The 56,871-nt window shown below is 74.3% G+C and carries 54 protein-coding genes (2 of these 54 running past the window's edge); 13 read left to right on the top strand and 41 right to left on the bottom strand.

What is annotated here, in order from left to right:
• The 3 genes from AB0C17_RS05610 to AB0C17_RS05600 all read right to left on the bottom strand — a co-directional run.
• A protein-coding gene (locus AB0C17_RS05610; RefSeq protein WP_357476793.1) for a DEAD/DEAH box helicase family protein crosses the window boundary here: on the bottom strand, positions 1-2,071 show its 5' portion. 1,421 nt of this gene lie to the left of the window's left edge; 2,071 of the gene's 3,492 nt are visible here — the first part of the coding sequence; the start codon lies at positions 2,069-2,071; its stop codon lies off the left edge, out of view.
• A gap of 176 nt (positions 2,072-2,247) precedes the next feature.
• Positions 2,248-4,926 (bottom strand): hypothetical protein, encoded by a 2,679-nt coding sequence (locus AB0C17_RS05605; protein WP_357476791.1) that lies wholly within the window; start codon positions 4,924-4,926, stop codon positions 2,248-2,250.
• Between the two features lie 114 nt (positions 4,927-5,040).
• Positions 5,041-5,826, bottom strand: a complete 786-nt coding sequence (locus AB0C17_RS05600; protein WP_357476788.1) for an SGNH/GDSL hydrolase family protein — start codon at positions 5,824-5,826, stop codon at positions 5,041-5,043.
• A 197-nt stretch (positions 5,827-6,023) separates the two neighbouring features.
• Here AB0C17_RS05600 and AB0C17_RS05595 point away from each other — a divergent pair, with 197 nt between their 5' ends.
• Positions 6,024-7,559 (top strand): M1 family metallopeptidase, encoded by a 1,536-nt coding sequence (locus AB0C17_RS05595; protein WP_357476786.1) that lies wholly within the window; start codon positions 6,024-6,026, stop codon positions 7,557-7,559.
• Positions 7,560-7,611: 52 nt separating this feature from the next.
• Here AB0C17_RS05595 and AB0C17_RS05590 read toward each other — a convergent pair whose 3' ends face one another.
• The 3 genes from AB0C17_RS05590 to gltB all read right to left on the bottom strand — a co-directional run bounded on the left by AB0C17_RS05590 (position 7,612) and on the right by gltB (position 14,465).
• On the bottom strand, positions 7,612-8,139 hold the full coding sequence (locus AB0C17_RS05590) for a hypothetical protein (RefSeq protein ID WP_357380885.1): 528 nt from the start codon (positions 8,137-8,139) through the stop codon (positions 7,612-7,614).
• Positions 8,140-8,302: 163 nt separating this feature from the next.
• Entirely contained in the window at positions 8,303-9,808 is a 1,506-nt protein-coding gene (locus AB0C17_RS05585; RefSeq protein ID WP_357380883.1) for a glutamate synthase subunit beta, read from the bottom strand.
• Positions 9,801-14,465: a glutamate synthase large subunit gene (gene gltB / locus AB0C17_RS05580; protein WP_357380881.1), complete on the bottom strand. Its 4,665-nt coding sequence runs from the start codon at positions 14,463-14,465 to the stop codon at positions 9,801-9,803. Before gltB ends, AB0C17_RS05585 begins: the two co-directional genes overlap by 8 nt.
• Before the next feature lie 145 nt (positions 14,466-14,610).
• Between gltB and AB0C17_RS05575 the strand changes: the two genes are divergently transcribed.
• On the top strand, positions 14,611-15,453 hold the full coding sequence (locus AB0C17_RS05575; RefSeq protein ID WP_357469499.1) for a GNAT family N-acetyltransferase: 843 nt from the start codon (positions 14,611-14,613) through the stop codon (positions 15,451-15,453).
• Positions 15,454-15,481: 28 nt separating this feature from the next.
• Here the strand turns inward: AB0C17_RS05575 and AB0C17_RS05570 are convergent, their stop codons facing one another.
• Complete coding sequence (locus AB0C17_RS05570) at positions 15,482-16,669, bottom strand: NAD(P)/FAD-dependent oxidoreductase (protein ID WP_357380877.1); 1,188 nt, start codon at positions 16,667-16,669, stop codon at positions 15,482-15,484.
• 11 nt (positions 16,670-16,680) lie between these two features.
• Positions 16,681-17,913 (bottom strand): prolipoprotein diacylglyceryl transferase, encoded by a 1,233-nt coding sequence (gene lgt / locus AB0C17_RS05565; protein ID WP_357469502.1) that lies wholly within the window; start codon positions 17,911-17,913, stop codon positions 16,681-16,683.
• A gap of 102 nt (positions 17,914-18,015) precedes the next feature.
• Between lgt and AB0C17_RS05560 the strand changes: the two genes are divergently transcribed.
• On the top strand, positions 18,016-18,552 hold the full coding sequence (locus AB0C17_RS05560; RefSeq protein WP_357380873.1) for an NUDIX hydrolase: 537 nt from the start codon (positions 18,016-18,018) through the stop codon (positions 18,550-18,552).
• A 109-nt stretch (positions 18,553-18,661) separates the two neighbouring features.
• On the opposite strand, the gene trpA is transcribed toward AB0C17_RS05560, so the two are convergent.
• The 3 genes from trpA to trpC are packed head-to-tail and all read right to left on the bottom strand — an operon-like array spanning position 18,662 to position 21,535.
• Positions 18,662-19,465 carry a tryptophan synthase subunit alpha gene (trpA, locus tag AB0C17_RS05555; RefSeq protein ID WP_013287551.1) on the bottom strand — a complete coding sequence of 268 codons (804 nt, stop codon included), beginning with the start codon at positions 19,463-19,465 and terminating at the stop codon, positions 18,662-18,664.
• 4 nt (positions 19,466-19,469) lie between these two features.
• A complete protein-coding gene (gene trpB / locus AB0C17_RS05550; protein WP_357380870.1) occupies positions 19,470-20,696 on the bottom strand; it encodes a tryptophan synthase subunit beta in 1,227 nt (408 codons plus the stop codon).
• Between the two features lie 35 nt (positions 20,697-20,731).
• Complete coding sequence (trpC, locus tag AB0C17_RS05545; protein ID WP_357381170.1) at positions 20,732-21,535, bottom strand: indole-3-glycerol phosphate synthase TrpC; 804 nt, start codon at positions 21,533-21,535, stop codon at positions 20,732-20,734.
• 444 nt (positions 21,536-21,979) lie between these two features.
• Between trpC and AB0C17_RS05540 the strand changes: the two genes are divergently transcribed.
• A complete protein-coding gene (locus tag AB0C17_RS05540; RefSeq protein ID WP_357381168.1) occupies positions 21,980-22,255 on the top strand; it encodes a hypothetical protein in 276 nt (91 codons plus the stop codon).
• On the opposite strand, the gene AB0C17_RS05535 is transcribed toward AB0C17_RS05540, so the two are convergent.
• The 4 genes from AB0C17_RS05535 to AB0C17_RS05520 form a co-directional block, all read right to left on the bottom strand.
• Positions 22,248-22,805, bottom strand: a complete 558-nt coding sequence (locus AB0C17_RS05535) for a Trp biosynthesis-associated membrane protein (RefSeq protein ID WP_357380868.1) — start codon at positions 22,803-22,805, stop codon at positions 22,248-22,250. The two genes, AB0C17_RS05540 and AB0C17_RS05535, sit on opposite strands and share 8 nt — an antisense overlap.
• Positions 22,802-24,355, bottom strand: coding sequence for an anthranilate synthase component I (locus tag AB0C17_RS05530; RefSeq protein ID WP_357380866.1), 1,554 nt, complete (start codon positions 24,353-24,355; stop codon positions 22,802-22,804). Before AB0C17_RS05530 ends, AB0C17_RS05535 begins: the two co-directional genes overlap by 4 nt.
• Positions 24,352-24,765, bottom strand: coding sequence for a phosphoribosyl-AMP cyclohydrolase (hisI, locus tag AB0C17_RS05525; protein WP_357380864.1), 414 nt, complete (start codon positions 24,763-24,765; stop codon positions 24,352-24,354). The genes AB0C17_RS05530 and hisI overlap by 4 nt, the downstream gene beginning before the upstream one ends.
• Positions 24,766-24,847: 82 nt before the next feature.
• Entirely contained in the window at positions 24,848-25,237 is a 390-nt protein-coding gene (locus tag AB0C17_RS05520; protein ID WP_013287558.1) for a MerR family transcriptional regulator, read from the bottom strand.
• Between the two features lie 110 nt (positions 25,238-25,347).
• On the opposite strand from AB0C17_RS05520, the gene AB0C17_RS05515 reads away from it, so the two are divergent.
• The 3 genes from AB0C17_RS05515 to AB0C17_RS05505 are packed head-to-tail and all read left to right on the top strand — an operon-like array spanning position 25,348 to position 27,415.
• Positions 25,348-26,070: an ABC transporter ATP-binding protein gene (locus AB0C17_RS05515; protein WP_357469513.1), complete on the top strand. Its 723-nt coding sequence runs from the start codon at positions 25,348-25,350 to the stop codon at positions 26,068-26,070.
• A complete protein-coding gene (locus AB0C17_RS05510) occupies positions 26,067-26,822 on the top strand; it encodes an ABC transporter permease (protein ID WP_357380859.1) in 756 nt (251 codons plus the stop codon). The genes AB0C17_RS05515 and AB0C17_RS05510 overlap by 4 nt, the downstream gene beginning before the upstream one ends.
• Complete coding sequence (locus tag AB0C17_RS05505) at positions 26,819-27,415, top strand: TetR family transcriptional regulator (RefSeq protein ID WP_357469518.1); 597 nt, start codon at positions 26,819-26,821, stop codon at positions 27,413-27,415. The genes AB0C17_RS05510 and AB0C17_RS05505 overlap by 4 nt, the downstream gene beginning before the upstream one ends.
• Positions 27,416-27,458: 43 nt before the next feature.
• On the opposite strand, the gene AB0C17_RS05500 is transcribed toward AB0C17_RS05505, so the two are convergent.
• A complete protein-coding gene (locus AB0C17_RS05500) occupies positions 27,459-28,190 on the bottom strand; it encodes a DUF2470 domain-containing protein (protein WP_357476784.1) in 732 nt (243 codons plus the stop codon).
• 67 nt (positions 28,191-28,257) lie between these two features.
• Here AB0C17_RS05500 and rpsD point away from each other — a divergent pair, with 67 nt between their 5' ends.
• Positions 28,258-28,866 carry a 30S ribosomal protein S4 gene (gene rpsD / locus AB0C17_RS05495; RefSeq protein WP_357380853.1) on the top strand — a complete coding sequence of 203 codons (609 nt, stop codon included), beginning with the start codon at positions 28,258-28,260 and terminating at the stop codon, positions 28,864-28,866.
• 66 nt (positions 28,867-28,932) lie between these two features.
• On the opposite strand, the gene AB0C17_RS05490 is transcribed toward rpsD, so the two are convergent.
• Both AB0C17_RS05490 and AB0C17_RS05485 read right to left on the bottom strand, forming a co-directional pair.
• Positions 28,933-30,723, bottom strand: a complete 1,791-nt coding sequence (locus tag AB0C17_RS05490) for an ABC transporter ATP-binding protein (RefSeq protein WP_357476781.1) — start codon at positions 30,721-30,723, stop codon at positions 28,933-28,935.
• Positions 30,720-32,588, bottom strand: a complete 1,869-nt coding sequence (locus AB0C17_RS05485) for an ABC transporter ATP-binding protein (protein WP_357476779.1) — start codon at positions 32,586-32,588, stop codon at positions 30,720-30,722. The genes AB0C17_RS05490 and AB0C17_RS05485 overlap by 4 nt, the downstream gene beginning before the upstream one ends.
• A 191-nt stretch (positions 32,589-32,779) precedes the next feature.
• On the opposite strand from AB0C17_RS05485, the gene AB0C17_RS05480 reads away from it, so the two are divergent.
• Entirely contained in the window at positions 32,780-33,409 is a 630-nt protein-coding gene (locus AB0C17_RS05480) for a TIGR03085 family metal-binding protein (protein WP_357476776.1), read from the top strand.
• A gap of 266 nt (positions 33,410-33,675) precedes the next feature.
• Complete coding sequence (locus tag AB0C17_RS05475; protein WP_357476773.1) at positions 33,676-35,502, top strand: long-chain fatty acid--CoA ligase; 1,827 nt, start codon at positions 33,676-33,678, stop codon at positions 35,500-35,502.
• Positions 35,503-35,555: 53 nt separating this feature from the next.
• Here AB0C17_RS05475 and AB0C17_RS05470 read toward each other — a convergent pair whose 3' ends face one another.
• On the bottom strand, positions 35,556-36,866 hold the full coding sequence (locus AB0C17_RS05470) for a low temperature requirement protein A (RefSeq protein ID WP_357380842.1): 1,311 nt from the start codon (positions 36,864-36,866) through the stop codon (positions 35,556-35,558).
• A gap of 72 nt (positions 36,867-36,938) precedes the next feature.
• Positions 36,939-38,390 (bottom strand): PLP-dependent aminotransferase family protein, encoded by a 1,452-nt coding sequence (locus AB0C17_RS05465; RefSeq protein ID WP_357476770.1) that lies wholly within the window; start codon positions 38,388-38,390, stop codon positions 36,939-36,941.
• A gap of 59 nt (positions 38,391-38,449) precedes the next feature.
• Here AB0C17_RS05465 and AB0C17_RS05460 point away from each other — a divergent pair, with 59 nt between their 5' ends.
• Both AB0C17_RS05460 and AB0C17_RS05455 read left to right on the top strand, forming a co-directional pair.
• Complete coding sequence (locus AB0C17_RS05460) at positions 38,450-39,085, top strand: hypothetical protein (RefSeq protein ID WP_357380838.1); 636 nt, start codon at positions 38,450-38,452, stop codon at positions 39,083-39,085.
• Between the two features lie 116 nt (positions 39,086-39,201).
• Positions 39,202-39,663: a hypothetical protein gene (locus tag AB0C17_RS05455; RefSeq protein ID WP_357380836.1), complete on the top strand. Its 462-nt coding sequence runs from the start codon at positions 39,202-39,204 to the stop codon at positions 39,661-39,663.
• A gap of 6 nt (positions 39,664-39,669) precedes the next feature.
• Here the strand turns inward: AB0C17_RS05455 and hisF are convergent, their stop codons facing one another.
• The 12 genes from hisF to hisD all read right to left on the bottom strand — a co-directional run bounded on the left by hisF (position 39,670) and on the right by hisD (position 47,845).
• A complete protein-coding gene (gene hisF / locus AB0C17_RS05450) occupies positions 39,670-40,437 on the bottom strand; it encodes an imidazole glycerol phosphate synthase subunit HisF (protein WP_357380834.1) in 768 nt (255 codons plus the stop codon).
• Positions 40,438-40,525: 88 nt separating this feature from the next.
• Entirely contained in the window at positions 40,526-41,533 is a 1,008-nt protein-coding gene (locus AB0C17_RS05445) for an NADP-dependent oxidoreductase (RefSeq protein ID WP_357469529.1), read from the bottom strand.
• A gap of 52 nt (positions 41,534-41,585) precedes the next feature.
• Positions 41,586-42,011, bottom strand: coding sequence for an organic hydroperoxide resistance protein (locus AB0C17_RS05440; protein WP_091045350.1), 426 nt, complete (start codon positions 42,009-42,011; stop codon positions 41,586-41,588).
• A gap of 1 nt (position 42,012) precedes the next feature.
• Entirely contained in the window at positions 42,013-42,459 is a 447-nt protein-coding gene (locus tag AB0C17_RS05435) for a MarR family transcriptional regulator (RefSeq protein ID WP_357469534.1), read from the bottom strand.
• An 82-nt stretch (positions 42,460-42,541) separates the two neighbouring features.
• The gene (locus AB0C17_RS05430) at positions 42,542-42,958 is read right to left on the bottom strand and encodes a Rid family hydrolase (protein WP_357469537.1); all 417 of its coding nucleotides are present in this window, start codon (positions 42,956-42,958) and stop codon (positions 42,542-42,544) included.
• Entirely contained in the window at positions 42,955-43,683 is a 729-nt protein-coding gene (priA, locus tag AB0C17_RS05425) for a bifunctional 1-(5-phosphoribosyl)-5-((5-phosphoribosylamino)methylideneamino)imidazole-4-carboxamide isomerase/phosphoribosylanthranilate isomerase PriA (RefSeq protein WP_018785235.1), read from the bottom strand. The genes AB0C17_RS05430 and priA overlap by 4 nt, the downstream gene beginning before the upstream one ends.
• 19 nt (positions 43,684-43,702) lie before the next feature.
• Positions 43,703-44,023, bottom strand: a complete 321-nt coding sequence (locus AB0C17_RS05420) for a hypothetical protein (RefSeq protein ID WP_357380826.1) — start codon at positions 44,021-44,023, stop codon at positions 43,703-43,705.
• A gap of 31 nt (positions 44,024-44,054) precedes the next feature.
• Positions 44,055-44,675 (bottom strand): imidazole glycerol phosphate synthase subunit HisH, encoded by a 621-nt coding sequence (hisH, locus tag AB0C17_RS05415; protein WP_357380824.1) that lies wholly within the window; start codon positions 44,673-44,675, stop codon positions 44,055-44,057.
• Positions 44,675-44,836, bottom strand: coding sequence for a hypothetical protein (locus AB0C17_RS05410; RefSeq protein ID WP_357381191.1), 162 nt, complete (start codon positions 44,834-44,836; stop codon positions 44,675-44,677). Before AB0C17_RS05410 ends, hisH begins: the two co-directional genes overlap by 1 nt.
• A gap of 5 nt (positions 44,837-44,841) precedes the next feature.
• Entirely contained in the window at positions 44,842-45,453 is a 612-nt protein-coding gene (gene hisB, locus AB0C17_RS05405) for an imidazoleglycerol-phosphate dehydratase HisB (RefSeq protein ID WP_018785239.1), read from the bottom strand.
• Positions 45,450-46,523 (bottom strand): histidinol-phosphate transaminase, encoded by a 1,074-nt coding sequence (locus tag AB0C17_RS05400; protein ID WP_357469541.1) that lies wholly within the window; start codon positions 46,521-46,523, stop codon positions 45,450-45,452. Before AB0C17_RS05400 ends, hisB begins: the two co-directional genes overlap by 4 nt.
• The gene (hisD, locus tag AB0C17_RS05395) at positions 46,520-47,845 is read right to left on the bottom strand and encodes a histidinol dehydrogenase (RefSeq protein ID WP_357476767.1); all 1,326 of its coding nucleotides are present in this window, start codon (positions 47,843-47,845) and stop codon (positions 46,520-46,522) included. Before hisD ends, AB0C17_RS05400 begins: the two co-directional genes overlap by 4 nt.
• Before the next feature lie 108 nt (positions 47,846-47,953).
• Between hisD and AB0C17_RS05390 the strand changes: the two genes are divergently transcribed.
• The gene (locus AB0C17_RS05390) at positions 47,954-48,658 is read left to right on the top strand and encodes an LON peptidase substrate-binding domain-containing protein (protein ID WP_357476764.1); all 705 of its coding nucleotides are present in this window, start codon (positions 47,954-47,956) and stop codon (positions 48,656-48,658) included.
• Here AB0C17_RS05390 and AB0C17_RS05385 read toward each other — a convergent pair.
• The 9 genes from AB0C17_RS05385 to AB0C17_RS05345 all read right to left on the bottom strand — a co-directional run.
• Positions 48,624-49,511, bottom strand: coding sequence for a DUF2567 domain-containing protein (locus AB0C17_RS05385; RefSeq protein WP_357476761.1), 888 nt, complete (start codon positions 49,509-49,511; stop codon positions 48,624-48,626). The two genes, AB0C17_RS05390 and AB0C17_RS05385, sit on opposite strands and share 35 nt — an antisense overlap.
• Positions 49,512-49,559: 48 nt before the next feature.
• Positions 49,560-51,089: an ATPase gene (locus AB0C17_RS05380; RefSeq protein ID WP_357476758.1), complete on the bottom strand. Its 1,530-nt coding sequence runs from the start codon at positions 51,087-51,089 to the stop codon at positions 49,560-49,562.
• A gap of 140 nt (positions 51,090-51,229) precedes the next feature.
• Entirely contained in the window at positions 51,230-52,075 is an 846-nt protein-coding gene (locus AB0C17_RS05375; RefSeq protein ID WP_357476755.1) for a hypothetical protein, read from the bottom strand.
• A gap of 1 nt (position 52,076) precedes the next feature.
• A complete protein-coding gene (locus AB0C17_RS05370) occupies positions 52,077-53,021 on the bottom strand; it encodes an RluA family pseudouridine synthase (RefSeq protein ID WP_357380808.1) in 945 nt (314 codons plus the stop codon).
• Positions 53,018-53,644 (bottom strand): signal peptidase II, encoded by a 627-nt coding sequence (gene lspA, locus AB0C17_RS05365; RefSeq protein WP_357380805.1) that lies wholly within the window; start codon positions 53,642-53,644, stop codon positions 53,018-53,020. The genes AB0C17_RS05370 and lspA overlap by 4 nt, the downstream gene beginning before the upstream one ends.
• Positions 53,645-53,711: 67 nt before the next feature.
• Positions 53,712-54,131, bottom strand: a complete 420-nt coding sequence (locus AB0C17_RS05360) for a TraR/DksA C4-type zinc finger protein (RefSeq protein WP_091268039.1) — start codon at positions 54,129-54,131, stop codon at positions 53,712-53,714.
• A 224-nt stretch (positions 54,132-54,355) separates the two neighbouring features.
• Positions 54,356-55,861, bottom strand: a complete 1,506-nt coding sequence (locus AB0C17_RS05355; protein WP_357476753.1) for a potassium/proton antiporter — start codon at positions 55,859-55,861, stop codon at positions 54,356-54,358.
• Between the two features lie 22 nt (positions 55,862-55,883).
• Positions 55,884-56,192: a DUF167 domain-containing protein gene (locus AB0C17_RS05350; RefSeq protein ID WP_357380801.1), complete on the bottom strand. Its 309-nt coding sequence runs from the start codon at positions 56,190-56,192 to the stop codon at positions 55,884-55,886.
• 2 nt (positions 56,193-56,194) lie between these two features.
• Positions 56,195-56,871 carry the 3' portion of a hypothetical protein gene (locus AB0C17_RS05345; RefSeq protein WP_357476750.1) on the bottom strand. It continues 10 nt past the right edge of the window, so the window shows 677 of its 687 coding nt (coding positions 11-687); the start codon falls outside the window, past its right edge; the stop codon is at positions 56,195-56,197.

Here is a 56,871-nt window from a genome sequence, read left to right as displayed (position 1 = left end):
GTTTGAGCTGGCCCTTCGAGATCACCGACCGGCCGACCTGGCTGCCGCCGTACGTGAAGTCGTCCTCCAGCTCCTGGTAGCGCTCGGCCCGGGTGCGCCGGTCCCGCAGCGGCACGACGGTGCCGGCCTCGATGTCCGCGCCTTTCTCCGTGATCTCCGTCTTGATCCGGTAGACGTCGAAGTCGACGTTGACCCCGTCGGCGACGGCCTGCTCGTAGGTGTACTCGGAGACCAGGTTCTGCTGGAAGAAGCCGAGCGTCTGCTTGACCGGCGTGGCGGTCAGCCCGACCACGAACGCGTCGAAGTATTCGATGACCGCCCGCCACTTGCCGTAGATCGAGCGGTGGCACTCGTCCACCACGATCAGGTCGAACGTCTCCGGCGGGAGCTGCGGGTTGTAGGTCACCTCGGCCGGCTCGTCCAGGTCGTAGCTGTCGTAGTCGCGGTCGTCCAGGTCCACGTCGGGCAGCTCGACGCCGCGCAGGGCGCCGTAGAGGCGCTGGATGGTGGAGATGACCACGGCGGACGAGTCGAGCATGCCGGTGCCGGAGAGCCGGTCGACGTTGTAGAGGTCGGTGAACTTCCGCCCGTCGTCGGGGGCCTGGTATCCGGCGTACTCCCGCAGCGTCTGTTTGCCGAGGTTGTTGCGGTCGACCAGGAACAGGATCCGGGCGGCGCGCGCGTGCTTGAGCAGCCGGTAGCTGGCGGTCACCGCGGTGAAGGTCTTGCCCGCGCCGGTCGCCATCTGGATCAGCGAGCGCGGGCGGTCCTCGGCGAGTGACCGCTCCAGCCCGGCGACGGCGTCGACCTGCGCGGGTCGCAGGCCGAGCCGGTCCAGCGCCGGCATCCGCCGCAGCCGGGCCCGCAGCGTCGGTGCGGCCGGATCGTCGTCGGCCTCCCGCATCCACCGCGCGAGGGTGGCGGGTTGATGGAAGGCGAAGACCTCCCGGGTACGCGGGAACGGGTCCAGCCGGTTGACGAAGGCGGTCTCCGTGCCGGTGGCGACGTACCCGAACGGCAACGGCTCGTCCCGCCGCCAGGCGCTGAGCTTCTGCGCCGGGGTCAGCCCGCTCAGGTAGCGGTCGAGCTGCGCCTCCACCCCGCGCGGGGCCGTTCCCTCCCGCTTGGCCTCGATCACGCCGACAAGTCGCTGGTCGACGTAGAGCAGGCAGTCGGCGCGGCCGGTAGCCAGCGTCACCTCACGGACTGCGACACCGGTGGCCGCGAACAGGTTGATCCGGCTCTCGTCCTGCACCACCCAGCCGGCGGCACGCAACTGCCTGTCGATCTCAACCCGGGTCTGCACCTCGTTCAGCGGTTCGTGGGAGGCACGGCGCGCACGGGCGATGAACTCCTCCCGCCGGGCGGCCGAGACCCGCGCCGGCTTCCGCTGCTCGGCGGCCCGCTGCGCCTCGTGCGCCGCCGGCTCCAGGCTCGCCACCAGGGCGGCGGCCTCGCCCTGGCGGGCGCTCGCCGCGCGGACCGCCCGTTCCGCCGCCGCCTGCGCGTCGGCCTGGGCCTGCACCAGCGACGGCTTGCCGTCGAGCAGCAGCTTGGTCTGCGCCAGCTCGTTCTTGTAGCGCTCAAGCTCGGCCGCAAGCGCGTCGGCGACGCTCTGGGGCACCTGCTGAGGGGGCGGCGTGGGCGGGACGAAGCCGATCGGCGAGCGGTCGCCGGTCAGCGCGCGGTGGAACCAGACGCCCAGCTCGAAGCAGGTCCGCAGCAGCTCCAGCGCGGCGCGCACCTCACCCAGATGATCGTGTACGGCGCGGTTGCCCTGGTCACGAAGCCGATCGAACGCGCGGTAGATCTCCGGAACGAGCGTGCCGTTGGTCTGGAGCGCCTGCACGCGGTGGAAGAACTTGTCACCGTGTGGCCGTGCGTCGGTGCGGCGCACCAGATCCTTCGCCAGTTCGTCGCCGAACGCACGGAGCTTGAACATCGCCGCCTGCGCGTCGACGTACACGAGCAGTTCGGCGCCCGCGCCATACCAGACCAGGAGTGGATGATCCTTGAGGAATCCGAAGTTGGCGGACTGCTCCGCCAGCCGTCGTACCTGTCGCTGATCCACAGCTCTCCACACGCGTCACCGGGGAATGAACACGTCAGGATAGAAACGATCGATGCTTCACGCAGCACAGTCGAGCGCCGGAATCAGGTATCCGACAGAATCCGCTGAACCCTTCGTTCCCGTGGATCTTGGTACGGGGACGCCCCTTGCGGGGCGTGCGCGTACCAAGATCTGTCCTAGCGTGGTGCGACCCGGCAGCCGGGGTCGGGGCCGGTGTCGGCGACACCGCAGTGGAACACCTCGACCGGGGCGGCGTCCACGTCGGGCACCTTCGCCACGGTGAGCAGCGCCAGCCGCTTCGCGACCGGTTCGCCGGAGTCCGGGGCGTACCGGATGAGGCCGGCGACCCCCGGGTAGCCGCCGGCGGCGTTCTGCCGCAGCACCTCGGCGTGCACCCCGACCGGGTTGACCGAGCGGGGCTCCCAGCGGCGGCCGGTGTCGGCGTGGCGCAGGCGGGCGGCGAGGCTCTCCAGCGCGCGTACCGTCATCATGGTGGCGTCGTAGGCCAGGCTGACCCGCTCGCCGACCGGCGGGCCGGTCCCGGCGCGGCAGCGGGGCGGGTCGAGCAGGCCGTCCGCGCCGATCCAGGTGAGGAAGGTGCCGCGCGCCTCGTCGCGCGCGGCCTGCGCGGTCCGCAGCGACGCGCAGGTGGCGAGCGCGGCCTTCGACACGTACGTGACCGGCAGGTTGCCCGGCGCGCTGGCGCGCAGCCCCGGGTTGGCCATGTAGCGGTTCACCGAGTCGTCGGCGACCAGGTGCCGGGGCGGGTTCGCGCCGCACTCCTTGAGCGCGCGCATGAACCCGTCGAACTCCGACCAGCGGCCGGCGAAGAAGAGCATCCCCGGGTAGCCGCACTCCTGGGTGAGCCGCCGCCCGCTGCGCCACTCGTCGAGCCGGGTGATCCGGTCGCCGAAGCGTTCCCGCAGGCCGTCGACGAGGGTGGCGACGTACAGGTCGTCGGCGAGCGAACTGCCCTCGCCGGTGGTCCAGTAGACGTGCGCCTCCCCCACCCGCAGCACCTGCCGGGCGTACGCCTCGACCATCCGGGCCTGGTCCCGGTTCGGCGCCGACATGGCCAGGTAGAGGCTGGAGTTGGCGTCCATCCGGTCGGCCGACAGCGTGGGGGCGAGCACCGGCAGGCCGACCCGGTTGAGTTCGCGCAGCGCCGCCGCCGTGCTGGTGCGGCTGTCCACCAGCCCGACCACGCCGAGCACTGTGGGGTCGTCGCGGGCCAGCCCCTCCAGCATCCGTACCGCGTCGTCGGCGTGCCGCATCTGCCGCCCGGCGTTCGCCACCACGATGTGCAGCAGCGCCGCGTCGTCCGCCGCCGCCGACTCCTGGAGCAGGGCGTACTGGGCGGTGGCCATGCCCTCCAGCTCCTCCCGCTCGGAGACGTAGGACTCCTCGTCCGCGCGGGTCCGGTTGCCGGTGAGGCTGCCCAGGTAGACAAGCGTCAGGTAGGGGCGGCGGTGCTCGCTGCGCCGCCACACCTCCTCGGCGGCCCGGTTCTGGGCGAAGATGCGCCGCTGCACGGCGCGCAGCCGGTCCTGCCCGGGTTCGCTGTTGAAGACCTGCCCGGCGGTGTCGCTGTAGCCGACGCATTCCCCGCCGACGAGCCGGACGGTGACCCGGTCGGTGGGCCAGGGTCGGCAGTCCGGCGCCCACCGCCCGTGCGCCCACACGCCCAGCCCGGCGACGAGCGCCAGGGCCACCGCGGCGGGCAGGAACCGCCGCGCCCACCAGGGCGGGTCGGGCGCGACCAGGGCCGGCGGGACGCCTCCCACCGGGGCGTCGACGTCCCGGTCGTCCGACTCCAGCAGCATCAGCCAGGCGCCGGAGCGACGCAGCCGGCGGTTCTCCGGCAGCGCCTCGGCCCACTCCTCGTACGCCTCCTCGGCCTCGGCCAGCGGCCGGGCCGCGGCCGGTTCCGGCGGCGGGTCGGCGGCGACCGCGACGACGAGCAGCGGGTCGTTGCGGCCGGTCTCGTTGCGCACCTCGTCGACGAGCCGGACCAGCGTGTGCCCGACGTTGTCCGGCCGCGCGCCGTCGAGCACCAGCACCGGATAGGCGGTGCGGCGCCAGTCCCCGGGCCGCCAGAACCGCCGCCGGTACGCCAGGCGCAGGTCCTCCAGGAACGCGTGCAGCAGCAGCTTCTCCACCTGGGCCGGGTGTTCGCCGTCGCGCCAGCCGGCGGTGAGCCGCTCGGCGAAGCCGAGGAACGTCACCGACTGCCGGGGCGCCAGGTACTGCTGGCGCATGAACCAGCGGTACTGCCGTCCGACGAGCGGCACCCGGCCGGAGACGGCGATCCGGAACACGACGCCGGGTACGGCCCGCCACAGCAGCCAGAGCAGCAGGTGCAGCGCGGCGCCGAGGCCGGAGTCGCCGCCGACCTGGGGGTCGTCACCGGTCCGCCGTCCTCGCCAGTCCCGCAGCCGGCGGACCAGCGCGGCCCGGCCGCTGTCGGCGGCGTCCAGGTCCACGGCGAGCGTCTGGTGCATCAGCCAGTCGGCCAGCGGGTAGTGGCGGAACCGCAGCCGGGGCGCGCCGAACGCCTCCACGGAGAGTTGCCGGTGCAGTTCGCGCAGCACGGTTGCGACGTCGTCGCCGGCCGGGCGGCCGGTCAGGTCCAGCACGGCGTGCGGCACCCGCCGCCCGGCCCGGCGCGCCGCGAAACGCCGTAGCAGGGCCGCGACGGCGCCGTCCCCGGCGGGCCGGACCAGCCAGAGCAGCGGGAGCTGGCGGTCACCGCGGCGTGGACGCCGCAGCAGCCGGGCCAGCAGGGTGAGCAGTTCCGGGCCACCGGCCGGGAGTTGCTCGCGTACCGGCCGCGGCCGGGTCGCCGGTTCACGCATGGTCACCTCCGGGTCACATGCGGTGTCGCACCATTGTCGACGTTCGATGCAACCCGGCACGGCGGGTCCCCGCTCGACGGACGGGTGTCGAGCGGGGCCCTCCTCGCGTGCGGATCAGCCGATGGCGGCGGTCAGCGCGGCCAGGTAGCCGTAGCGGTAGCCGTCGGCGTTCGGGTGGTACGCCTCGATGACGCCGCTGACGTCGCGGATCCACGGCTGGGCGGCGCACACGCCGTGCCCGGCGAAGAACGGCCGCGCGTCGACGAAGGTGCCCCCGGCCGCGGCGGCCCGGCCGGAGATGACGCCGTTGAGCGTGTCGGCGGCCTGGTTGAGGATGGTGCGCTTGTAGCTGCTCATGGCGAGCAGGCCGCAGGAGCCGGTCTCGAACAGCCGCGGGTAGCCGAGCACCACCAGCCGGGCGTTCGGGGCCCGGTTGCGGATCGCGGTGTACGTGGCGTCGAGCCGGGCCGGCAGCGTCGCGGTGGTGAACGCCCTGGACTCGTTGACGGCGCTCTCGCAGCTGGACGTGCTGCCGAAGCGGCAACTGGTCATCACGTCGGCGAAACCGGCGTCGTTGCCGCCGATGGTGATGGTGACCAGCGTGGTGCTGCTGCTGAGCTGGCCGACCTGGTTGTTCAGCACGTCGGCGGTGACCGCTCCGCCGCAGGCCGGGAACTTGAAGCTGGTGACCGAGTGGGCGGCGGCCCAGAGCGGGGCGTACGACTTCTGGCTGCGCAGGCAGGTGGACAGGTCGTACGGGGCGGCGCCGACGCCGGAGGAGTAGGAGTCGCCGAGGGCGACGTAGTTGACGGTGGCCGCGCGGGCGGCGCCGGGCAGGAGCACGGCGCCGAGCACGGCCGCCAGGACGGCGGCGAGCACGGTATGGACGCGACGGGACATGCAGAACCTCCACGGGGCAGGGGGTGGTGGAGCCCGTTGACCGCGCGCGTGGCCGAGGGATCGGTGGTGTTACTGGGCGGTAATGCTATCGAAACATTTGCCGAAATTGAATAGCCGAGATCGGCCGGACGGGAGCGATATGTTCACATCTGTCGATTAGGTTGGCGGTGACGACACCCGACGGAGGGAGTCCCACCGTGCGACGCGCACTCACGGCGGCCATCGCCGCCCTGACCCTCACCGCGGCCGGCACCACAGTGACCGGCGCACCCGGCCAGGCCGCACCCACCGGCTGGGGCCGGCCGCAGACCGCGGTGGCCACCCCGACGCCCGGCGGACCCGGCCTGGGCGACAGCTACTTCCCCGACTACGGCAACGGCGGCTACGACGTCGGCCACTACGACATCCGGCTGCGCTACGAGCCGGCCACCGACCGGCTCAGCGGCACCACGACGATCCTCGCCACCGCCACGAAGGACCTGTCCCGGTTCAACCTGGACTTCGCGCTCGCCGTCGAGTCGGTGCGGGTGAACGGGTGGGTCGCCGGCTTCACCAGGGCCGGCGACCACGAGCTGGTGATCACCCCGGCCCGGCCGCTGACCACCGGCCAGCAGCTCACCGTCGTGGTGACGTACGCCGGGGTGCCGTCGCAGACCACCGTCTACGGCTACACCGGCTGGACCCGTACCGCCGACGGGGCGCTCGCCGTCAACGAGCCCGAGTCGGCCTGGTGGTGGTACCCGAGCAACGACCACCCGAAGGACAAGGCCACCTGGGACATCTCCGTCTCGGTGCCGACCGGCGTCGAGGTGATCAGCAACGGCGTGCAGCCGCGCGACCCGTTGCCCGAGGCCGGCAACCGCACCCGGTGGAGCTGGCGCAGCGTCAAGCCCGGCGCCACGTACCAGGCGTTCCTGGCCATCGGCCAGTACGACATCGTCACCGACACCGCGCCGAACGGGCAGCCGGTGGTGAACGCGTACAGCACCACGCTCGGCGAGCGCCTGCCGGCCGCCCGGGCCAGCATCGAGCGCACCGCCGAGATCGTCGACTGGGAGAGCGGGCTGTTCGGCCCGTACCCGTTCGAGGCGCAGGGCGGCGTGGCCGGGCCGGTCGACGGCATCGGCTTCGCGCTGGAGACGCAGACCCGCCCGGTGTACGGCCCCGGCTTCTGGCGACGCGGCGCCAACCCGTACGTGGTGGTGCACGAGAACGCCCACCAGTGGTTCGGCGACTCGGTGTCGGTGGCGGACTGGCGGCACATCTGGCTCAACGAGGGCTTCGCCTCGTATGCCGAGTGGCTCTGGTCCGAGGAGCAGGGCGAGGGCACCGCGCAGGAGCTGTTCGACTTCACCTACGACAGCTACCCGGCCGATTCCGAGTTCTGGCAGGTGCGCCCCGGCGACCCGGGCCCGAGCGGGATCTTCGACGACGCGGTATACGACCGGGGCGCGATGGCACTGCACCAGATCCGGCTCACCGTGGGCGACGCCGCGTTCTTCCGCATCCTGCGTACCTGGACCGCCAAGCGGCAGTACGGCAACGGCACCGTCGCGCAGTTCCAGGCGCTCGCCGAGCGGATCTCCGGGCGGGATCTCGACGCGGTGTTCACCACCTGGCTGTTCACGCCGGGTCGGCCCACCGTGGCCACCGCCGCGCGGACGAGCGCCGCGCCGGCGCAGCCGGCCTCGTGGGCGAAGATCCGCGCGGCGCACGACCTGCTCGGCCGCTGACCGGGCGCCGGCCGGGCCGCTCTGCCATCGCGGGAGCGACCCGGCCGGCCGGTCAACGGGCGGTCGGTAGCGGTGCAGCGGCCGACGCCGTCCAGGGCTGCGCCGCCTCGACCGCGCGGATGTGTCGGTAGGCGAACCAGAGCGGCGGGAACGCGCCGACCGCGAACGAGAGGTCGACAAGCGTCCAGAACCAGGGGATGTCCCGGATCGGGCCGCAGATCACCGCCAGAGGCACGATGCCGGCGCAGGCGATCATGCCGACCTGGACCACCCACACGTTGCGGACCGGGTCACGCAGCGGCCCCCAGAACGCCACCGCGAGCACCAGGTGCGCGAAGGCCAGCCAGTCGGTGCCGTACCGCAGGAACGGGTAGTCGTCACCGGCCGCCACCAGTCCGACGTGGACCCGCTCGATCCAGTCGACAAGCGCCGGGAACTGCCCGGCGAGCGGATCGGTCGCCGCCAGCAGCCAGCGCACCTCGACCTCCAGCGGGAACGCGGTCACCCCGCTGAGGAAGAGCCCCGCCACCACCAGCCAGAGCCAGCGGCGGATGCGCCGCAGGCGTACCTCGACGTCCATGGCCGCAGCCTAACGACGGTCGTCGTGCCGTCGGGACCCCGTTCGGCATGACCTGGGCCACCCTCCCGGACGGCCGCGCGGGCGACGCGCCGCGCGGCGGTGGCGGCGGGTGTTAAGAAGGGCCCCCTCCTCTACCTGAGGCGTTAAAAGGGGGCCCTTCCTTTCACCTGGCGGCGAGCGGCTGGCGGGCCGGGTCGACCGGGGCGGGCAAGTCGCCCACCCCACCCAGGTAGGAGTGGATCGCCGCCGCGGCGGCGCGTCCCTCGGCGATCGCCCAGACGATCAGCGACGCGCCCCGGTGCATGTCACCGGCGACGAAGACACCGTCGGCGGCCTGCCAGTCGGGGCCGGAGTCGATCGCGCCCCGGCCGTTGCGGGTCACCCCGAACTGGGCCAGCAGCGGCTGCTCCTCGGTGCCCTCGAAGCCGATGGCGAGCAGCACCAGGTCGGCCGGGATCTCCCGCTCGGAGCCGGGCAGCGGCGTGACGATGCGCCGGCCGTCCACCTTCTCCACTGTCACCTCGGCGATCCGGACCGCGCGGACCTGGCCGGTGCCGTCGTCCACGAACTCCTGCACGGCGACCGCGAAGACGCGCTCGCCGCCCTCCTCGTGCGCCGGGTAGTTGCGCAGCAGCCACGGCCAGGTCGGCCACGGGTCGCGCTCCGCGTCGCGCTCCGTGGGCGGCTGCGGGTAGAGGTCGAGCTGGTGTACGCCGGCCGCGCCCTGCCGGTGCGCCACGCCGAGGCAGTCCGCGGCGGTGTCGCCACCACCGATGATCACCACGTGCTTGCCGGCGGCGTCGATCGGCGTACCGTCGGGCAGCGTGGCGAGCGCGGGCCGCCCGTCCCCGGCAGCGGCCACCACCCGGTTCGCGGCGACCAGGTGCGACATCGCCTGGTGCACGCCGCGCAGGGCCCGGCCCGCCGTCTCCGGGGTGTCCCGGCCCTGCAACGCGCCGCAGGCGAGCAGCACCGCGTCGTGCTCGGCGCGCATCTGCTCGGCGGTCACGTCGACGCCGACCTCGACGCCGGTCCGGAACCGCACACCCTCGGCGGTGAGCTGGGCCAGCCGCCTGTCGATGTGCTGCTTCTCCAGCTTGAAGTCGGGGATGCCGTAGCGGAGCAGGCCGCCGATCGCGTCGTCGCGCTCGTACACGGTGACCGTGTGACCGGCGCGGGCCAGCTGCTGCGCGGCGGCCAGCCCGGCCGGGCCGGAGCCGACGACCGCCACCGACCGGCCGGTCGGGGCGGAGGCGGGCCGGGGCCGCAGGCCGTCGCGGGCCACCGCCGCGTCGGCGATCTCCACCTCGACCTGCTTGATGGTGACCGGCTGCTGGCCACCCAGGCCGAGCACGCACGCCGCCTCGCACGGCGCCGGGCAGAGCCGCCCGGTGAACTCGGGGAAGTTGTTAGTGGCGTGCAGCGACTCCACAGCGGCGTCCCAGTTGCCGGTACGGACCAGGTCGTTCCAGTCCGGGATGCGGTTGCCCAGCGGGCAGCCGTCGTGGCAGAACGGGATGCCGCAGTCCATGCACCGGGTGGCCTGCTCGCGGATCAGCTCCTCACCGGCCGGCGGGTAGACCTCCCGCCAGTCGGAGATGCGCACCGGCACCGGACGGCGGGCCGGCAGCCGCCGGTCGTAGCGCAGGAAACCGTTCGGGTCAGGCACGAGCCACCTCCTGGGCGACCGCCCGGGGCGCGGGCGGTACCGGCGCGGCCGACGGCACGCTGAGCGCGCTCATCACCGCGTCGTCGACGTCTCGGCCGGCGGCTTCGGCGGCCCGCATGATCTCCATGACCCGGCGGTAGTCCCGGGGCACCACGGCGGTGAACTCCTCCACCGCCTGCGGCCAGCGCTTGAGCAGGTCCTCGGCGACCGCCGAGTCCGTCTCGGCGAAGTGCCGCTGCACCAGCTCGTGCAGCCGGTCGCGCTCCTCGTCGCGCAGCGGCGACAGGTCGACCAGCTCCGCGTTCACCAGCCGCTCGTCGAGCCGGTGCACGAACGCGGTGCCGCCGGACATGCCGGCGGCGAAGTTGCGCCCGGTCGGCCCGAGCACCACGACGGTGCCGCCGGTCATGTACTCGCAGCCGTGGTCGCCGAGGCCCTCGACCACCGCCACCGCGCCGGAGTTGCGCACCGCGAACCGCTCCCCCACCCGGCCGCGCAGGAACACCTCGCCGCCGGTGGCGCCGTACAGGATGGTGTTGCCGGCGATGATCTGGTCCTCGGCGCGGCGGCCCGGCGTGGCGTCCACGCCGACGAACGGCGCGGCGGCGTCCGGGCGCACCACGATCCGCCCGCCGGACAGGCCCTTGCCGACGTAGTCGTTGGCGTCGCCGTACAGGCGCAGCGTGACCCCGCGCGGCAGGAACGCGCCGAACGACTGGCCGGCGGTGCCGCGCAGCCGGAACTCGACTGTGTCGTCGGGCAGGCCGGCGCCGCCGAAGCGGCGGGTCACCTCGCCGCCGAGCATCGCGCCGACGCTGCGGTGCTCGTTGCGGACCTCGACCTCGACCCGGACCGGGGTACGGTCGCGCAGCGCCGGCCCGGCCAGCTCGATGAGCCGGTTGTCCAGCGCCGCGTCGAGGCCGTGGTCCTGCGCGCGTACGCCCCGGCGGGACGCCCCCTCGGGCAGCTCCGGCAGGTGCAGCACGCGGCTCAGATCGAGCCCGTGGCCCTTCCAGTGGTCGATCGCGCCGGCCACGTCGAGCAGCTCGGTGTGGCCGATCGCCTCGTCGATGCTGCGGAAGCCCAGCTCGGCCAGGTAGCCGCGGACCTCCTCGGCGAGGAACAGGAAGAAGTTCTCCACGAACTCCGGCTTGCCGGTGAAGCGCTCGCGCAGCACCGGGTTCTGGGTGGCGATGCCGACCGGACAGGTGTCCAGGTGGCACACGCGCATCATCACGCAGCCCTCGACGATCAGCGGCGCGGTGGCGAAGCCGAACTCCTCGGCGCCGAGCAGCGCCGCGATCAGCACGTCCCGGCCGGTCTTGAGCTGACCGTCGACCTGCACCGTCACCCGGTCACGCAGCTTGTTCAGCAGCAGCGTCTGCTGCGCCTCGGCCAGGCCCAGCTCCCACGGGGTGCCGGCGTGCTTGAGCGAGTTGAGCGGGGACGCGCCGGTGCCGCCGTCGTGTCCGGAGATCAGGATGACGTCGGCCTTGAGCTTGGCCACGCCCGCCGCGACGGTGCCCACGCCCACCTCGCTGACCAGCTTGACGTGCACCCGGGCGGCCGGGTTGACGCACTTCAGGTCGTGGACGAGCTGGGCCAGGTCCTCGATCGAGTAGATGTCGTGGTGCGGCGGCGGGGAGATCAGGCCCACGCCGGGGGTGGCGTGCCGGGTCCGGGCGATCCACGGCCAGACCTTGTTGCCGGGCAGCTGCCCGCCCTCGCCGGGCTTCGCGCCCTGCGCCATCTTGATCTGGAGGTCGTCGGCGTTGACGAGGTATTCGCTCGTCACGCCGAACCGGCCGCTGGCGATCTGCTTGACCGCCGAGCGCCGCGCCGGGTCGTGCAGCCGCTCGACGTCCTCGCCGCCCTCACCGGTGTTGGACTTGCCGCCGAGCCGGTTCATCGCGATGGCGAGCGTCTCGTGCGCCTCCGCCGAGATCGACCCGTACGACATGGCGCCGGTGGCGAAGCGCTTGACGATCTCGGTGGCCGGCTCGACCTCGTCCAGCGGCACCGCCGGGCGGACGCCGGTGCGCAGCGTGAACAGCCCGCGCAGCGAGCCCGCCCGCGCGGCCAGCTCGTCGACCTTGGCGGTGTACTGCCGGAACACGTCGTACTGGCGGCTGCGGGTGGCGTGCTGGAGCAGGAAGACCGTCTCCGGGTTGAACAGGTGCAGCTCACCCTCGCGGCGCCACTGGTACTCGCCGCCGACCTCCAGCCGGTCGGTGGCCTGCGCGCCCGGCGCCGGCCAGGCCCGCGCGTGCCGGGCCGCGACCTCGGCGTGGATCTCGGCCAGGCCGATGCCGCCGATGGTGCTCGGCGTGCCCCGGAAGTATCTGTCGACCAGGCGGGTGTCCAGGCCGACGGCCTCGAAGACCTGCGCGCCGCAGTAGGACGACACGGTCGAGATGCCCATCTTGGACATGATCTTCAGGACGCCCTTGCCGAGCGCCTTGACGTAGTTGCGGACGGCCTTCACCCGATCGACGCCGGCCAGGACGCCGGTGGAGATCATGTCCTCGACCGACTCGAAGGCCAGGTACGGGTTGACCGCCGCCGCGCCGTACCCGATCAGCACCGCCGCGTGGTGCACCTCGCGGCAGTCGCCGGACTCGACGATCAGCGCCACCTGGGTGCGGGTCTGCTCGCGGACCAGGTGCTGGTGCACCGCGGCGGTGAGCAGCAGCGACGGGATCGGCGCCAGGTCGGCGTTGGAGTCCCGGTCGGAGAGCACCAGGATGCGCACGCCGTCCTCGATCGCCTCGGAGACGTGCCGGCAGATCTCGGTCAGCCGGGCCTTGATGCCGGCGCCGCCGTCACGGATCCGGTACAGGCCGGACACCCGGACCGCCTTGAAGCCGGGCAGGTCGCCGTCCTCGTCGATGGACAGGATCTTGGCCAGCTCGTCGTTGTCGATCACCGGGTACGGCAGCACGATCTGCCGGCAGCTCGCCGGCCCCGGGTCGAGCAGGTTTCCCTCCGGCCCGATCGTGGACGCCAGGCTGGTCACCAGCTCCTCCCGGATGGCGTCCAGCGGCGGGTTGGTGACCTGGGCGAAGAGCTGGTGGAAGTAGTCGTAGAGCAGCCGCGGCCGGGTCGACAGCGGGGCGATCGGCGTGTCGGTGCCCATCGAGCCGATCGGCTCCGCGCCGCTGCGGGCCATCGGGCCGAGCAGGATCTTCAGCTCCTCCTCGGTGTAGCCGAACGTCTGCTGGCGGCGGCGTACCGAGTCGTGGGTGTAGACGGTGTGCTCGCGCGGCGGAAGGTCGTCCAGCTCGATCAGGCCGGCGTGCAGCCACTCCTGGTACGGCTGCTCGGCGGCCAGCTCGGTCTTGATCTCGTCGTCGGAGACGATCCGGCCGTTGACGGTGTCGACCAGGAACATCTTGCCCGGCTGGAGCCGGCCCTTCGCGACCACGCTGGCCGGGTCCAGGTCGAGCACACCCGCCTCGCTGCCCAGCACCACCAGGCCGTCGGCGGTGTGCCACCAGCGGCCCGGGCGCAGGCCGTTGCGGTCCAGCACCGCGCCGACGATCTCGCCGTCGGTGAACGCGACGGACGCCGGGCCGTCCCACGGCTCCATCAGGCTGGCGTGGAAGCGGTAGAACGCGCGCTTGTCGGCGCGCATGTCCGGGTCGTTCTCCCACGCCTCGGGGATCATCATGAGCACCGCGTGCGGCAGGCTCCGTCCGGCCAGGTGCAGCAGTTCCAGCACCTCGTCGAAGTTGGCCGAGTCGGACGCCGCCGGGGTGCACACCGGGAAGACCCGGCGGATGTTGCCCGGGATGCTCGGGCTGCGCAGCAGCGCCTCGCGGGCCTGCATCCAGTTCCGGTTGCCCCGGATCGTGTTGATCTCGCCGTTGTGCGCGATGAACCGGTACGGGTGCGCCAGCGGCCAGGACGGGAACGTGTTCGTGGAGAAGCGCGAGTGCACCAGCGCGATGGCGCTGACCACCCGCTCGTCGGTCAGCTCCGGGTAGAACGCCGGGAGCTGGTCCGGGGTGAGCATGCCCTTCCACACCATGGTGCGGCCGGACAGCGACGGGAAGTAGGCCGGCACGCCCCGCTCGGCGGTCTCCCGCTCGACCTGCTTGCGCAGGCAGAACGCCACCCGGTCCAGGTCGAGCCCGGTCAGCGGGGAGCCGGCCGGGCCGGCCGGCGAATCGGTCAGCCGGCGCGCGGCCACGAACAGCTGCCGGACCCGGGGCATCGCCGCGAGCGCGGTCTCCCCCAGGCCGGACGCGTCGGTCGGCACCTCCCGCCAGCCGAGCACGTCGGCGCCCTCGACCAGCGCGTACTTGTCGACCACCCGGCGGGCGCGGGCCTCGGCCGCGTCGTCGTCGGGCAGGAACACCAGACCGGTGGCGTACTGGCCGGCCGGGGGCAGCGGGAAGTCGACGGTGGCGCGCAGGAACGCGTCCGGCACCTGGATCATGATGCCGGCGCCGTCGCCGGTGTTGTGCTCCGCGCCCCGGGCGCCCCGGTGGTCCAGCCGGCACAGCGCCCCGAGGCCGTTCGCGACGACCTGGTGCGAGCGCCGCCCGTGCAGGTCGGCCACGAAGGCCACGCCACAGGCGTCGTGCTCGTACGCGGGGTCGTAGAGCCCGGTCTGCGGGGCCGACTGCGGGCTGTGAGGGTACGGAAAGGCCACCGGGCCTCCTGTCGTCACTCAGGATGGATCATGACGGGGACGACGTCGGCCCTCTGCGGTTTATTGAGTCTACGTTAGGGCTTCCGGCGCAAGGCCAGTTCAGATTGATCACACTTCCAGATGCTGGGACGTGTAGTCTCGCGCGGTGGATCTCGCACGCGCTGACGTACTCGCCCGGTTGGAGCGGTTCTACGACGCGGTGCCCCGCGACGGGGCGCGAACCGAGGAACACGGTGCCCTGGTGCTGTTCGTCCGGGACGGCGCCGGATGGCCGTTCTACGCCCGCCCCCGCCCCGACGCCACCGAGCCGCCGACGCTCGCCGACGTGACAGCCGTCCGCGCCCGGCAGCGGGAGCTGGGCCTGCCGGAGGCGTTCGAATGGGTGCACGAGCACCAGCCGGACCTGCTGGCGGTGGCCCGCTCGGCCGGGCTCGGCGTGCTGGAGGCGCCGCTGATGCTGCTGGAGCCGGAGCGGCTGCCCGAGCCGGGGACGTTCGGTGACGTACCGGTGCGGGTGCTGGACCCCGGCGACCCCGGCTTCGCGACCGACATCGCGCTGCGGCGGGCGGTCGCCGCGGTCGGCTTCGCCAACGGCGGCACCGCGCGCGGCGACGCCGGACCGGCCGAGCGGGACGCCGCCCTCGCCCAACTGGACATGGCGGCGCTGGAGGAGGAGGCGACCCGGGTCGCCGACGGACGGCGCGTCTCGGTGCTCGCCGAGCTGCCCGAGGAGGGCGCGGTCGCCAGCGGGATGGCCATGCGGGTGGACGACGTGGCGGAGATCGCCGGCGTGGCCACGCTGCCGTCCGCCCGCCAGCGCGGGCTGGGCGCGGCGGTGACCGCCACCCTGGCGCGGGAACTGCTCGCCGCCGGCACCGGCCTGATCTTCCTGAGCGCCGGCAGCGAGGACATCGCCCGCGTGTATCTGCGGGTCGGGTTCCGCCGGGTGGGCACCGCCTGCGTCGCCGAGCCCGCCGCCGTCATCTGAGCACCGACCCGACGCCGCACGCGGACGGTCAGGACGGCGGCTGCCAGGCGGCGGCGGCTGCGGCGGCGGTGTTGCGCAGTCGCGGGCTGATCGTCCCCAGGGCGGCGTCCCGCGCCCGCAACGCCAGCCGGCCCCGGGCCTGCAGGACCGCCGACATCCGCCGGGTCTGCCGGACCATGGTGGCCGCGCGGGGACGGCGCAACCTGTCGTACGCGGCCACCGCGTCCGGCAGCCGCGACTCCCGCAGCAGCCCGGCCAGCGTCGCCGCGTCCTCGAACGCCAGGCAGGCGCCCTGCCCGAGGTGCGGCGGCATGGCGTGCGCCGCGTCGCCGAGCAGCACCACGCCGCCCGGGCCGGCCGGGAAGCCGTACGCCTTCGGCAGCGGGCGCAGCTCGCGGATCTCCTGCTGGACCACGTCCTCCGGGTCGGTCGCCTCCAGCAGCGTGCCGATCGGCGCGGGCCAGCCCGCGAACCAGCGTTTGAGCAGCGCGAGCTGGATCTCCGGCGGCTCCGGGCGGGGCGCGCCGGCTGCGGTGGCGACCCAGTAGACGCCACCCCGGCGGGAGGCGCCGGCGGTGCCCCGCTCGCCGAGCGAGGCGGCCAGGAAGCGGTATCCGGCGCCGAGCGTCTCGCCGTGCACCGGCTGGTCATCGGGTAGCTGGGGGGCCCGGTACCAGGGGATGACCGCCCGCCACGCGGCGCACCCCGAGCTGACCACTGCGGTCTCCGGGGCGAGGTGCCGGCGGATCTCGCTGTCCGTGCCGTCGGCGGCCACCACCAGGTCCGCCTCGTAGGTGTGCCGGCCGTCGCCCACCGCCGGACGCTCACCGGAGGCCGCGCGCACCGTCCGCACCGCCACGCCGGTACGCAGCTCGACCCGCTCGCCCAGGCCGGCGATGAGCGCGTCGTGCAGATCCTCCCGGTGCACCACCACCGGCATCCGCTCGGCCGGTGTGGACCGGGGCTGCACCAGCCAGTGGCCGTCCGGGCGGCGCACGCCGCCGTCGGGCAGCGGGGTGGCGATCGCGTCCAGCCCGTCGCCCAGCCCGAGGGCGCGCAACGCGCGTACCCCGTTGGGCCAGAGCACCACGGCGGTCGGCTCCGGGCGGACCCGGTCGGCGCGTTCCAGCAGCGTGACCTGCCAGCCCGACCGGGCCAGCACACCGGCCGCCGCCATTCCGCCGAGGCCGGCGCCGACCACCACCGCGCTGCGCATGACTCCCCCGCTCAGCTGTCCCGGTCCGCCGGGCGCCCGCCGCCGTCGGCCCGGCCGGCGTTCGTGCGCCCGGCGTCCGCCCGTTCCGGGCTTTCGTCGGCCTCGTCCGCACTCCCGGTGGTGGCGGCGTCGGTAGTCGCGCGTCCGGCGTCGCCAGTGGCGTCGTCGTCGGCCTTCGTGACGTCGTCGGAGGCGTCCGGGCGTTCGTCGTCGGCGGCCGGCTCCGCCGGTGGCAGCACGCCGGTCTCCCGGTACGCGTCGAACTGTTCCTCGGTCACCACCCGGTAGCCCTCCGGCGCGACCGGCTGCGCGCCGGCCTCCCGGGCGGAGAGGTCGACCTGGGACACGTCGCCGGCCGGGGCGGCCACGGGAGCGGGCTCGCCCACCGGCACCAGGTATTCGCGGGGCCCGCGGACCCGGATGAAGTAGGCGAGCGCGCCGAGGAAGACCAGCACGGCGGTCCAGACGTTGAGCCGTACGCCGAGGATCAGGTTCGCCTCGTCGGTGCGCATCAGCTCGATCCAGAACCGGCCCGCCGTGTAGCCCATCACGTACAGCGCGAACGCCCGGCCGCGACCGAGCCGCAGGCGCCGGTCGAGGAACAGCACCAGCGCGGCGACGCCGACGTTCCACAGCGCCTCGTAGAGGAACGTCGGGTGGTAGAGCCCGGGCTGGAGCACCGGGTTGCCGGCGTCGTCACGCAGCGCGTGACCCGGATTGTCCGGGTCCATCACGTGCACTTCCAGGCCCCACGGCAGCGTGGTCCGCCCGCCGTACAGCTCGTTGTTGAACCAGTTGCCCAGGCGGCCCACCGCCTGCGCCAGCGGCAGCCCCGGCGCCAGCGCGTCGGCGATCACCGTCAGCGGGATGCCGAGCTGCCGGGCGGCGAGCCACGCGCCGACCGCGCCACCGGCCACCGCACCCCAGATGCCGAGCCCGCCCTCCCAGATGTAGAGCGCCTTGATCGGCTCACCGCCGGCGCCGAAGTATTTCTCCGGCGAGGTGATCACGTGGTAGATCCGCGCGCCGATGATGCCCGCCGGCACGGCCCAGACGGCGATGTCGAGCACCGCGCCCGGCGCCACACCGCGGCGGCGCAGCCGGTACTCGGTGACCACGCAGGCCACCACGATGCCGAGGATGATGCAGAGCGCGTACGCCCGGATCGGAACCGGACCGAGCTGCCAGACGGCGGTGCTGGGGCTGGGCATGGCCGCCAGTGGGGTCATCGGGGCGAGGGTCACGGGTGCACACGGTACCGGTGCGGACTGTGTGCGCGGCACCCCGGGCCGCCTGCCGCGCGGGTCGGATGACATCTGGTTTGCACGGTCGTAGGCTCTTTGTCCATGACCCCGCTCACCTGGGCGGTCGCCGCTGTCGTCACCGACGGCTCCGGCCGGCTGCTGCTCTGCCGCCGGTCCGAGGGAGCCCGGCGCTGGGGCCTGCCGGGCGGGCGGCTGCGTCACGACGAGAGTCCGGCGGACGCCGTCGTCCGGGCGGTCCGCGCCGAGACCGGCTGGGCGGTGGCGCCGGCCGACCTGGTCGGCCTCTACCGGGTCACCGATCCGCAGGCGCCTCCGCCGCCGGCCGGGCGGTGCGGCGGGCGACCGGACGTGCTGGTGCACGTGTTCCGCGCCGCGCCGGCCGGCGTCGGGCCCACGGGCGATCCGGTGGCCGGATGCCTGGTGGAGTGGTGGTCCGCGGAGGGGATGCCCGGCGCGCTGACCCCCACCACGCGCGCGGCGGTCGCGGACGCGCTGGCCGGCCGCTCCGGCGTGCTCCGCCACACCACGGCCGCCGACCCGCTCACGCCACCCGGCGACGGGCAGCCCGCCCCGCCCGGCCAGCGCGCGTCCGAGCAGGCCGACAGCAGCAGCCGCTGACCGTCCTTCCCGCTCGACGCGGGACTCTCTCAAGATCTTGGTAGGTTTCGGCCCCGGCGCGGTGGGCGGTGTCCCGGTCTCGCCGGGAGCGGGTGGAGCGGACCGGCCGTCAGCGAGCGGGGTTGCGGACGCCCTCGGCCAGCTCGGCGCTGAGCTTGCGCAGGGCGGTCAGGCCGGCGGCCTGGTCCGGGGCGTCCAGCACGCAGCGGACCAGCGCGCTGCCCACGATCACCGCGTCGGCGTACCCGGCGACGGTGGCGGCCTGCGCGCCCGTGCCCACGCCCAGCCCGACACCGACCGGGATGTCGGTGACCTCGCGCAGCCGGGAGACCAGGATCGGGGCCGCCTCGGAGGTCTGCGCCCGGGCGCCGGTGACACCCATGATCGCGGTGGCGTAGACGAAGCCGCGGCAGTGCTCGACAGTCATCCGCAGCCGCGCGTCGGTCGAGGACGGCGAGACCAGGAACGTGCGGTCCAGGCCGTGCGCGTCGGAGGCGGCCAGCCACTCGGCGGCCTCGTCCGGGATCAGGTCCGGCGTGATCAGGCCGGTGCCTCCGGCGGCGGCCATGTCGCGGGCGAACGCGTCCACGCCGTACTGCTCGATCGGGTTCCAGTAGGTCATGGTGACCACGCTCGCCCCGGTCGCGGCGACCGCCTCGACGACGCGCAGCGCGTCCGCGACGCGGACCCCGCCGGCGAGCGCGATGTCGCTGGCCTTCTGGATGACCGGGCCGTCCATCACCGGGTCGGAGTACGGGATCTCCACCTCGATGACGTCCACGCCCGCCTCGACCATCGCCTTCATGGCGGCGATGCTGCCCTCGACGGTCGGGAAGCCGGCCGGCATGCAGCCGACCAGGACGGCCCGTCCGTCCGCCCGCGCCTTGTCGAAGGCGACCCCGATGCGGCTCACGCTGTCACTCCTTGTCGAGGATGCCGAAGTACGCGCCGGCGGTGTGCACGTCCTTGTCACCCCGGCCGGACAGGTTCACCACGATCAACGGTTCCCGGCCCAGTTCCTCGGCGAGCCGGGGGGCGATGGCGCGGGCGCCGGCGAGCGCGTGCGCGCTCTCGATCGCCGGGATCACGCCCTCGGTGCGGCAGAGCAGCTCGAACGCGGCCATCGCGTCGGCGTCGTCGACCGGCAGGTAGGTGGCCCGGCCGGCGTCGTGCAGCCAGGCGTGCTCCGGCCCGACGCCCGGGTAGTCCAGACCGGCCGAGATCGAGTGCGACTCGATGGTCTGCCCGTCGGCGTCCTGGAGGACGTACGTGCGGGTGCCGTGCAGCACGCCGGACGACCCGCCGGTGATGCTGGCCGCGTGCCGGCCGGTGTCGACGCCCTCGCCACCGGCCTCGAAGCCGTAGAGACGGACCCCGGCGTCCGGCACGAACGCGTGGAAGATGCCCAGCGCGTTGGAGCCGCCGCCGACGCAGGCCGCTACCGCGTCCGGCAGCGTGCCGGTCAGGTCCAGGCACTGCTGGCGGGCCTCCACGCCGATGCCGCGCACGAAGTCGCGGACCATCTCCGGGAACGGGTGCGGCCCGGCGGCGGTGCCGATCAGGTAGTGGGTGTCCTCGACGTTGGCGACCCAGTCCCGCATCGCCTCGTTCATCGCGTCCTTGAGCGTGCGCGAGCCGGTGGTCACCGGGACGACAGTGGCGCCGAGCATCCGCATCCGCGCCACGTTCAGCGCCTGCCGCTCGGTGTCCACCTGGCCCATGTAGACGACGCACTCCAGGTCGAACAGCGCGGCGGCGGTGGCGGTGGCCACGCCGTGCTGCCCGGCGCCGGTCTCCGCGATCACCCGCCGCTTGCCCATCCGCCTGGTGAGCAGCGCCTGGCCCAGCACGTTGCGGACCTTGTGCGCACCGGTGTGGTTGAGGTCCTCCCGCTTGAGCAGCACCCGCGCGCCGATCTGCGCGGAGAACCGCCGGGCCTCGTAGAGCAGCGAGGGCGTGCCGGCGTAGTCGCGCAGCAGCGCGTCGAACTCGGCGAGGAACTCCTCGTCGCCCATCGCCTTGCGGTACGCCGCGTCCAGCTCGTCGAGCGCGGCGACGAGCGCCTCGGGGACGAACCGGCCGCCGAACCGGCCGAAGTGACCGGCGGCGTCGGGGACCTGGCCGGCTGCGGGTGCGGCGCTCATCGCGGGCGTCCTCTCGGATCGGGTGGCCCGGCGGCTCAGCGCACCGGGCGGGGCGTGGCCGGGTGGTTACCGGCGTTTACCAGCTCGGCGACGGCTTCGCGTGGGCTCTTCTGGGTGACCAGGCCCTCGCCCACCAGCACGGCGTCGGCGCCGGCGGAGGCGTACCGGATCAGGTCGTGCGGACCGCGCACCCCGGACTCGGCGATCTTGACGACGCTGCTGGGCAGGCCGGGCGCGATCCGCTCGAACACCGAGCGGTCGACCTCAAGCGTACGCAGGTCGCGGGCGTTCACGCCGATGACCTGCGCGCCGGCCTCCAGGGCGCGGTCCGCCTCCTCCTCGGTGTGCACCTCGACCAGCGCGGTCATGCCCAGCGACTCGATCCGCTCCAGCAGGCCGACAAGCGCGTTCTGCTCCAGCGCGGCGACGATCAGCAGCACCATGTCGGCGCCGTGCGCGCGGGCCTCGTGCACCTGGTAGCTGGAGACGACGAAGTCCTTGCGCAGCACCGGCACGTTCACCGCGGCCCGCACCGCCGCCAGGTCGTCGAGCGACCCGCCGAACCAGCGGCCCTCGGTCAGCACGCTGATCGCCCGCGCGCCACCTGCCGCGTAGTCCCCGGCCAGGTCGGCCGGGTCGGCGATTTCGGCCAGCCGCCCCTTGGACGGCGACGAGCGCTTCACCTCGGCGATCACGGCCACGCCGGCCCGGCGCAGGGCCGCGTACGCGTCGAGCGGTGGTGGCGCCGCGGCGGCCAGTTCACGGATCCGCTCCAGCGGAACCTGCTCCTGGCGCCGGGCCACGTCCTCACGTACGCCGGCCAGGATCTCGTCGAGCACCCCTGCGGACGGCGCCGCTCCGGCGTCGTCCCCCTCCGCGTGCGCATGCTCAGCAGTCACCAACGGACTCCCCTCTCCGGGCGTCATGGGCCGATGCTAGGGGGCGCCACCTGGCGACGAGTGCCGGGGGGTATGGCGCACCTCACGACATGGGCTGTGGCATGATGGCCGACTTGCGGTGAACGCCATGTCACGCAGCGCCACCACTGGCATCGACCGTCACCCATCCCTATCTCACCACGATCGTTCCGGGCCCGCAGGACGGGCTCCGGCGGGCGGCTGTGACCAAGGTCAAGGACCTCCGGCCCTGCCCAGGTAGTACCCGGTGCGACACCGTTGACCTGTGCTTCACGACGGCGAAACGTGTGCCCGGAAGCATCGTCGTCGGGCACACTCGACGCCGGCGGCTGCCGACCGTCGCAAACGATCTCGTGTGGGGTGACCATGAACGCCAACGGGCCGACCCAGGGCATCGGCTTGACCACCATCTCCCGTACCGTCGCCTCCCTCGCCGTCGGCGTGGTGGACACGCTGGAGCGCGCGGTGGCCGGGGACGGCCGGACGCGTACCGCCCGGGGCAACGCCTGGGAGGCGGTGTGCGCCGACCGGGCCCGCGCCGAGCAGCGCCGCGAGCTGGAGCGGCTGGTGGCCGAGCTGACCGCCGCGCGCGCCGCGGCCCGGAGGCGCCGCGACGCGCGCGAGGCGCAGCCGGTCAGCTGACCGTCGGGTCCTCGCCCCGGTCCAGCGCGTCCCACGCGTCCCGGGTGCCGCGCTCGACCGCTGGCCGGCCGGGCTCGTCCGCCGGAGCGGGCCGCCGCTCGTACCGGGCGCCCATCGCCGGCCAGCCGTCGCCGCGCAGCGCGGTGAACGCGCCGCCGGCCGCCAGGGCGAGGCCGCCGGCCAGCACAAGTGCCGGCCACTGCCGGCTCACCCCGCCCTCGGTCAGGCCGATCCCGCCGCCGACCGCCACGGCCACGCCGATGCCGGCCAGCAGCACCCCCAGCAGGCGGCGCAGCCGTCCCCGGGTGGCGAGCACCGCGCCACCACCTGCCAGCCCCACGTAGGTCAGCGCCAGCACCCACGGCAGCAGCTCCGTACCGGTGCGCTCGGCCCGCCCGGACGGCAGCGACCCCCGGGCGGTCACCTCCACCGCCCAGGTCCGGGTCACCGCCCAGCAGGCCAGGCCGGCGCCGGCCAGGCAGAGCAGCACCGCGTACGCCAGTTCGCGCCGGCCGCGGGCCGGTGGCGCGGTGGCGCCGGGCGCGCTCACCGGGCCGCCCGCAGCGTCTCGGCGGCCGCGATGGCGGCGAGCACGGCGGCGGCCTTGCTGCGCGTCTCCCGGTCCTCGGCGGCGGGGTCGGAATCGGCCACGATGCCGGCCCCGGCCTGGACGTAGGCGCGGCCGTCGCGGATCAGCGCGGTACGGATCGCGATGGCCATGTCGAGGTCGCCGCCGAAGGCGAAGTAGCCGACGGTGCCGCCGTAGACACCGCGCCGGACCGGCTCCAGCTCCTCGATGATCTCCATGGCACGCACCTTGGGCGCCCCGCTGAGCGTCCCGGCGGGGAACGTCGCGGCCAGCGCGTCGAACGCGGTGCGGTCGTCGCGCAGCTCGCCCACGACAGTGGAGACGATGTGCATGACGTGGCTGTAGCGCTCGATGGTGGCGAACTCGGGCACCTCGACGGTGCCCGGCCGGCACACCCGGCCCAGGTCGTTGCGGCCCAGGTCGACGAGCATCACGTGCTCGGCGCGCTCCTTGGGGTCGGCGAGCAGCTCGGCGGCGAGCCGGGCGTCGCCGTCCGGGGAGCCGCCGCGCGGACGGGTGCCGGCGATCGGGTGCAGCAGCGCCCGTCGCCGCCCGTCCGGGCCGGCGCTGACCTTGAGGTGCGCCTCCGGCGACGAGCCGACGATGTCGAAGCCGTCGAAGCGCAGCAGGTACATGTACGGGCTGGGGTTCGTGGTGCGCAGCACCCGGTAGACGTCGAGCGGGTCGGCGTCGGTGGGGCGCTCGAAGCGCTGGCTGAGCACGATCTGGAAGCACTCGCCGGCCCGGATCGCCTCCTTGGCCGTCTCCACCGCCTTCGGGTAGCCGCCCTCGGGGGTACGGCTGACCACCTCGCCGACGCCGGGCCGGCCCACCGTCGAGACCATGGGCGGAATCGGTCGGGACAGCGCTGTGGTCATCGCGTCGAGGCGACCGACGGCGTGGTGGTACGCGGCCTCGACCCGCTCGTCCCGCCCGGGGGTGTCCAGCGGCGGCAGCACCGCGTTGGCGACCAGGATCGCCGAACCCTCGTAGTGGTCAAGGACCACCAGATCGGTCGCGAGCATCATGCCCAGCTCGGGCACGTCCAGCTCGTCCTCGGTCAGCTCGGGCAGGCGCTCGAAGCGGCGGACCAGGTCGTACGCGAGGTAGCCGACCAGGCCGCCGGTCAGCGGCGGCATGTCGCCGGCCGGGTCCCAGGCCGGCCCGGCCAGCGCCGCGACCGACTCGCGCAGCACGGTGACCGGGTCGCCGGAGGTGGGCACGCCGGCCGGCGGGGTGCCGGTCCAGCTCGCCGCGCCGTCGCGCTCGGTGAGCGTGGCGCTGCTGCGTACGCCGATGAACGAGTAGCGCGACCAGGCCGTGCCCGCCGAGCCGACGCCCTGTTCGGCGGACTCCAGCAGGAACGTGCCGGGGCCGCCGGCCAGCTTGCGGTAGACCCCGACCGGTGTCTCCGCGTCGGCGAGCAGCCGCCGGGTCACCGGTACGACCCGCCAGCGGGCGGCCAGGTCGGCGAAGGTGGACCGGTCCGGGTGGACCGTGCCGTCGGTCACGGGGTCGCCTCCGGGGAGCTGACCGGCAGTTCGGTGAAGAAGCAGGTGCGCTGCCCGGTGTGGCAGGCCGCGCCGACCTGTTCCACGCCGACCAGCAGCGCGTCGCCGTCGCAGTCCAGCGCCACCGAGCGCACGTACTGGTGGTTGCCCGAGGTGGCGCCCTTGACCCAGTACTCGCCGCGGCTGCGCGACCAGTAGGTGGCCCGCCCGGTGGTGAGCGTGCGGTGCAGCGCCTCGTCGTCCATCCAGGCGACCATCAGCACCTCGCCCGTGTCGTGGGCGCGGACCACGGCGGCGACCAGGCCGTCCGGGGTGCGGCGGAGCTTCGCGGCGATGGCCGGGTCGAGCCGGGACGGGCGGGCCGGTCCGGGAGTGGGGGCGCCGGTCAGCGGCGCGTCAGGAGCGGGCACGGTTGACCATTCTCCCGCACGCGGCCCGGGCCGTGCCGACGTGTCCCGGGAGACGGGCGGCTCGCGCCTCCGGCGGGGGCGTTCAGCCGGATTCCTCCTCCGCCCGGCGGTACGCGTCGATCTTGTGTTCGAGAACCTTCAGGTCCTCCTCCAGCTCGGCCATCCGGGCCAGCACCCGGGCCCGGTGCGCCTCGAACAGCGCCCGCCGCGCGCCGAGCGTGCTGTCCCCGTGCCGGGCCAGTTCGGCGTAGCGGCGCATGTCGCGCACCGGCATCCCGGTGCGCCGCAGCCGGGTGAGCAGGAACAGCCAGTTGACGTCGGACTCGGTGTAGCGCCGGCGGCCGGACGAGTCCCGCCCGACGCGGCCCACCAGGCCCTCCTGCTCGTACCAGCGCAGCGTGTAGGTGGTCAGGCCGACCCGTTCCGCCGCCTCACCCACGGTGAGGCTCATCTCCCGCGTGCTGATGTCCACGCCCTTCAGGCTTCCAGTTCGAGCGCACTCGAAGTCAAGTCCCTCATTGCCAGGGACGGGGAATTCACCTACCGTTGAGTTCAACGGGTGATGAATTGACGGAGGCGAGCATGGACGACGCGGTGTCGGTCCGCGAGCTGGTGGTCGACCGGGGCGGACGGCGGGTGCTGCACGGCATCACCTGCGCGGTGCCCCGGGGCAGCGTCACCGGACTGCTCGGGCCCAGCGGCAGCGGCAAGACCACGCTGATGCGCGCGGTGGTCGGCGTGCAGACGATCGGCGCCGGCACCGTCGACGTGCTCGGCCGCCCGGCCGGCTCGGCCGACCTGCGCCGCCGGGTGGGTTACCTGACCCAGGCGCCGAGCGTCTACGCCGACCTGACGGTGCGGGAGAACGCCCGCTACTTCGCGGTGCTCCAGGGCCGGGGCCGCGCCGAGGCCGACCGCGCGGTCGCCGACGTCGGCCTGGCGACCGCAGCCGACCAGCTCGTCGGCACGCTCTCCGGCGGCCAGCGCAGCCGCGCCTCGCTGGCCTGCGCGCTCGTCGGCGAACCGGAGCTTGTCGTCCTCGACGAACCCACAGTGGGCCAGGACCCGGTGCTGCGGGCCGACCTGTGGGCCCGGTTCCACGCCATGGCCGCGAACGGCACCACGCTGCTGGTCTCCAGCCACGTGATGGACGAGGCCGCCCGCTGCGACCGGCTGCTGCTGATCCGCGAGGGCCGGCTGATCGCCGACGACACCCCGGCGGCGGTCCGCGCCACCACCGGGACCGACGACCTGGAGGAGGCGTTCCTGCGCCTGATCCGCGACGCCGAGGGAGAGGCGCGATGAACGGACGCATCCTGGCCGCCACCACCGGGCGCATCCTGCGCCAGCTCCGGCACGACCGGCGGACCGTGGCGCTGCTCGTGGTGGTGCCGTCGGTGCTGCTCACGCTCGTCTACTTCATGTACGTCGACCAGCCCGCCCCGCCCGGCGCGCCCAGCACGTTCGACCGGGTGGCCCTGATCATGCTGGGCTTCTTCCCGTTCATCATCATGTTCCTGGTGACAAGCATCGCCATGCTGCGCGAGCGCACCACCGGCACGCTGGAGCGCCTGCTCACCACGCCGCTGGGCAAGCTGGACCTGCTGTTCGGGTACGGCATCGCGTTCGGCCTGGCCGGGGTGCTCCAGTCCACAGTGGCATCGGTGGTCGCGTACCGGGTGTTCGGCCTGGAGACCGCGGGCAGCGCGTGGCTGGTCGTGCTGATCGCCGGGGTGAACGCGGTCCTGGCGGTGGCGCTCGGCCTGTTCTGCTCGGCGTTCGCCCGCACCGAGTTCCAGGCGGTCCAGTTCATGCCGGTGGTGGTGGCCCCGCAGCTGCTGTTGTGCGGCCTGTTCGTGCCGCGCGGCGAGATGGCCGGCTGGCTCCAGGCGGTCAGCGACGCGCTGCCGCTGTCGTACGCGGTCGAGGCGTTGCAGGAGGTCGGCGCGCACGCCGAGCCGACCGGGACGATGTGGCGGGACGTGGCGATCGTGGCCGGGGCGGCGGTGGCGGCGCTGGTGCTTGCCGCCGCGACGCTGCGCCGGCGCAGCGGGTGAACGCGCGGCGCACCGGGCGGCGGCCCGGCAACCCGGACACCCGCGAGGCCATCCTCACCGCGGCGCGGGAGGCCTTCGCCGAGCGCGGCTTCGACGCCACGTCGATCCGGGCCGTCGCCACCGCGTCCGGCGTGGACCCGGCGCTCGTGCACCACTACTTCGGCGGCAAGGAGGAGCTGTTCCGGGCCGCGACGGCGTTCCCGGCCGACCCGGGGCGGCTGCTGCCTGTGGTGCTCGACGGCAGCCCGGAAGCGGTGGGCGAGCGGATGGTCCGGGTGTTCCTGGAGGTCTGGGACTCCCCCGCCGGCACCGCCGGGGTGGCGCTGCTGCGTTCGGCGGTGAGCAACGACTGGACCGCCCGGCTGCTGCGCGAGTTCCTGGTCACGCAGGTGCTGCGCCGGGTGCTCGACCATCTCGACGTCGACCCGGCGCAGCGCGCGCTGCGCGGCGGGCTGGTCGCCACCCAGCTCGCCGGGCTGGCCATGATGCGGTACGTGCTCCGCCTCGACGCGGTGGCCGGCGCCGAGCCGGCGACGCTGGTGGCCGCCGTCGGCCCGACGGTCCAGCGTTACCTCACCGGCGACATCGCCTGAGCCGCCCCCGTGCCGTGCGGCGCCGACGGCCGGTCCGGCCGGCTCAGGCCGCGGCCCGGGGGCAGAGCATCGGGTGGAGCAGGCGGGACAGCTCCGCCACGTCGGCGACGGGCCGGGCAAAGGCGAGCCGGGCCCGCCGGGTCGCCCCGGGCCGCCCGTGCGCGACCACCAGCCCGTACCTGTCGATCCGGACCACCCGCGGGGTGCGGTCGCCGGTCAGGGCCAGCCGCCGCCGCAGGTAGTCGCCGACCTGTTCGCCGTGGTGGTCGGTCAGGTCGGCCAGCAGCTCGGCCTCGACCGGGTGCAGCGGGTCCGGTTCGGCCTCCGCGTACGCCTCGGGGTCGATCCGGCGCACGCGCCCGGCGCGTTCCCAGCGGGCCTCGGCCACCTCGAATCGGTGCAGGTGGAACCGCCTGCCCACGTCGAGCAGGTCACCGACCGGGTCGGTGGCGGCGAAGTCGACCGCCGCGTCGCGCGCCTCGTCCCCGTCCAGCCGCGTCGCCCAGCCGGACACCCAGGCCCGGCCGAGCGAGGGCGCCCCGGCGGCGGGCGGCAGGTCGAGCACGTCGAGCACGGTGGCCACGTCGGTGTCACCGGACGGCGGCACGAGCGCCGCGGCGAGGTCACTGACGACGGGCACGAGCAGCAGGACCCGCCCGTCGGCGTCGACGGCGTGCCGGGCCTGGTGCGGGCCGGGCTGCCGGGCCAGGTGGATGAGGGCGGGCAACCGGCCCGCGACCAGGGTTCGCACGATCTCCGCCGGGCTGGGTCGCATGATCCCGACCTCCTCAACATAGGTTAGGCTTGCCTAAGTAGAAGGCTAGACGATCGGAGACCTCCGCGTGAACCACCCCCGGCCCAAGGCCCGGCTCTCCCGCGCCCTCGGCATCCCGCTGACCCGCAAGTGCGTGCGGTACTTCGAGCGACGCCCCTACCCGCCGGGTGTGCACGGCCGCTCCCGCCGCACCACCTCCGACTACCAGGTACGGCTGCTGGAGAAGCAGCGGCTGCGCCACCAGTACAACGTCAGCGAGGCCCAGCTCCGCCGGCTGTTCGACGAGGCGGCCCGGGGCGCCGGCAAGACCGGCGAGACGCTCGTCGCGCTTCTGGAGCGGCGCCTCGACGCGGTGGTGCTGCGGGCCGGGCTCGCGCGCAGCGTCTACCAGGCCCGCCAGCTCGTCGCACACGGCCACATCACAGTCGACGGGCGCAAGGTCGACCGGCCGTCGTACCGGCTGCGGCCCGGCCAGGTGGTCGGCGTACGCGAGCGCAGCCGCGCGCTGCCGCCGTTCCAGCTCGCCGCCACCGGTGCGCACGCCGACGCGCAGCCCCGGCCGTACCTCTCGGCGCAGCCGGCCGAGCTGCGCGCCACGCTGGTGCGCGAACCGGCCCGGCACGAGGTGCCGGTGGTCTGCGACGAGCAGCTCGTGGTGGAGTTCTACTCCCGCTGACCGCCGCTCCCGAGCAGACCCGCCAGGATCAGCGGGTCTGCTCCAACCCTGGTGGACCCGCCACGATCAGCGGGTCTGCTCCAACCAGGACGCGTACAACAGCGCGTACACCGAGTCCGGGTCGCGGACCAGCTCCTCGTGCGGGCCGCGCTGCACGATCCGGCCCCGGTCCACCACGATCACCTCGTCGGCGGCCTGCGCGGTGGACAGCCGGTGCGCGATGGCGAGCGTGGTCCGGCCCCGGGTTACCGCGTCCAGCGTCCGCTGCAGGCGGACCTCGGTGGCCGGGTCGACCGCGCTCGTCGCCTCGTCCAGCACCAGCAGGTCCGGGTCCGCGACGTACGCCCGGGCCAGCGCCACGAGCTGCCGCTCGCCGACGCTCAGCGCCTCCCCGCGCTCGCCGACCGGCGTGTCCAGCCCGGACGGCAGCCCGTCCAGCCAGTCCGACAGGCCCAGCTCGGCGAAGGCGGCGGTGAGCCGCTCGTCGGTCAGGTCCGGGCGGGCGAAGCGGACGTTCTCCCCGACCGTGGCGTCGAACAGGAAACCGTCCTGCGGCACCATCACCACCCGGGAACGCAGCGAGTCGAAGCGCACCTGACGCAGGTCCACCCCGGACAGCAGCACCGCCCCCTCGGTCGGGTCCATCAGCCGGGTGAGCAGCTTGGCGAACGTGGTCTTGCCGCTTCCGGTCTCGCCCACCACCGCCACCCGGCTCTTCGCCGGGATGTCGAGCGTCACGCCGTGCAGCACCGGCGGCCCCCCGGGATAGGCGAACGTCACACCGGCGAACCGGGCGTCCAGCGGCCCGGGCGGCAGCTTCCGGCCCTGCTCGCCCGGGTCTGCCACGTCCGGTGAGACGTCCAGCACGTCGAGCACCCGACGCCAGCCGGCGATCGCGTTCTGCGCCTCGTTCAGCACCTCGGTGGCGATCTGCACCGGCTGGATGAACAGCGTGACCAGGAACAGGAACGCGGTGAGCTGGCCGACAGTGAGCGTGCCGTCCACGCCGAGGCTGACCCCGACCACCACCACGCCGGCCAGCGCCAGCCCGGCGGCCAGCTCCCCCACCGAGCTGCCCATGATGCTGATCCGGATCGCCCGCTGCTGGGCCACCCGCTGCCCGTCGATGGCCGTGTCCAGCCGCCGCGCGGTGCGCCCGGCGATGCCGTACGCCCGGATCACCGGCGCGCCCACCACGCTCTCGCCGATCGCGCCGAGCAGCGTGCCGGTGCGCTGCCGCACCAGCCCGTACGCTCCGGCGAGGCGGCGCTGCAACCGCCGGATCACCAGCACCGCGGGCGCGAACGCGACGAGCACCACGAGCGTCAACTGCCAGGAGTACGCGAGCATCACGGCGGTGGTCACCAGCAACTGACCCAGGTTGACGATCAGGATCACGCCGCCCCACTGGAGGAACTGGGTGATCTGGTCGACGTCGCTGGTGACCCGGGAGACCAGCGAACCGCGCCGCTCGGACTGCTGGTGCAGCATGGAGAGGTCGTGCACGTGCCGGAACGCCCGGGTACGCACCCCGGCCAGCGCGGTCTCGCTCACCGTGAACAACCGGCGCATCATCAGGTAGCCGCACGCGGTGGTGAGCACCAGCACCCCGGCGGTGATCGCCACGGTGAGCGAGATGACGTTCAGGTCGAGGCCGCCGACGATGCCGTGGTCGATACCGCGCTGCACCGCCACCGGCACCGCGACCCGGCCGACCATGTAGACCAGCGCCAGCGCCAGCGTGCCGGCCAGGCCGGTACGCAGCTCCGGGGAGAGCGCCAGCCCGCGCCGCAGCGTCCGCCAGGTCGACTCGGCGGCCTCGGTGTTCCGGTCCGCCTCCGCCGTCGTCGCGCTCACCGGTCCACCTCCAGGCCCGAGGTCAACGGGGTGACCTCGTCGTACGTCCGATTCTGCTCGCGTTCCTGCTCGGCCTGCTCGTACGCGGTGACCAGGTCGGCGTACCCGGGCACGGCGGCCAGCAGCTCGGTGTGGGTGCCGCGCGCCACCACCCGGCCCTGCTCCACGTAGATCACCTCGTCGGCGAGGGCGATGGTGGCCCGGCGGTACGCCACCACCAGGATGGACGCCGGGGCGCCGCCGTCGGCCGGTGCGCGCAGACCGGCCAGGATGGCCGCCTCGACCCGTGGGTCGACGGCGCTCGTGGCGTCGTCGAGCACCAGCAGCCGGGGTCGCCCGGCGAGCGCCCGGGCCAGCGTCAGCCGTTGGCGCTGCCCGCCGGACAGCGACGTGCCCCGCTCGCCGACCATGGTGTCCAGCCCGTCCGGCAGCGCCGCCACGAAGCCGTCCGCCTCGGCCAGCCGCAGCGCCGCCCACACCTCGTCGTCGCCGATGCCGGCCCGGTCCAGCGCGATGTTGGCCCGGACCGTGTCGTCGAAGACGAACGGCACCTGCGCCACGAGCGCCACCGTCTCGGCCAGCGACGCGGCGGTCAGCTCCCGCACGTTTACGCCGTCCAGCATGACCCGCCCGGCGCCCGGGTCGACCAGGCGCACGGCCAGCGAGGTGATCGTGGACTTGCCCGCGCCGGTGGGGCCGACCAGGGCGACCGTCTTCCCGGCCGGCACGGTGAACGTCACCTCGCCGAGCACCTGGGCGCCGGGCAGGTGCGCCTCGGCCGGCTCGTACGCGAAGTGCACGTCGTCGAAGGCGAGGGTGGCCGGCTCCCGGGTGGACCGGTCGAGCGTCCTCGTGCCGTACGGCATCTCGCCGGTCGCGTCCAGCACCCGGCGGACCCGGTCCCATCCCGCGACGCTGCGCGGCAGCTCGGCCAGCACCCAGCCGATGGCACGGACCGGGAAGGCCAGCACGGTGAACAGGAACGCGACGCTGACCAGCTCGGTCACCGTGAGCGCGCCCTGCCGCAGCCGCAGCGCGCCGACCACCAGGACGGCGAGCGTGCCGAGGCTGGGCAGCGTCTCCAGCATCGGGTCGAACACGCCCCGCAGCCGGCCGACCGAGATCAGCGCGTCGCGCAGCTCGCCGGCGCGGGAGGCGAAGCGGGCCGTCTCCTGTGCCTCGCGGCCCATCGTCTTGACCACCAGAGCGCCGTCGAAGCTCTCGTGCGCGATGCCGCTGACCTCGGCCCGCAGCCGCTGCGCCCGGGCCTGGCGGGGTGCCATCCGGCGGGAGTAGACCACGTTGAGCGCGAACAGCGCGGGGAACACCGCGAGGCCGACCAGAGCCAGCGCCCAGTCGGTGAAGAACAGCGAGACCACCGCGCCGACGAGCATCACCAGCGTGCCGACCGCGAACGGCAGCGGCGCGATCGGGTACCAGGCCGCCTCCACGTCGGAGTTGGCGTTCGAGAGCAGCGTGCCGGTGGAGTTGCGGTGGTGCCAGGAAAGCGGCAGTTCCAGGTAGCGGCGGGTGACCCGGCGGCGGTAGGCGGCCTGGAGCCGGTACTGCATGTAGCCGGCGCCGAGGCGGCGGCCGAAGATGCCGACGACCCGCAGCACGCTGATGCCGAACAGCGCGGCGGCGGCGAGCGCCAGCCCTCCGCCGGCCACCTCGCCGCGCTCCACGGCCGGCACGACCACCTCGCCGACCACCGCGCCGACGACGTACGCGCTGGCGATCACCAGGAGGCCGAACAGCACGCTGCCGCTGACCGCGACCGCGAAGATCCGCGGCTGTTCCCGGATGGCCCGGCCGAGCACCCGTAGCCCTCTGCCGAGCACGTCCCGACTTGTCCCGCTCGCCACGCTGTCCCCCGCCGTAAGCCGCAGTTTTCTCCCCCATCCTTACCGTTCCCCGGCGCTCACGCCGACCCGGCCGGGATATGTCCGCCGTCACGTTCGCACGGAGCTGGGCGGACACCGGCCGGATCGATCGCGCGGCGGGGTCCGGCCGGGCGTGGCGCGCCGATCGGCCGGGACGGGCCTACGATCAGGGGATGCCGCGGTACGCCCGAACGGAGCGCGAGGCGCTCGCCGACCTGATGCTCGAACTGGGACCGGACGCGCCGACCGTCAACGAGGGGTGGACCACCCGTGACCTGGCGGCGCACCTGCTGGTGCGGGAGCGCCGGCCGGACGCGGCCGGCGGGATCCTGCTGCCGCCGCTGCGTGGCTACGGCGAGTCGGTGCGCCGGCGGATCGCCGCCGGGCCGTACGCCGACCTGATCGCCCGGGTACGCCGCCCCCCGGTGTGGAGCCCGGTGAGCAACCCCCTCACCGACGAGCTCGCCAACGGGATGGAGTTCTTCATCCACCACGAGGACGTGCGACGGGCCCGGCCCGGCTGGCACCCGCGCGAGCTGCCGGCCGGGCAGCAGGCGGTGCTGTGGAAGCGGGCGTCCCTGCTGGCCCGGATGGCGCTGCGGCGGTTCCCGGCCGAGGTCCTGGTGCAGGCGCCGGGGCACGGCGAACTGCGGGCCGGCGGTGGCGGCGAACGACTGCGGGTGGTGGGCGCGCCGGGTGAGCTGGTGCTGTTCCTCACCGGGCGGCAGCGGGTGGCCCGGGTGCAGGTGGACGGCCCGGCCGAGAGCGCCGAGCGTCTGCGTACCGCCGCACTGGGCCTGTGACCGACGAGCGGTGACCGCTCGCCCGCCGGCTGTCGGAGGTGGACGCCGGGAGATCGACGCCTGTCAGCGCGACGCCGCGCCCGGGCCACCGGCGACCGGTTCCGTGCCGCCCGGCCGGCACGCCTGAGCCGGTTCCAGCAGGCGGGACCGGTGGCTACGCGGCCGATCAGGGCTAGCCGCTGGCCGGGTGCAGGCAATACCCTTCGGTAACCGCAGACCGACGTGACCCCCGTCACGTCCCTCCACCCCTGAAGGCGGCTACAGCGATGGCTCTCGATGTACCGTACCGTTCCGTACCGGACATGTTCCTCAAGCGCGTGGCGGACTCCCCCGACCGGCACGCCTTCGCCCACCCCGCACCCGACGACTCGGGCCCGGTCTGGCTGACGTGGGAGCAGGTCGGGCAGCGCGCCAAGGCGATAGCCGCCGGGCTGCACGGGCTCGGTGTCGGCCTGGAGAACCCGGTGGCGATTCTGGCCAACACGCGCCTGGACTGGGTGCTCGCCGACTTCGGCATCATGTGCGCCGGTGGTGCCACCACCACCGTCTACCCCACCACCGAGCCCGAGGACGCGGTCTACATCATCGCCGACTCCGGCTCGAAGGTGCTGTTCGCGGAGAACCAGGCGCAGGCGGCGAAGATCGCCGGGGCGGACCTGCCCGCGTTGACCCACGTGGTGCTCTTCGACGGCACCCCCGACCCGGCGGCGGCCGTCCCGCAGCTCACCCTGGCCGAGCTGGAGGAGCGCGGCGCCGCGGCGCTGAGCGCCGAGCCGGACCTGATCGACACGCTCGTCGCCGGCATCGGCCCGGACCACCTGGCCACTCTCATCTACACGTCGGGCACCACCGGCCGCCCGAAGGGCGTTGAGCTGCTGCACGGCGGCTGGTGCTGGGAGGGCGTGGCGCAGGCCGACCTGGGCCTGCTGCGCGTCGACGACCTGCAATACCTGTGGCTGCCGCTGTCGCACTCGTTCGGCAAGACGCTTCTCTGCGGCGCCACCCACGTCGGCCTGCCCACCTACGTCGACGGCCGGGTGGACAAGCTCGTCGACCTGCTCGGCGTGGTGCAGCCGACGCTCATGTGCGGTGCGCCCCGGGTCTTCGAGAAGGTCTACAACAAGGCGGTCACTACCGCGCAGGGCGCCGGTGGCGCCAAGGCCAAGATCTTCGCCTGGGGCGTCGCGGTGGGCAAGGAGAAGGTCGCGCTGGAGCAGGCCGGCAAGCCGGTCCCGGCCGGGCTGCGGATGAAGTACGCGCTCGCCGAGAAGCTCGTGTTCAGCAAGCTCCAGGCACGGCTCGGCGGCCGGATGCGGGTGCTGGTCTCCGGCGCGGCACCGCTGAGCAAGGAGATCGCCACCTTCTTCGCCGCCGCCAACCTGCCCATCTCCGAGGGCTACGGACTGACCGAGACCAGCGCCGGCGCGTTCGTGAACCCGCCCGACGGGCTGAAGATCGGCAGCGTGGGCCGGGCCATGGGCGACCTGGAGTGCCGGATCGACACCGACGGTGAGGTCCTGCTGCGCGGCAAGCCGGTCATGCGCGGCTACCACAACCTGCCGGAGGAGACCGCCGCCGCGTTCACCGATGACGGCTTCTTCCGCACCGGCGACATCGGCACGCTCGACGCCGACGGCTACCTGCGCATCACCGACCGGAAGAAGGACCTGGTCAAGACGTCCGGTGGCAAGTACGTCGCGCCGTCGCACATCGAGGGCATGTTCAAGGCGGTGTGCCCGTACACCTCGCAGGCGGTGGTGATCGGGCAGGCCCGCAACTACTGCACCATGCTCGTCACGCTCGACCCGGACGCGATCAAGGGCTGGGCCGCCGGCACGCCGCTTGAGGGCAGCGACTACACCACGATCGTCACCTCGCCGCAGGCGCGCGAGATGGTCGAGGGCTACGTCGCCGAGCTGAACGGCAGGCTCAACCGCTGGGAGACGATCAAGAAGGTGACGATCCTCCCCCGCGACCTCACCATCGAGGACGGCGAGGTCACGCCGTCGCTCAAGATCAAGCGTCGCAGTGTGGAGACGAACTTCGCCTCCGAGATCGACAAGATGTACGAGGGGACGCTCGCCGAGCTGTAGTCCGCACCGCGCCGGCCGTGCCCCACCGTCCCGGGGCACGGCCGCGTGCGTTCTCAGAGGTGCCCCTCCCGCCACCGGCTCTGCTCGGCCTCGGCGGCGATCTGCTCCTCCAGCGCGAGCCGGCGTACCCGGCGCCGGCGGTCGTCCTCCCCCCGGGTCTCCCAGGCGACGCCGGCGCAGGTGAGCACCGCCAGCGCGGCGAGCGCGTTCAGCTCGTGGAGCCGGGCGACGGCCGGGACGGCCGCGGCGAGCACCAGCACCGTCACCAGCAGCGGCGTCCGTGCCCGGCGCTCCGCCAGCCACCAGCACCCGGCGAGGCTGAGCAGGTAGATCCCGACGCCGCCGAACAGGACCCCGGCCCAGAGGACCCCCAGCTCCGGACCCCACGCGGGCGTCGTCGGTGAGGCGGCCTCGGCCAGCAGATCCTTGAGGCCGAGGGCGAAGAAGATGATCCCGGCGACCATCGGCAGGTGCAGGAACGTGTAGACGGTGCGGGCCAGCCGCAGCCGTGCGGCGGGGTCCCGGGCCTGGTGCAGGGCCTGTTCCAGCGCGAACCTCAGCGTGTCGAAGTACGCCCACCACAGCGCCGCCACGATCACCACGCCGAGCAACGCGGCGACCGCCACCGGGCCGGTGAGCGGCAGCCCGCGCTTCGGGCCGAGCCCGAGCGCGATGAGCGACTCGCCGAGCGCGACGAGCACGATCAGCGCGTGCCGCTCCGCCCAGTGCCCGGCCGAGATCACCACCCACCACTGGCGGGCGAGGATCGCCCCGGCGATGTACTCGACGAGCAGCGCCAGGGTCCAGAGCGCCAGTTGCAGCCCCACCGCGAACCGCCCGTGCGCCAGCCGGCCGGGCAGGGTGCCGGCGACGACCAGCAGCACCGTGGCCACTGTCGGGGCCAGGAAGCGTATCCGCAGTCCCCGGCGCCGGGCCGGGTCGGCGCGGTCGGCCCAGGCGAAGACGGTGAGCTGGGCGGTCCGGATCACGAAGTAGCACGCGGCGAAGACGAGCGGCCCGGGCAGCCAGCCCTCGCGGTTGGTGGCGAACGCGCTGGGTGTGCTGAGCACGAGCAGGAACGTCGCCGCCACGGTGACGACGCCGACCAGCGGCAGCATCCCCTGGTCGGCGCGGAACGCGTTGCCCATCCGGGCGAAGCCGGTCCACGACCACCAGAGCAGCGCCAGCACCAGCAGGAACCGGTAGAGGTTGACCGGCGTGAACACCGACGCGGTGAGCGTGGTGACGCTCAGGAACGCGAAGACGAAGACCAGGTCGTAGAAGAGCTCCACCCAGGTGGTCCGGGAACCCGGCGCGCTGCGCCGCACCGCCAGCGACCACCGGACCGCGTCCCCGTCTCCCACCCGGGCAGTGTGCGGGCACCGGCCCGCCCTCAGCCGGGGTTCGAGCGGATCACCACCGGATCGGGCGGGCGGTCAGGCGATGACGCTGGGTTCCCGCCACTGCGGGCGGCTGGTCCGGTCCAGGTCGTAGCGGACCGCGGCGAGCCGCCCGACCGCCTCCACCAGCTCGGCGGCGGGAAGCGTGAAGGGCAGCCGCAGGAAGCGCTCCAGCGTCCCGTCCAGGCCGAACCGGGGTCCGGGCGCCAGTCGTACGCCGACCTCCTCGGCCGCGCGGGCCAGCGCGCTGGAGATGGGACCGTCCAGCTCGGCCCAGAGCGTGACGCCGCCGCCGGGCACCCGCACCCGCCAGTCGGGCAGCCGGTCGGCGAGCGCCGCGACCAGGGCGTCCCGCTGTGTGACGAGCTGGGCCCGGCGGGCGGCCACGATGGCCGGCGCCTCGGTGAGCAGGTGCACTGCGACGAGCTGGTCGAGCACCGGGCTGGCCATGTCCACCCCGACCCGGGCCGCGGCCAGCCGCTGCACCTGGGGCGCGGAGGCGCGTACCCACCCGATCCGCAGCCCACCCCAGTAGGGCTTGCTCATGCCGCCGATGCTGATCACCCGGGAGTGCCTGTCGAAGACCGCCACCGGGGGCGGCAGCGTGTTGTCGTCGAGCGGCAGGTCGACGAAGGACTCGTCGACCACCAGGTCGGTGCCGGCCGCGTGGGCCGTCCCGACCAGCCGCTCGCGCAGGTCGGCCGCCATCAGGTGGCCGGTCGGGTTCTGGAACTCGGGGATCACGTACGCGAGCTTCGGCCGGGTCTGCCGCAGGCTGCCGAGCAGCAGTTCGGCGTCCCAGCCCTCGTCGGACAGGCCGTGCGTGGCGATCCTGGCCCGCCGGGCGGAGAGCGCGGCGAGCGCGTTGGGGTAGGTGGGCGACTCGACGAGCACCGCGCCGCCGGGCGACAGGGCCAGCCGCAGCACCAGGTCCAGCGCGTGCTGGGTGCCGTTGGTGACCATGATCTGCTCCGGGCTGGTGGGCAGGCCACGTTCGGTGTACCCGCGCGCCACCGCCTCGCGCAGCTCGATGATGCCGGTCGGGTGGTAGCCGGCGCCGCTGAGGTAGCGGGGCAGGTCCTCGGCCGCGGCCCGGGCGGCGGGGACGAGCTGCGGGGGCGCGGACAGCGCGGCCACCCCGAGGTCGATCATGTCGCGGTCGTCGAGCGGCGTCCACAGCCCGGTGCTGGCCACCCGGTGCCCGCCGGGCAGCATGGTCCAGCTGCCCGCGCCCCGGCGGCTGGCCAGGTGGCCGCTCTCCCGCAGTTCCCGGTACGCGGCGGTGACAGTGGTCCGGCTGATCCGCAGCGCCTCGGCCAGTTCCCGCTCGGCCGGCAGGCGTACCCCGAGGGGGAGGCGCCCGTCGGCGAGCAACCCGCGGACGGCGCCGGCGAGCGCGGCGTAGTCGGGGCTGCGCCGACGGCCTGGCAGTGCGTGCCACTGACCGAGGAGTCGCGCCAATTGGACGCCGCGCACCTGGCTGGTCATGGCCACACCCCCGAAATTGGCACCCTCGACAACCACGATTGGCACCTAGGGTGGCATGCATGGCACAGCTTGGCAATCTCCGGCACCGGCCGGTACGACGGCTCGCCCAGCTCTACGCCGGACTGGTCCTCTACGGCCTGAGCATGGCGCTGATGATCCGCTCCGAGCTGGGACTGGACCCGTGGGACGTGTTCCACCAGGGACTCGCCCGGCAGACCGGCCTGTCCTTCGGGACCGTCACCATCGCGGTCGGCGCCCTCGTGCTCGTCCTCTGGATCCCGCTGCGGCAGCGACCCGGCCTCGGCACGGTCAGCAACGTCGTGGTGATCGGCCTGGTCGTCGACGCCGCCCTGGCCGTGCTGCCGGCCGGCGACGGCCTGCCGGCCCGCGTCGCGCTGCTCGTCGCCGGGATCGTCGCCAACGGCGCCGCCACCGGGCTCTACCTGGGCGCCGGGCTCGGCCCCGGCCCACGCGACGGGCTGATGACCGGCTTCGTCGCCCGCCACCCCCGCTTCTCGGTCCGGCTGGTCCGCACCGTCATCGAGGTCACCGTGCTGGCGCTCGGCTGGCTGCTCGGCGGCACCGTCGGTCTCGGCACCGTGGCGTACGCGCTGACCATCGGCCCGCTGGCCCAGTTCTTCATCCCGGTCTTCGCGCTGCCGCCACGCCCGGCGGCCGGTGCTTACGCTACGTGATCATCACCGGGCCGACCGCCACGGTCCGGGACGCCGCGCAACGCGTTGAGCTGCGGCGACACACAAGCGGGAAACCAGGTGTTTCCTCCGCCGTCGCGGCCGGGCATCATTCCTGCATGGGGGAGAACGGATGGCGTTGGAGCGACGCCTGGATCTTCGTCGCGCTTGTCATCGCCAGTGGCGCCGGCCGGCACCGGCGGGCCGCCGCGACACGCAGGCCGGAGGGTGTCCGCCTGGCCGACGTCCTCTCCACCGCCGACCACCTCAACCAGGCCATCCCCGAACGGCACGAGGTGGAGGGCGCGGTCCGGCGGCTGGTCGGCGCGGGTCTGGTCAGCGTCGCCGACGGCTGGTTCCGGGTCACCGCCGACGGTGAGCGGCTCTGGCGCACCCGCCCCAGCGCCGGGCTCGGCACCACAGTGGACACGGTGCAGGGCGTGCTGACCCGGCGGCACCCGCCCGCCGAGAGCGAGTGGCACCTCGACGAGAACGACCACGCCGCCGCCGTGCAGGAGTACGTGGTCCGGTCGATCCCGATGCCGCGCCGCTCCCCCGAGGGGCACCCCGGCCGGCAGTGACCCGCCTCAGCGCACCGGGTGCCCGGCGCCGCGCAGCGCGTCCTTGACCTCGCCGACGGTGAGTTCGCCGAAGTGGAAGACGCTCGCCGCGAGCACCGCGTCCGCACCCGCGCCGACGGCCGGCGGGAAGTGGGCCACCTCGCCCGCGCCGCCGCTGGCGATCACCGGCACGTCGACCACCTCGCGGACCGCCTGGATCAGCGGCAGGTCGAACCCGGCCTTGGTGCCGTCGGCGTCCATCGAGTTGAGCAGGATCTCGCCCGCGCCCAGCTCGGCGCCGCGCGCCGCCCACTCGACCGCGTCCAGGCCGGTGCCCCGCCGTCCGCCGTGCGTGGTCACCTCGAAGCCGCTCGGCGTCGTGCCGTGCGGTGCGCGGCGCACGTCCAGCGAGAGCACCAGCACCTGCCGGCCGAACCGGTCGGCGATCTCGGCGATCAACTCCGGCCGGGCGATGGCGGCGGTGTTCACGCCGACCTTGTCCGCCCCGGCGCGCAGCAGCGTGTCGACGTCGGCGACCCGGCGGACACCACCGCCCACGGTGAGCGGGATGAAGACCGACTCGGCGGTGCGCCGCACCACGTCGAGCATGGTCCCCCGGTCGCTGGACGAGGCGGTGACGTCGAGGAAGGTCAGCTCGTCCGCGCCGGCCCGGTCGTAGGCCGCCGCCAGCTCCACCGGGTCGCCGGCGTCGCGCAGGTCGAGGAAGTTGACCCCCTTGACCACGCGCCCGGCGTCCACGTCCAGACACGGGATGACCCGTACCGCCACCGTCATGCCCCGAGCCTAACGAACGCGCGGGCGGTGGTGACCCGCCGGTGAGGCCGGTCACCACCGCCCGCTGCGGTGTGTGCGTTCGCGCCGGTCAGAGACGGACCAGCATCTTGCCGAGGTTCTCGCCGCGCAGCAGGCCGAGGAACGCCTCGGGGGCCTGCTCGATGCCGTCGACGATCGTCTCGTCGTACGACAGCCGGCCCTCGCGCAGCCAGCCCGCCACCTCCCGCACGAACTGCTCCCGCAGGTGACCGTGGTCACTGACGAGGAAGCCGCGGAGCGTCAGCCGCTTGCCGATCACCAGCGCCAGGTTGCGCGGCGCGGCGGGCGGCTCGGTGGCGTTGTACTGCGCGATCATGCCGCAGATGGCGGCCCGGCCGTGCGGGTTCATCGCCCCGATCGCCGCCTCCAGGTGCTCGCCGCCGACGTTGTCGAAGTACACGTCGACGCCGTCCGGGGCGGCGGCCTTGAGCTGCTTGGACACCGGCCCGTCGTGGTAGTCGAAGGCGGCGTCGAAGCCGAGCGCGGTGAGCCGCTCGACCTTCGCCGCCGAACCGGCGCTGCCGATCACCCGGCCGGCGCCGCGCAGCTTCGCGATCTGGCCGACCATGCTGCCCACCGCACCGGCCGCGCCGGAGACGAACACGGTCTCCCCCGGCTTCATCGCGGCCACGTCGAGCAGCCCGGCGTACGCGGTCAGCCCGGTCATGCCGAGCACGCTCAGGTGCGCGGTGACCGGCGCCAGGTCGGGATCGACAGCGCGTACGCCCTTGGCGTCCACGAGCGCGTACTCGCGCCAGCCGAGCCCGTGCAGCACCGTGTCACCGGGCTTGACGCCCCCGGCCTCACCGGACACGACCTCACCGATCGCGCCGCCGTCCAGTGGGGCGTCGAGCGCGAACGGCGGCACGTACGACTTGACGTCGTTCATCCGCCCGCGCATGTACGGGTCGACGGACATGAACCGGTTGCGGACCACCACCTGTCCCGGGCCCGGCGTCGGCACCTCGGTGGTGACCAGCCGGAAGTTCTCCGCGGTCGGCCAGCCGTCCGGCCGGGACGCCAGGTGGATCTCCCTGTTGACGCTCGCCTCGCTCACCAGACCTCCTCGGTTCGCACCGCGGGGCTCCGCTGCGCCGCGCTCCTCGTGCTCACCGGGCCTCGCGGACCGTGCGCGTCACCTCGACGTTGCCACGGGTCGCGTTGGAGTAGGGGCAGACCTGGTGGGCCGCGTCGACCAGCTGCTCGGCGGCCGCGCGCTCGACCGCGGGCAGGTCCACCACGAGCGTCACGGCGAGGCCGTAACCGCCGCTGCCGTTTGGGCCGATGCCCACCTCGGCCTCGACGACCGAGCCGGAGACGTCCGCCTTGGCCTGGCGGGCCACCACGCGCAGCGCGGAGTGGAAGCAGGCCGCGTAGCCGGCCGCGAAGAGCTGCTCCGGGTTGGCCGCGCCGCCGGCGCCGCCCATCTCCTTCGGTACGGCGAGGTCCAGCTCGACCGTGCCGTCGGAGGTCCGGACGTGACCGTCGCGGCCGTCGCCGGTGGCGCGGGCGGAGGCGGTGTAGAGCACCTGCATGTCACTGCTCCTTCTGTCGGTGGATCGTCTCGGTGACCCGGGTGAGGATGCCGTGGAGGAAGACCAGCTCGTCCTCGGTGAGCCCGGTGGCGGCGGCCACCCGCCGCGGCACGTCACCCATCCGCTCCCGCAGGGCCCGGCCCCGGTCGGTGAGGCCCACCTCGACCCGGCGCTCGTCCGCCGCCGATCGGGTACGCACCACCAGACCGGCCGCCTCCAGCCGCTTGAGCAGCGGGGAGAGGGTGCCGGAGTCGAGCCGGAGCTGACCGCCGAGCTCGGAGACCGTGGGGGCGCCGTCGTCGCGCTCCCAGAGCACCAGCAGCACCAGGTACTGCGGGTAGGTCAGGCCGTGCTCGTCGAGGATGGGCCGGTAGACGTCGGTCAGGGCGCGCGACGCCGCGTAGAGCGCGAAGCACACCTGCCGGCGCAGCACCAGATCATCGGTCACACCCAGAACGGTAGCGGGCAATCAAGTTGTGCACAACTTATCTGGGTGTGGGGCGGCGCGGCGCCGGTCACCCGGGCACCGGTCAGCGCTCCGGCAGGTACGCCTCCAGCTCGACCTCGACCAGGAGATCCGGGTCGATCAGCCCGGCCACCACCACCATCGTGGCCACCGGGCGCACCGGGCCGAACACCGCGTTGTGCGCCCGGCCCACCTCGTCGGCGTAGAGCCGGTCCGTGACGTACATCCGGGTCCGCACCACGTCCGCCGGCCCGGCGCCGACCTCGGCCAGCGCGTCCAGACCGATCCGGATCGCCTGCGCGGTCTGCGCCGCCGCGTCACCGGCGTGCGCCACCCGGCCGTCCACTGTGGAGGTGCAGCCGGCGGTGATCGCCAGCGCGCCGGCCCGCACCACCCGGGAGTAGCCGTACAGCGCCTCCCACGGGCCGCCCGAACCGAGCCGGGTCACCACCCCTGCGTCGGCGGGCGGCTCGGTCGTCACGCGCCGGCCCGCAGCGTCGCCAGCGCCTCGGCGACGGTGAACGCGCCCGCGTAGAGCGCCTTGCCGGCGATCACGCCCTCCACGCCCACCGGCTCCAGCGTGGCCAGCGCCCGCAGGTCGTCCAGCGTGGACACGCCGCCGGAGGCGATCACCGGCGCGTCGGTGCGGGCGCACACCTCGCGCAGCAGGTCCAGGTTCGGCCCGCGCATGGTGCCGTCCTTGGTGATGTCGGTGACCACGTACCGCGCCGCGCCCGCGGCGTCGAGCCGGGCCAGCACCTCGTACAGGTCACCGCCGTCGCGGGTCCAGCCGCGCGCCGACAGGGTACGGCCGCGCACGTCCAGCCCGATCGCCACCCGGTCGCCGTACTCGCCGCAGATCCGGTCGCACCACTGCGGGTCCTCCAGCGCGGCGGTGCCGATGTTGACCCGGGCCGCCCCGGTGCCCAGCGCCGCCCGCAGCGACTCGTCGTCGCGGATGCCGCCGGACAGCTCCACCTTCACGTCCAGCTTGCCGACCACCTCGGCGAGCAGCGCGGCGTTGGAGCCCCGCCCGAACGCGGCGTCCAGGTCGACCAGGTGGATCCACTCCGCACCGTCGGACTGCCAGGCCAGAGCCGCGTCCAGCGGGTCGCCGTACGCGGTCTCGCTACCGGCGGCGCCCTGCACGAGCCGGACGGCCTGGCCGTCGGCGACGTCCACGGCGGGCAACAGGGTGAGGCTCAACGCTTCTCTCCTCGGGTCCTCAACGACGGTCCAGCGCGATCACCACGATCGCGGGCAGGACCAGCAACAACAACACGACCAGCACCAGCCGCAGCGCGAGGTCGTCCACCAGACTCCAGATGGCGACCACCGCGGTCGCGGTGAGCACCAGGATCGTCGCCCGCTCGCGGCGGGTGTGCCGGCGCAGCCGGCCGGTACGCCCGCGCCGCAGCGACGGCGTCAGGCGGCGTACCAGAGAACGACGCCGCTCCCGGCGTGCCACCCGGCGGGCGCGGACGGCGCGCGCCCGCTCCTGCTCGGCCTCGCGCTCCGCGCGGCGGCGGGCCCGCTCCTTGCTCACGCCGACGCCCGCGTGCCCGCCAGCGGGCCGGTCACAACGTGCCGAGCCAGTTGCGCAGCAGCGCGGCCCCGGCGTCGGCCGACTTCTCCGGGTGGAACTGCGCGGCCGAGAGCGGCCCCCGCTCCACCGCCGCGACGAAGTCCGCGCCGTGGTGCGCGGTCGTCACCGTCGCGCCCGCCTCGGCCAGCGCCGCCGGGTCGGTCACCCCGTAGGAGTGGACGAAGTAGAACCGGGTGTCCTCCGGCAGGCCGGCGAACAGCGCCGAGCCGGCCGGCGGCCGCACGGTGTTCCAGCCCATGTGCGGCAGCCGCCGCGCGGGCAGCCGGGTCACGCCCCCGGGCAGCAGCCCGAGCCCCTTGGTGACCACGCCGTGCTCCTCGCCGTGCCCGAAGAGGATCTGCATGCCGACGCAGATGCCCAGGACCGGCCGCCCGGCGGCGACCCGGTCGGCGATGACCGGCCCGGCGCCCAGCGCCTCGATCCCCGCCATGCACGCGGCGAACGCGCCGACGCCCGGCACCACCAGGCCGTCGGCCGACGCGGCGGCGTCCAGGTCGTCGGTGACTGTCACGTCGGCGCCGGCCCGCGCCACCGCGCGCTCGGCCGAACGCAGGTTGCCCGAGCCGTAGTCGAGCACCACCACCCGTGCCATCAGCTCTCCCCCGGCAGCAGCCAGAGCACCCCGGCGGCGGTGGCGAGCACGGCCAGCAGGCCGGTGATCACCACGGCGGCGCGGGGGGCGCCCTGCTTGAGCAGCGACCACGTCCCGCCGAGCAGCAGGCCGGCCAGGATCAGCAGAAGAGTGGGCAGCACCTTCATTAGAGAGCGCCCTTCGTGGACGGCACCACACCCGCGTTCCGCGGGTCCAGGGCGGTGGCCTCCCGCAGCGCGCGGGAGACGGCCTTGAACTGCGCCTCGACCACGTGGTGGGCGTCCGGGTGGCCGCCGGGCCGGGCCGCGCGCAGCACGTCCACGTGCAGCGTGATCCGGGCCGACTGGCCGAACGACTCCCAGATGTGCCGGGTCATGCTCGTCGGGTAGACCGGCCCGATGTACGGCGCCAGCGCCGGCTCGTCGTGCACCACGTACGGGCGGCCGGACAGGTCGACGGCGGCCCGGACCAGCACCTCGTCCATCGGGACGGTCGCCGATCCGTACCGCCGGATGCCGGCCTTGTCGCCCAGCGCCCGGTCGAACGCGGCGCCCAGCGCGAGCGCCGTGTCCTCCATCGTGTGGTGCGCGTCGATCTCCAGGTCGCCGACGGTGTGCACGGTCAGGTCGAAGCCCCCGTGCCGGGCGATCTGGTTGAGCATGTGGTCGTAGAAGCCGACGCCGGTGGAGATGTCGGCCTTGCCGGTGCCGTCGAGGTCGATCTCGACGAGCACCTTCGTCTCGTTTGTGACCCGCTCGATCCGGGCGATCCGGCTCATGAAACTCTCTCCATCGCGGTGAGGAATGCGTCGGTCTCGGTCGGGGTGCCGGCGGTGACGCGCAGCCAGCCGGGCAGGCCGACGTCGCGTACCAGGACGCCGGCATCGAGCAGGGTACGCCAGGCCACCGCCTGGTCCCCCGCGACGGCGAACAGCACGAAGTTGGCGTCGCTGTCGGCCACCCGGTGGCCCCGGGCGCGCAGCTCGGCGACGATCCGGTCCCGCTGCTCCTTGATCGCGGTCACGGTGCCGAGCAGGGCGTCCCGGTGCGCCAGCGCCGCGCGGGCCGCGGCCTGGGTGAGCGCGGACAGGTGGTAGGGCAGCCGGACCAGCTGCACCGCGTCCACCACCGCCGGGTCGGCGGCCAGGTAGCCGAGCCGGCCGCCGGCGAAGCCGAACGCCTTGCTCATGGTGCGGGTCACCACCAGCCGCGGGTGGCCGGGCAGCACGGCGAGCGCGCTGACCGTGCCGGGGCGGGCGAACTCGGCGTACGCCTCGTCCACGATCACCATGCCTGGTGCCTCGTCCAGCACGGCGGCGACCACCGCCGGGTCCAGCGCGGTGCCGGTCGGGTTGTTCGGCGAGCAGAGGAACACCACGTCGGGCCGGTGCTCGCGGACCTGGGCCACTGCCTCGTCGGCGGTGAGCCCGAAGTCCGCGCCGCGCGGGGCGGGCACCCACCGGGTGCCGGTGCCGAGTGCCAGCAGGGGGTGCATCGAGTACGCCGGGATGAAGCCGAGCGCGGTGCGCCCGGGACCGCCGAACGCCTGGAGCAGCTGCTGCTGGATCTCGTTGGAGCCGTTCGCCGCCCACACGTTCTCGGCGGTGAGCCCGTGGCCGAGGTAGGCGGCCAGGTCGGCGCGCAGCGCCACGGCGTCCCGGTCCGGGTAGCGGTTGAGGTCACGCAGCTCGGCGGCGACCGCCTTGCCGATCGCCTCGACCACCGGCTCGGGCACCGGGTAGGAGTTCTCGTTCGTGTTCAGCCGTACCGCCACGTCGAGCTGCGGCGCCCCGTACGGCGTACGCCCGCGCAGGTCGTCGCGGATCGGCAGCTCGTCGAGCGTGGTCACGACGCGCCGCCCTCGCCGAACCGGACGCTGACCGCCTGGCCGTGCGCGGGCAGGTCCTCCACCGTCGCCAGCGTCACCACGTGCGGCGCCACGTCGCGCAGCGCGTCCTGCGTGTATTCGACCAGGTGCACGCCGCGCAGGAACGACTGCACGGACAGCCCCGAGGAGTGCCGCGCGCAGCCGCCGGTGGGGAGCACGTGGTTGGAGCCCGCGCAGTAGTCGCCGAGCGACACCGGCGACCAGGCGCCCACGAACACCGCCCCGGCGTTGCGGACCCGCAGCGCCCACTCGCGGGCGTTCTCGGTCTGGATCTCCAGGTGCTCGGCCGCGTACGCGTCGACCACCCGCAGTCCGGCCTCCAGGTCGTCGACCAGGACGACGCCGCTCTGCTCGCCGCGCAGCGCGGTGCCGATCCGCTCGGCGTGCTTGGCCACCGGCGCCTGCCGGGCCAGTTCGGCGTCGACCGCGTCGGCCAGCGCGGTGGACGGGGTGACGAGCACGCTCGCCGCCAGCGGGTCGTGCTCGGCCTGGCTGATCAGGTCGGCGGCGACGTGCGCCGGGTCGGCGGTGTCGTCGGCCAGGATCGCGATCTCGGTCGGGCCGGCCTCGGCGTCGATGCCGACCACGCCGCGCAGCAGCCGCTTCGCGGCGGTGACCCAGATGTTGCCCGGACCGGTGATCATGTCGACCGGCTCGCAGCGCTCGTCGCCGGCCGGGTCGACGCCCGCGCCGTAGGCGAGCATGGCGACCGCCTGGGCGCCGCCCACCGCGTACACCTCGTCCACGCCGAGCAGCGCGCAGGCCGCGAGGACCCGGCGGTCCGGCAGGCCGTCGTTGTCCTTCTGCGGCGGGCTCACCACCACCAGCGAGCGCACCCCGGCCGCCTGGGCCGGGACCACGTTCATCACCACCGTCGACGGGTACATGGCCAGGCCGCCCGGGACGTAGAGGCCGACCCGGTCGACCGGCACCCACCGCTCGGTCACCGTGCCGCCGGGCACCACAGTCGTGGTGTGGTCGGTGCGGCGCTGGTCGGCGTGCACCTTGCGGGCCCTGGTGATCGACTCCAGCAGCGCGGCGCGGACCTGCGGGTCCAGCTCGCCCTCGGCGGCGCGGATCGTCTCGACCGGCACCCGCAGCCGCTCCGGGGAGACGCCGTCGAACCGTTCGCTGGCCTCCCGGATCGCCGGGTACCCATGGTCCCGGACCGCCTCCACGAGCGGGCGGATCCGCTCGACCGCCACGGAGACGTCGAGCTGGGCACGGGGCAGCAGGCGGCGCGGGTCACGGACCCCGCCGCGCAGGTCGATCCGATTCAACACGCCTGCGAGTCTAGGCCGCCGACCGGGCCACCGGCCGGGCCCGCCCGCACGCCGGGACGGTGAGCCGGGACACGCGCGGGCGGGCGCGTTGGCGATACGCTCGATCACGTGAGCGCACGGCTGCCGGTGTTCCCGCTCGGGACCGTCCTCTTCCCCGGGCTGGTCCTTCCGCTGCACATCTTCGAGGAGCGCTACAAGGCGCTGGTGCGCCACCTCGTCGGGCTGCCCGAGGGCGCGCCGCGCGAGTTCGGCGTGGTGGCGATCCGGGCCGGCTGGGAGGTGGCGCCGGCCGGGCCGCCGGGGCTTTCCGGGCCGGCCGGTGGCGAGGTCACGCTGCACGAGGTCGGCTGCACCGCCGAGCTGCGGCAGGTCACCGAGCTGGCCGACGGCGGCTTCGACATCGTCACTGTGGGGCGGCGACGGTTCCGGGTCGCCGAGGTCGACGCCTCCACCGAGCCGTACCTCACCGCCGAGGTGGAGTGGCTGCCGGAGCCGGACGGCCCGGACGAGACCGCCGACCTGCTCGCGGCCCGGGTGATCTCGGTGTTCCGGCAGTATCTCGGGCTGATCCGGCCCGAGCAGCAGGAGATCACCGAGCAGCTGCCGGAGGATCCCACGGTCCTGTCACACCTGGTCGCGGCGACCGCCGCGCTGACCGTCGCCGACCGGCAGCGGCTGCTCGCCGTCGACGACACGGCCGGCCGGCTCCGCGCCGAGCTGCGCCTGCTCAACCGGGAGACGGCGTTGCTGCGGCGGGTGCGCGCGGTGCCGGTGCCGCTCAGCGAGCTGGCTGGTCCCCCGGCGCCGAACTGAACCCGGGCGGGGGCGGCGGCCAGGCGGCGTCGGGCTCCGGCTCCGGCCGCAGCGACGGCCACCGCGACCAGCCCGCCAGCAGCGTGTACGTGACTGCGGCGCCGAAGGCTGCGAGCAGCAGGTTACCGTGCGGCAGCGGCAACGGGCCGTACCAGTCGACGCCACCGGCGCGCAGGTCGACCGGCTTGGTGAACGCGGTGCCCGGCGGCGCGGTCTCCACCAGCCGCTGGAACGTCGACAGCCCGATCCGGCGGCCGACCTGCCAGGCAACCACCGCCGCGCCGATGCCGCCGAGCGTCACCGCGAGCAGGCCCGCCGGGCCACGCCGGCGGCGCAGCAGCACCCACAGGGCGATGGCGGCGAGCACGCCGAAGCCGAGCGTCAGGAGGCTGAACCAGCCGTCCGCGGCGATCGGCTGCTCCGGCTGCGGCGTGGTGTAGACCGCGCCGGCCGGGGTCTGGCGTACCGGGGTGGCCGGCGCCAGCCACGCCCAGAGCAGGCCGAGCGGTACGCCGAGCGCGGTGAGCAGCCCGACCACGCCGAGCGCGGTGAGCAGCGGGCGGCGCGACCGGGTGGCGCCGGGCAGTTCCGCCGCCACGAACGGATGCCCGGCGAGCGGGTCGGCGCCGGGGGCGGTGACCGGTGTGCCGGCCGGCACCGGCAGGCCGCCGGGCCAGCCGGGCGGCTGAGCGGCCCCGGGCCACACGTCGCCGCCGGGACGCGGGGCGGTGCCGGGCAGCGGGGCCTCGCCCGGCCGCGGGGCCTCGCCGGGACGCGGGGCGTCGCCCGGCCGCGGAACGTCGCCGTCGCCGCGCTCGCGCGCCCGCTCGGGCTCACTGGTGTCCGGACTCACGCGTTGATCCTCTCAGGCCCGGGCACGACGCGGGGCGGTGGTCGGCGCTCAGCGCGCGAACGGTTCCAGCATCACCGCTGCCGCCTTGAGCCAGGCGTCGCGGGTCTCGGCCTGGAGCTGGTGGTACTCGATCGAGGAGCCGGTCTCCAGCGCCGGGTCGTACGGCACCACGGCGACCGCGCGGGTACGGGTGGCGAAGTGCCGCTCCAGGTCGTCCTGCAGCGAGGTGCGCCCCGGCGTCGGGCAGGAGATCAGCGTGACCGCGTTGTCGGCCAGCTCGCCCATGCCCACCTCGTGCAGCAGGTCGAGCATCCAGTCCGCGCTGAACGCCGCGTCCTCACGCGGCACGGTGGTCACCACGAGCTGGTCGGCGGCCTGCATGACGGTGCGCCAGTTGGGGCTCTCCACGTTGTTGCCGGTGTCCACGCAGACCACCTCGTGGGTGCGGCGCAGCAGCTCCAGCACCCGCTTGACGGTGAACTGGTCGAGCCGCTGGGCGAAGCGCGGGCTCTCCTCACCGGCCAGCACGTCGTACGAGCCGTCGGAGGCGTGCCGCAGGTAGTCGTCGAGGTGCGACAGCAGCGTGTTGCCCTCGAGGATCTCGATCTGCGCCAGGTCGTGGATCAGGTGGCGGATGGTGCGGGCGTGCCGGGCGCTGCCGGCCCGCAGACCGAGCGTGCCGCGCAGCTCGTTGTCGTCCCAGGCGAGCACGCCGCGCCCGCGTACGCTGCCCACCGTGGCGGCGGCGAGCACCGTCGCCGTGGTCTTGTGCACCCCACCCTTGGGGTTGGCGAAGGCGAGCACCCTCGGGGTGCCCAGCTCGCGGCGCAGCACGCTGGTCGCCCGTTCCACCTCCGGGTCCGGCTCCGGGGCACGCCACTGCGCGTGGGACGCCTCGGCCCGGCCGGAGCGCTCCTCCAGCGGGCGGCGTGGCGCGGGCACCACCGGCTCCGGGGCCGGCGGCGCGTCGGGCCGGTAGCGGCCCCGGTCGAGCAGCGCGTAGCGGGACTCGGCCGGCGGCGGCGCGGGCCGGTAGCCACCGTCGAGAAGGGAGTACCGGGACTCGGCCGGCGCCTCGGCCCGGCCGAGCGGCTCCGGGCGGGCGGGCTCGGGCCGCCAGGACGGCTCCGAGCGCGGCTCGGCGGTGAAGGGCTGCTCGGGCGCGAGCGACGGGTCGGCACGCCGGGGCGGGTCGGGCGGGTAGGGCTGCCCGGCACGCCAGGACGGCTCCGGGTCGCTGCGGTAAGCCGGGTCGGCCCGGTAGGCCGGCTCGCCGTCGCGGCGGGGATCGGCGCGGAAGGCCGGGTCGACCCGGAACGTGGCCTCGGCCCGGTAACCGGGCTCGGCGCCGTACGACCCGTCGGGGGCGCGACCGACGGCTGCGGCGCGACCGGTCCAGCCGGTGCCCGCGCCACGACGCGGCAGCGGGTCGGGCGGCGGGGCCGGTTGCTCCTCGACGTGCCGGTCGGCGTCGGCGTGCTCCGCGCCGCGACCGCCGAGCCGGGCCCGGTCGAGCAGCGCCCGCCACCGCGGTGCCGGCTCGCCCTGCCGACCCCAGCCGGTCTCGCTGCCGTCCAAGGATTCGCCCTCCCCCAGCCCATCGATCTCCGCCTGACAGGCTACGAACGAAACCCTATTCGGACCACTCCCCGCGCCGCACATCGCCCGTCGGCCCGCCGCACGATGGGATCCGCCGGGTCGCCGCGTGCCTGGACGTCTCAGGAGGTGGGAGCGGGATTGGGTGCCCCGGAACCGGCGGGTGGCGCGGGGGCGGTCGGTAAAGGTCCGCTCACCGTCCGTGCGGCTTCCGACGAATCGCCCATTCCGCCTGCCTCCGCGTGCCAGGTGTCGGCCGGTGGCCGGGCCACGTCACGCTGCTCGGGCAGCGGCGGGGTGAACACGCTCCGGTCCAGGCGGCGCACCTCCGGCGCCGGGTCCACCACCCGGACGCCGGGCCGGCCGGCGAGCGCCCGCAGGGCGTCCGGCGTGGCACTCACCACCGCGGCGTAGACGCAGGCGCAGCCCGTCCGGTACGCCGCCGCCTCGCGGACGGCGACATCGGCGCCGCTGTCGTACACCCGGCGCAGTTCCGGATCGGCGGTGGCGGCGGCGCGGGAGCGGTAGTCGGCGGCCTCCCGGTCCTTGCGCCCGGCGACGCCGGCCATCCCGGCCACCACGTCCCGCGGCAGGCGCAGCGCCGCGATCCGGACGATCTCGGTCTGCCGGCCGGGCAGCGGCACCCGCGCCACCACCGCCGAGACCCGCGTGCCGTCCAGCACGGCGGCCGCCCGCGCCGGGGTCAGATAGTCGCCGAACGAGACGAGCGCGTAGCCGTCGGGCGCGTCGAGGCGGGCCAGTTCGTCCCCGGCGGCGCGCAGGTACTCCGGGATGCTCGCGCCGCCGGTCACGCCCACCCTCGTGACCTCGCCGACCGTGCGGTCGCTCGCCGGACGGTCCCGCCGCTGCGCCACGGCGACCACCAGCACCACGAGCGCGCAGGCCAGCGCGAGCCAGGTCAGCGCGGCGGACCGGGACCGGCGCGGCGGCGCGGGATGGTCGCTCACGTCAGTCGCGCAGGATCTCCAGCGCCCGGGCCAGGTCGTCCGGGTACTCGCTGACGAACGTCACCGCGTCGCCGGTGCCCGGGTGCGCGAAGCTCAGCGAGCGGGCGTGCAGCCACTGCCGGGACAGCCCGAGCCGGGCCGACAGCGTCGGGTCCGCGCCGTAGGTCAGGTCGCCCACGCAGGGGTGCCGCAGCGTGGAGAAGTGCACCCGGATCTGGTGCGTACGCCCGGTCTCCAGCCGCACGTCGAGCAGGCTGGCCGCCGGGAACGCCTCGATCGTGTCGTAGTGGGTGATGCTCGGCTTGCCGCCGGAGACCACCGCCCAGCGGTAGTCGTGGTGCGGGTGCCTGTCGATCGGCGCGTCGATGGTGCCGCTCGACGGGTCCGGGTGGCCCTGCACCACGGCGTGGTAGCGCTTCTCCACCTCGCGGTACTTGAACGCCCGCTTCAGCGAGGTGTACGCGCGCTCGCTCTTGGCCACCACCATGATCCCGGTGGTGCCCACGTCGAGCCGGTGCACCACGCCCTGCCGCTCGGCGGCGCCGCTGGTGGAGATCCGGTGGCCGATGCCGGCCAGCCCGCCGATCACGGTGGGGCCGGTCCAGCCCGGGCTCGGGTGCGCCGCCACCCCGACCGGCTTGTCCACCACCACGATGTCGTCGTCGGCGTACACCACGGTCAGGCCGGGCACCGCCTGCGGCACCACAGTCGGCGGGGCGGGCGGCGCGGGCAGCGTGACCTCCAGCCACGAGCCCGCCTTGACCTTGTGCGAGTTGGGCCGGGCGACGCCGTCGACGAGCGCGTCGCCGGCGTCGATCAGACCGGCGGCGGCGGTGCGGGAGAGCCCGAACAGGCGGGACACGGCCTGGTCCAGGCGCATGCCGTCGAGGCCGTCGGGCACGGGCAGGGAGCGGGTGTCGCCGCCGGCGGCGAAGGCGGAGGTCATGCGCTCTCCCGCTGCTCGGCCGTGGTGGCGTCGTCGCGCTTGTCATCGCGCTTGTCGTCGCGCTTCTGGTCACGCAGCCGGGAGCCGTCGCGCTGCCGGCCGGTCAGCTCCAGGAAGACCGCGAGCACCACGCCGCACACCAGCGAGCTGTCGGCCAGGTTGAACACCGGGTAGTACTCGCCGTACGGCCCGAACAGGCTGATCATGTCGACGACGTGGCCGACGAAGTGCCCCGGCGCGCGGAAGATCCGGTCGATCAGGTTGCCCAGCGCGCCGCCCAGCACCAGGCCCAGCGACACCGCCCACGGCAGCGAGCGCAGCCGCAGCGTCATCCAGGCGATCCACCCGATCACCACGAACGTGATGATCGGGAAGACCCAGGTGTGGTCGGAACCGATGCTCCAGGCCGCGCCGCTGTTGCGGGTGAGCGTGAAGTAGACGGCGCCGCCGAGCACCGACACCGGCTCCCGGCCGGGCAGCTCGCTGAGCGCGAGCTGCTTGGTGCCCAGGTCCGCCAGGAGCGAGAACAGGGAGACGCCGAGCAGCAGCGTGACCGCCCTGCGGCGGGGCGTGCCGGCGCCTGTCTCGGTGGTGCCGGACCCGGCGGGCGGTGCTGCGGTCATCTGCTCCCCATCGACGCTCGCGACGGTGGCGGTCACCGTCTGCCGTTCGGCCGCCGGGGAGCGGTGATCAGCGCCGCTCCTCCAGCTGCTTGCAGCTCACGCAGAGGGTGGCCGACGGGAACGCGGCGAGCCGCTCCACCGGGATCGGGTTGCCGCACCGCTCGCACCAGCCGTAGCCACCCTCGTCGAGCCGCTCCAGCGCGCGCTCGACCTGCGTGATCCGCTCCTTGATGCTGTTGGCGAGTGAGATCTCCTGCTCGCGCTCGAACGTCTTGGTCCCGGTGTCGGCCTGGTCGTCCCCGGCCGAGTCGGTCAGCCGGTCGCGCTGCAGCTCGGTGATCTCGCTCAGCGTCTGATCGTACTCGGCGTTGAGCTCGTCCCGCCGTGCCGCCAGGGCGGCCCGGATCTTCTCGGTCTCCGCCGCGCTGCGGGTGGCCTTCGCCACCGGCTTGCGACCGGCGGTCCTGGTGTCGGCTGGCTTCGCCATCGTCAGCTCCCTCAGCCGCATGGCGCGGCGGTCAGCGGTACGTGGGCGGGGACGCCCTCGTCGACGTCTCCGCGTACGGAAGGGTGCACGGCGAACGGGACCGCCGTGCACTCCGGAGGTTGGCAAGAATACGGAACGTACAGGCGTCCGACAACGTGCCGCACCGTCGTCCCACGTATCCGCCCCGGACTGCCATCAATCGGGGCAAAAGGAACCGTAGCAGATCAGCGGGCCGGTTCCTCGCCGTACTCCCCGAACCACCTCGCCAGCCGTCCCCGGCGGCTCACCGCACGCAGCCGCCGCTCGGTCTCGTCCCGCACGCCCGCCGTGGCGACGATGAGCAGGCTGTCCCCGATCTTGAGCCGGGTGTCCGGGCCGGGCACGAAACCGACACCGTCGCGCAGCACCAGGGTGACGGCGGCCCCGACCGGCAGGCGCAGCTCGTCCACGTGCACCCCGGCCATCCGCGACCCGGCGGGCACCTCGAGCTGGAGCAGGTCGGCTCGCATCCGTTCCAGCGGGGCGGTCTCCAGCAGGATCTCGCTCGCCTCGGCCGGCGCGGTCACGCCCAGCCGGCGGGCCGCCGGCGCCAGCGTGCCCGCCTGGAGCAGCGTGAAGATCACCACCAGGACGAAGACCGCGTCGAACAGGCGGCCCGCCCCCGGCACGTGCAACGACAACGGGATGGTCGCCAGCACCACCGGCACCGCGCCGCGCAGCCCGGCCCAGGACAGGAAGAGCTGCTCGCGCAGGTTCACCCGGAACGGCAGCGCGGAGATCGCCACCGACAACGGCCGGGCGAGCAGCAGCAGCGCCAGCCCGGTGATCACGGCCGGCAGCACCGCCGCATCCAGCCGGCTCGGCGACACCAGCAGGCCGAGCAGCACGAACAGGCCGATCTGGGCCAGCCAGGCCAGCCCGTCGGCGAAGCCGAGGATGGCCTGCCGGTGCGGCAGCCTGGAGTTGCCGAGCAGCACGCCCGCGACGTAGACGGCGAGGAAACCCGAGGCGTGCAGCACCGACCCGGCCGCGTACGCCAGCACGGTGAAACCGACCACAGCGATCGGGTACAGGCCGGCCGACGGCAGCGCCGCCCGGCGCAGCGCGTACCGGCCGGCCAGCCCGGCGCCGACCCCGACCGCCGCGCCGGCGCTCAGCTCGTAGCCGAGCAGCAGCACCTCGTACCACCAGGGGTGGGCCACCTCGGCCCCGGCGCGGGACAGCAGCAGCACCAGCAGCACGACCGGGGCGTCGTTCACCCCGGACTCGGCCTCCAGCGCGGCCACCAGCCGGGGCGGCAGGCGCAGCCGGCGCAGCGTGGCGAACACGGCCGCCGCGTCGGTGGAGGAGAGCACCGCGCCGTAGAGCAGCGCCAGCCGCCAGTCCAGGCCGAGCAGCAGGTGTACCACCACGCCGACGACCACGATGCTGACCACGACACCGACAGTGGACAGCGCCGCGGCCAGGCCGAGCACCGGCCGTAACGTGCTCCACCGCGCGGTCAGACCACCCTCCGCGATGATCACGATGAGCGCGCAGAAGCCGAGCACCCGGGTCAGCTCGACGTCGTCGAACCGGATGCCCAGACCGGCCTCCCCGAGCAGCACGCCCAGTGCCAGGTAGACCAGGAGACTCGGTACGCCGAGCCGGGTGGAGAACCGCACCGCGCCCACCGCGACCAGCAGCACGGCGGCGCCCACGAGCAACGCGACGTCGAGCCCCGGGGTCATCGCCGGCCGGCCCGACCGGACCTCACGCCGTGCTGCCGTCGCGCAGCCGGCGCAGCACCTCCGGCAGCCCGTCGTGCGGGCGCTCCACCAGGAAGAGCTTGTCCCGGCTCGCCGCGCCGGAGCGCAGCGACACGGTCGCCGGCCGGACGCCGAGCGCGTCGGCGAGTGCCCGGCGGGCCGCCTCGGTGGCGCGGCCGTCCACCGCCGGCGCGTGCACCGCGACGACGAGCGCGGGCCCGTACGGGCCGTCGAACCGGCCGCCCACCCGGGCGCGGGCCGCCCCGGGCTTCACCCGCACCGCGACGGTGAGCGTGTCGTCAGCGGTCGTCATGGTCAGCGCGGAGCCTCGGCGAGCAGGGTGGTGGCGGCGGCGCAGTGCGCGCACGGGGTGAAGCCCAGAGCGACCGCCTCGGCCACCGGCAGTGGCTCGTCGTCCCGGCCCACCAGGTGCGGGCAGTCGGGCAGATGGAAGCGGGGGTGCCCGTCCACCACCAGGACGTCGGCGGGCAGCCGGACCAGCCGGGCGACCTCCCCGGAGGAGAGGAACTCGGCCGGCGGGTCGCCGTCGAACGCCTCGCCGGGTGCCGGCGAGGTGGGGCGCGGGGCCTCCGGGACGCGTGGGCCGGGCGGCGAGTAGGGCGCGGGTTCCTCGTCCGGCCCGGCGTCGAACGGCGGCGAGTACGCGGCCGGCGGCGGTGGGTCGTCCGGCTCGGTCACCGGCGACCCGGGCGGTTGCCGCCACCCGGGTCCGCCGGCGCCGACCGTGGACGTGTGGTGCGGGACCGGGCTCACCGGTTCGTCAGGGGACGGAACGGTGTGCGGGGTCCGCAGCCGCGGCCCGGTCTCCCGGCCGGCCGTGGCCCGCGCCGCGGCGGCCTGGCGGGCGAACGCGACGAAGGCGACGGCGGACAGCAGGCTGGCCGCGATCGAGACGATGAGAAGGAGGCTGGATCCGCCGGCGAGGCCGGCGATCAGCAGCACGACCGCGACGAGGATGAGCAGGATGCTGG

It is taken from the genome of Micromonospora sp. NPDC048887 (assembly GCF_040649715.1).
In the GTDB taxonomy this organism is placed as follows: Bacteria; Actinomycetota; Actinomycetes; order Mycobacteriales; family Micromonosporaceae; genus Micromonospora.
This window is presented reverse-complemented; position numbering and strand designations above follow the sequence as displayed.

Bases quoted from the DNA above. Each gene is read 5' to 3' on its own strand.
- AB0C17_RS05570 (WP_357380877.1), bottom strand. From the start codon at position 16,669: ATGCGCAGCGCGGTGGTGGTCGGCGCCGGCCTCGGCGGAATGGCGGCG.
- AB0C17_RS05440 (WP_091045350.1), bottom strand. From the start codon at position 42,011: ATGCAGGTGCTCTACACCGCCTCCGCCCGCGCCACCGGCGACGGCCGC.
- AB0C17_RS05500 (WP_357476784.1), bottom strand. From the start codon at position 28,190: ATGCGACCCAGCCCGGCGGAGATCGTGCGAACCCTGGTCGCGGGCCGG.
- AB0C17_RS05475 (WP_357476773.1), top strand. From the start codon at position 33,676: ATGGCTCTCGATGTACCGTACCGTTCCGTACCGGACATGTTCCTCAAG.
- AB0C17_RS05355 (WP_357476753.1), bottom strand. From the start codon at position 55,861: ATGACCCCGGGGCTCGACGTCGCGTTGCTCGTGGGCGCCGCCGTGCTG.
- hisB (WP_018785239.1), bottom strand. From the start codon at position 45,453: ATGAGCCGGATCGCCCGGATCGAGCGGGTCACAAACGAGACGAAGGTG.
- AB0C17_RS05590 (WP_357380885.1), bottom strand. From the start codon at position 8,139: ATGGACGTCGAGGTACGCCTGCGGCGCATCCGCCGCTGGCTCTGGCTG.
- AB0C17_RS05510 (WP_357380859.1), top strand. From the start codon at position 26,067: ATGAACGGACGCATCCTGGCCGCCACCACCGGGCGCATCCTGCGCCAG.
- AB0C17_RS05465 (WP_357476770.1), bottom strand. From the start codon at position 38,390: ATGACCAGCCAGGTGCGCGGCGTCCAATTGGCGCGACTCCTCGGTCAG.
- AB0C17_RS05360 (WP_091268039.1), bottom strand. From the start codon at position 54,131: ATGGCGAAGCCAGCCGACACCAGGACCGCCGGTCGCAAGCCGGTGGCG.
- AB0C17_RS05370 (WP_357380808.1), bottom strand. From the start codon at position 53,021: ATGACCTCCGCCTTCGCCGCCGGCGGCGACACCCGCTCCCTGCCCGTG.
- AB0C17_RS05560 (WP_357380873.1), top strand. From the start codon at position 18,016: ATGACCCCGCTCACCTGGGCGGTCGCCGCTGTCGTCACCGACGGCTCC.
- AB0C17_RS05350 (WP_357380801.1), bottom strand. From the start codon at position 56,192: ATGACGACCGCTGACGACACGCTCACCGTCGCGGTGCGGGTGAAGCCC.
- AB0C17_RS05515 (WP_357469513.1), top strand. From the start codon at position 25,348: ATGGACGACGCGGTGTCGGTCCGCGAGCTGGTGGTCGACCGGGGCGGA.
- AB0C17_RS05600 (WP_357476788.1), bottom strand. From the start codon at position 5,826: ATGTCCCGTCGCGTCCATACCGTGCTCGCCGCCGTCCTGGCGGCCGTG.
- AB0C17_RS05540 (WP_357381168.1), top strand. From the start codon at position 21,980: ATGAACGCCAACGGGCCGACCCAGGGCATCGGCTTGACCACCATCTCC.
- AB0C17_RS05480 (WP_357476776.1), top strand. From the start codon at position 32,780: ATGCCGCGGTACGCCCGAACGGAGCGCGAGGCGCTCGCCGACCTGATG.
- AB0C17_RS05605 (WP_357476791.1), bottom strand. From the start codon at position 4,926: ATGCGTGAACCGGCGACCCGGCCGCGGCCGGTACGCGAGCAACTCCCG.
- hisF (WP_357380834.1), bottom strand. From the start codon at position 40,437: ATGACGGTGGCGGTACGGGTCATCCCGTGTCTGGACGTGGACGCCGGG.
- trpB (WP_357380870.1), bottom strand. From the start codon at position 20,696: ATGAGCGCCGCACCCGCAGCCGGCCAGGTCCCCGACGCCGCCGGTCAC.
- lspA (WP_357380805.1), bottom strand. From the start codon at position 53,644: ATGACCGCAGCACCGCCCGCCGGGTCCGGCACCACCGAGACAGGCGCC.
- AB0C17_RS05460 (WP_357380838.1), top strand. From the start codon at position 38,450: ATGGCACAGCTTGGCAATCTCCGGCACCGGCCGGTACGACGGCTCGCC.
- AB0C17_RS05455 (WP_357380836.1), top strand. From the start codon at position 39,202: ATGGGGGAGAACGGATGGCGTTGGAGCGACGCCTGGATCTTCGTCGCG.
- hisH (WP_357380824.1), bottom strand. From the start codon at position 44,675: ATGGCACGGGTGGTGGTGCTCGACTACGGCTCGGGCAACCTGCGTTCG.